The 57,671-nt window shown below is 66.3% G+C and carries 50 protein-coding genes, 1 tRNA gene and 1 pseudogene (2 of these 52 only partly in view); 27 read left to right on the top strand and 25 right to left on the bottom strand.

The features are described 5' to 3' along the window. Both glgB and ASD37_RS20150 read right to left on the bottom strand, forming a co-directional pair. Window positions 1-1,928, bottom strand: partial view of a 1,4-alpha-glucan branching protein GlgB gene (gene glgB / locus ASD37_RS20155; RefSeq protein WP_056555198.1) — the 5' portion only. It extends 280 nt beyond the left edge of the window; the window shows 1,928 of its 2,208 coding nt (coding positions 1-1,928); the start codon lies at window positions 1,926-1,928; its stop codon lies off the left edge, out of view. Between the two features lie 5 nt (window positions 1,929-1,933). Further along, complete coding sequence (locus ASD37_RS20150) at window positions 1,934-4,024, bottom strand: alpha-1,4-glucan--maltose-1-phosphate maltosyltransferase (protein ID WP_156720979.1); 2,091 nt, start codon at window positions 4,022-4,024, stop codon at window positions 1,934-1,936. 159 nt (window positions 4,025-4,183) lie between these two features. Between ASD37_RS20150 and glgP the strand changes: the two genes are divergently transcribed. Both glgP and ASD37_RS20140 read left to right on the top strand, forming a co-directional pair. Beyond that, entirely contained in the window at window positions 4,184-6,778 is a 2,595-nt protein-coding gene (gene glgP / locus ASD37_RS20145) for an alpha-glucan family phosphorylase (RefSeq protein WP_056555196.1), read from the top strand. After that, complete coding sequence (locus tag ASD37_RS20140; protein WP_056555195.1) at window positions 6,775-7,623, top strand: hypothetical protein; 849 nt, start codon at window positions 6,775-6,777, stop codon at window positions 7,621-7,623. The genes glgP and ASD37_RS20140 overlap by 4 nt, the downstream gene beginning before the upstream one ends. Window positions 7,624-7,679: 56 nt before the next feature. On the opposite strand, the gene ASD37_RS20135 is transcribed toward ASD37_RS20140, so the two are convergent. The 3 genes from ASD37_RS20135 to ASD37_RS20125 all read right to left on the bottom strand — a co-directional run bounded on the left by ASD37_RS20135 (window position 7,680) and on the right by ASD37_RS20125 (window position 12,535). Next, window positions 7,680-9,119: a neutral zinc metallopeptidase gene (locus ASD37_RS20135; protein ID WP_056555193.1), complete on the bottom strand. Its 1,440-nt coding sequence runs from the start codon at window positions 9,117-9,119 to the stop codon at window positions 7,680-7,682. Window positions 9,120-9,223: 104 nt separating this feature from the next. Next, window positions 9,224-11,191 (bottom strand): ATP-dependent DNA helicase, encoded by a 1,968-nt coding sequence (locus ASD37_RS20130; protein ID WP_056555184.1) that lies wholly within the window; start codon window positions 11,189-11,191, stop codon window positions 9,224-9,226. 6 nt (window positions 11,192-11,197) lie between these two features. Then, window positions 11,198-12,535 (bottom strand): nicotinate phosphoribosyltransferase, encoded by a 1,338-nt coding sequence (locus tag ASD37_RS20125; RefSeq protein WP_255354922.1) that lies wholly within the window; start codon window positions 12,533-12,535, stop codon window positions 11,198-11,200. Between the two features lie 67 nt (window positions 12,536-12,602). On the opposite strand from ASD37_RS20125, the gene clpS reads away from it, so the two are divergent. From clpS to ASD37_RS20085, 8 genes are all read left to right on the top strand, one after another. Beyond that, the gene (clpS, locus tag ASD37_RS20120) at window positions 12,603-12,905 is read left to right on the top strand and encodes an ATP-dependent Clp protease adapter ClpS (RefSeq protein ID WP_056555183.1); all 303 of its coding nucleotides are present in this window, start codon (window positions 12,603-12,605) and stop codon (window positions 12,903-12,905) included. 10 nt (window positions 12,906-12,915) lie between these two features. Then, entirely contained in the window at window positions 12,916-13,497 is a 582-nt protein-coding gene (locus ASD37_RS20115) for a DUF2017 domain-containing protein (protein WP_056555181.1), read from the top strand. A 70-nt stretch (window positions 13,498-13,567) separates the two neighbouring features. Next, window positions 13,568-14,596, top strand: coding sequence for a P1 family peptidase (locus ASD37_RS20110; RefSeq protein WP_056555177.1), 1,029 nt, complete (start codon window positions 13,568-13,570; stop codon window positions 14,594-14,596). Window positions 14,597-14,645: 49 nt separating this feature from the next. After that, entirely contained in the window at window positions 14,646-15,302 is a 657-nt protein-coding gene (locus ASD37_RS20105) for a rhomboid family intramembrane serine protease (RefSeq protein ID WP_056555174.1), read from the top strand. 170 nt (window positions 15,303-15,472) lie between these two features. After that, complete coding sequence (locus ASD37_RS20100) at window positions 15,473-16,246, top strand: cyclic nucleotide-degrading phosphodiesterase (protein ID WP_056555575.1); 774 nt, start codon at window positions 15,473-15,475, stop codon at window positions 16,244-16,246. Window positions 16,247-16,276: 30 nt separating this feature from the next. After that, a complete protein-coding gene (gene rph / locus ASD37_RS20095; RefSeq protein WP_056555170.1) occupies window positions 16,277-17,059 on the top strand; it encodes a ribonuclease PH in 783 nt (260 codons plus the stop codon). Between the two features lie 7 nt (window positions 17,060-17,066). Continuing rightward, complete coding sequence (gene rdgB, locus ASD37_RS20090; RefSeq protein ID WP_056555167.1) at window positions 17,067-17,666, top strand: RdgB/HAM1 family non-canonical purine NTP pyrophosphatase; 600 nt, start codon at window positions 17,067-17,069, stop codon at window positions 17,664-17,666. A gap of 80 nt (window positions 17,667-17,746) precedes the next feature. Beyond that, a complete protein-coding gene (locus ASD37_RS20085; protein ID WP_056555165.1) occupies window positions 17,747-19,168 on the top strand; it encodes an MFS transporter in 1,422 nt (473 codons plus the stop codon). Here ASD37_RS20085 and ASD37_RS20080 read toward each other — a convergent pair. Together ASD37_RS20080 and ASD37_RS20075 are read right to left on the bottom strand one after the other, a co-directional pair. Continuing rightward, the gene (locus ASD37_RS20080; RefSeq protein ID WP_056555163.1) at window positions 19,156-19,524 is read right to left on the bottom strand and encodes a DUF3817 domain-containing protein; all 369 of its coding nucleotides are present in this window, start codon (window positions 19,522-19,524) and stop codon (window positions 19,156-19,158) included. The genes ASD37_RS20085 and ASD37_RS20080 overlap by 13 nt on opposite strands. Then, on the bottom strand, window positions 19,521-19,907 hold the full coding sequence (locus tag ASD37_RS20075) for a hypothetical protein (RefSeq protein ID WP_056555162.1): 387 nt from the start codon (window positions 19,905-19,907) through the stop codon (window positions 19,521-19,523). Before ASD37_RS20075 ends, ASD37_RS20080 begins: the two co-directional genes overlap by 4 nt. 145 nt (window positions 19,908-20,052) lie before the next feature. Here ASD37_RS20075 and ASD37_RS20070 point away from each other — a divergent pair. Then, a tRNA-Leu gene (locus tag ASD37_RS20070) sits at window positions 20,053-20,139 on the top strand. 880 nt (window positions 20,140-21,019) lie between these two features. On the opposite strand, the pseudogene ASD37_RS32745 reads toward ASD37_RS20070, so the two are convergent. After that, a pseudogene (locus tag ASD37_RS32745) lies at window positions 21,020-21,397 on the bottom strand (recombinase family protein); the annotation flags it as partial. Next, complete coding sequence (locus ASD37_RS32740) at window positions 21,340-21,765, bottom strand: recombinase family protein (protein ID WP_370073072.1); 426 nt, start codon at window positions 21,763-21,765, stop codon at window positions 21,340-21,342. The gene ASD37_RS32740 and the pseudogene ASD37_RS32745, both read right to left, overlap by 58 nt. A 307-nt stretch (window positions 21,766-22,072) precedes the next feature. Between ASD37_RS32740 and ASD37_RS20055 the strand changes: the two genes are divergently transcribed. The 5 genes from ASD37_RS20055 to ASD37_RS31065 all read left to right on the top strand — a co-directional run bounded on the left by ASD37_RS20055 (window position 22,073) and on the right by ASD37_RS31065 (window position 28,301). Next, window positions 22,073-22,300, top strand: a complete 228-nt coding sequence (locus tag ASD37_RS20055; RefSeq protein ID WP_235568474.1) for a helix-turn-helix domain-containing protein — start codon at window positions 22,073-22,075, stop codon at window positions 22,298-22,300. Between the two features lie 669 nt (window positions 22,301-22,969). Beyond that, window positions 22,970-23,674, top strand: a complete 705-nt coding sequence (locus ASD37_RS31575) for a hypothetical protein (RefSeq protein WP_156720978.1) — start codon at window positions 22,970-22,972, stop codon at window positions 23,672-23,674. Window positions 23,675-25,268: 1,594 nt separating this feature from the next. Continuing rightward, the gene (locus ASD37_RS20050; protein WP_056555154.1) at window positions 25,269-26,267 is read left to right on the top strand and encodes a nucleotidyltransferase; all 999 of its coding nucleotides are present in this window, start codon (window positions 25,269-25,271) and stop codon (window positions 26,265-26,267) included. Continuing rightward, entirely contained in the window at window positions 26,251-27,783 is a 1,533-nt protein-coding gene (locus ASD37_RS31070; RefSeq protein ID WP_082570266.1) for a ThiF family adenylyltransferase, read from the top strand. The genes ASD37_RS20050 and ASD37_RS31070 overlap by 17 nt, the downstream gene beginning before the upstream one ends. Next, window positions 27,783-28,301 (top strand): Mov34/MPN/PAD-1 family protein, encoded by a 519-nt coding sequence (locus ASD37_RS31065; protein ID WP_235568489.1) that lies wholly within the window; start codon window positions 27,783-27,785, stop codon window positions 28,299-28,301. Before ASD37_RS31070 ends, ASD37_RS31065 begins: the two co-directional genes overlap by 1 nt. On the opposite strand, the gene ASD37_RS31570 is transcribed toward ASD37_RS31065, so the two are convergent. Both ASD37_RS31570 and ASD37_RS20035 read right to left on the bottom strand, forming a co-directional pair. Beyond that, the gene (locus ASD37_RS31570) at window positions 28,240-28,980 is read right to left on the bottom strand and encodes a DUF6602 domain-containing protein (RefSeq protein WP_056555150.1); all 741 of its coding nucleotides are present in this window, start codon (window positions 28,978-28,980) and stop codon (window positions 28,240-28,242) included. The genes ASD37_RS31065 and ASD37_RS31570 overlap by 62 nt on opposite strands. Before the next feature lie 813 nt (window positions 28,981-29,793). Next, window positions 29,794-30,066 (bottom strand): helix-turn-helix domain-containing protein, encoded by a 273-nt coding sequence (locus ASD37_RS20035; protein ID WP_056555149.1) that lies wholly within the window; start codon window positions 30,064-30,066, stop codon window positions 29,794-29,796. Window positions 30,067-30,265: 199 nt separating this feature from the next. Here ASD37_RS20035 and ASD37_RS20030 point away from each other — a divergent pair, with 199 nt between their 5' ends. Then, entirely contained in the window at window positions 30,266-31,204 is a 939-nt protein-coding gene (locus tag ASD37_RS20030) for an NAD(P)H-binding protein (protein WP_056555147.1), read from the top strand. Here ASD37_RS20030 and ASD37_RS20025 read toward each other — a convergent pair. Continuing rightward, window positions 31,182-32,153 carry a GlxA family transcriptional regulator gene (locus tag ASD37_RS20025; RefSeq protein ID WP_056555143.1) on the bottom strand — a complete coding sequence of 324 codons (972 nt, stop codon included), beginning with the start codon at window positions 32,151-32,153 and terminating at the stop codon, window positions 31,182-31,184. The genes ASD37_RS20030 and ASD37_RS20025 overlap by 23 nt on opposite strands. A gap of 116 nt (window positions 32,154-32,269) precedes the next feature. On the opposite strand from ASD37_RS20025, the gene ASD37_RS20020 reads away from it, so the two are divergent. Then, window positions 32,270-32,908, top strand: a complete 639-nt coding sequence (locus ASD37_RS20020; protein WP_056555138.1) for an HD domain-containing protein — start codon at window positions 32,270-32,272, stop codon at window positions 32,906-32,908. Window positions 32,909-32,911: 3 nt separating this feature from the next. Here the strand turns inward: ASD37_RS20020 and ASD37_RS20015 are convergent, their stop codons facing one another. The 7 genes from ASD37_RS20015 to ASD37_RS19985 form a co-directional block, all read right to left on the bottom strand. Further along, window positions 32,912-34,696: a sulfatase-like hydrolase/transferase gene (locus ASD37_RS20015; RefSeq protein ID WP_235568488.1), complete on the bottom strand. Its 1,785-nt coding sequence runs from the start codon at window positions 34,694-34,696 to the stop codon at window positions 32,912-32,914. A gap of 32 nt (window positions 34,697-34,728) precedes the next feature. Then, window positions 34,729-35,193: an SRPBCC family protein gene (locus tag ASD37_RS20010; RefSeq protein ID WP_056555573.1), complete on the bottom strand. Its 465-nt coding sequence runs from the start codon at window positions 35,191-35,193 to the stop codon at window positions 34,729-34,731. A 34-nt stretch (window positions 35,194-35,227) separates the two neighbouring features. After that, window positions 35,228-37,630, bottom strand: coding sequence for a lysylphosphatidylglycerol synthase transmembrane domain-containing protein (locus tag ASD37_RS20005; RefSeq protein WP_056555128.1), 2,403 nt, complete (start codon window positions 37,628-37,630; stop codon window positions 35,228-35,230). Between the two features lie 102 nt (window positions 37,631-37,732). Then, window positions 37,733-38,542, bottom strand: a complete 810-nt coding sequence (locus ASD37_RS20000) for an SDR family NAD(P)-dependent oxidoreductase (RefSeq protein WP_200959933.1) — start codon at window positions 38,540-38,542, stop codon at window positions 37,733-37,735. Window positions 38,543-38,574: 32 nt separating this feature from the next. After that, window positions 38,575-40,137 (bottom strand): FAD-binding protein, encoded by a 1,563-nt coding sequence (locus ASD37_RS19995; protein WP_056555126.1) that lies wholly within the window; start codon window positions 40,135-40,137, stop codon window positions 38,575-38,577. Window positions 40,138-40,146: 9 nt separating this feature from the next. Then, window positions 40,147-40,965, bottom strand: a complete 819-nt coding sequence (locus ASD37_RS19990) for a mycofactocin-coupled SDR family oxidoreductase (protein ID WP_056555117.1) — start codon at window positions 40,963-40,965, stop codon at window positions 40,147-40,149. Continuing rightward, on the bottom strand, window positions 40,965-41,408 hold the full coding sequence (locus tag ASD37_RS19985) for a nuclear transport factor 2 family protein (RefSeq protein WP_056555567.1): 444 nt from the start codon (window positions 41,406-41,408) through the stop codon (window positions 40,965-40,967). The genes ASD37_RS19990 and ASD37_RS19985 overlap by 1 nt, the downstream gene beginning before the upstream one ends. Before the next feature lie 66 nt (window positions 41,409-41,474). On the opposite strand from ASD37_RS19985, the gene ASD37_RS19980 reads away from it, so the two are divergent. Then, window positions 41,475-42,365 carry an SDR family NAD(P)-dependent oxidoreductase gene (locus ASD37_RS19980; RefSeq protein ID WP_056555564.1) on the top strand — a complete coding sequence of 297 codons (891 nt, stop codon included), beginning with the start codon at window positions 41,475-41,477 and terminating at the stop codon, window positions 42,363-42,365. Here the strand turns inward: ASD37_RS19980 and ASD37_RS19975 are convergent. After that, window positions 42,362-43,159, bottom strand: a complete 798-nt coding sequence (locus ASD37_RS19975) for an oxygenase MpaB family protein (protein ID WP_056555561.1) — start codon at window positions 43,157-43,159, stop codon at window positions 42,362-42,364. The genes ASD37_RS19980 and ASD37_RS19975 overlap by 4 nt on opposite strands. A 123-nt stretch (window positions 43,160-43,282) precedes the next feature. Between ASD37_RS19975 and ASD37_RS19970 the strand changes: the two genes are divergently transcribed. Further along, on the top strand, window positions 43,283-45,052 hold the full coding sequence (locus ASD37_RS19970) for an MOSC and FAD-binding oxidoreductase domain-containing protein (protein ID WP_056555558.1): 1,770 nt from the start codon (window positions 43,283-43,285) through the stop codon (window positions 45,050-45,052). A 7-nt stretch (window positions 45,053-45,059) separates the two neighbouring features. Here the strand turns inward: ASD37_RS19970 and ASD37_RS19965 are convergent, their stop codons facing one another. Beyond that, entirely contained in the window at window positions 45,060-45,713 is a 654-nt protein-coding gene (locus ASD37_RS19965) for a DedA family protein (protein ID WP_056555116.1), read from the bottom strand. A 117-nt stretch (window positions 45,714-45,830) separates the two neighbouring features. Here ASD37_RS19965 and ASD37_RS19960 point away from each other — a divergent pair, with 117 nt between their 5' ends. Both ASD37_RS19960 and ASD37_RS19955 read left to right on the top strand, forming a co-directional pair. Further along, window positions 45,831-46,757, top strand: a complete 927-nt coding sequence (locus ASD37_RS19960; protein WP_056555555.1) for an enoyl-CoA hydratase — start codon at window positions 45,831-45,833, stop codon at window positions 46,755-46,757. Next, window positions 46,750-47,898, top strand: a complete 1,149-nt coding sequence (locus ASD37_RS19955; RefSeq protein ID WP_056555115.1) for a thiolase family protein — start codon at window positions 46,750-46,752, stop codon at window positions 47,896-47,898. Before ASD37_RS19960 ends, ASD37_RS19955 begins: the two co-directional genes overlap by 8 nt. A 3-nt stretch (window positions 47,899-47,901) precedes the next feature. Here the strand turns inward: ASD37_RS19955 and ASD37_RS19950 are convergent, their stop codons facing one another. Next, complete coding sequence (locus ASD37_RS19950) at window positions 47,902-49,218, bottom strand: acyl-CoA dehydrogenase family protein (protein WP_056555552.1); 1,317 nt, start codon at window positions 49,216-49,218, stop codon at window positions 47,902-47,904. A gap of 46 nt (window positions 49,219-49,264) precedes the next feature. Here ASD37_RS19950 and ASD37_RS19945 point away from each other — a divergent pair, with 46 nt between their 5' ends. Genes ASD37_RS19945 through ASD37_RS19935 form a run of 3 tightly spaced genes read left to right on the top strand, consistent with a single transcriptional unit; the run spans window position 49,265 to window position 51,199 of the window. After that, a complete protein-coding gene (locus tag ASD37_RS19945) occupies window positions 49,265-49,450 on the top strand; it encodes a hypothetical protein (RefSeq protein ID WP_056555549.1) in 186 nt (61 codons plus the stop codon). A 40-nt stretch (window positions 49,451-49,490) separates the two neighbouring features. Beyond that, window positions 49,491-50,492, top strand: a complete 1,002-nt coding sequence (locus ASD37_RS19940; RefSeq protein WP_056555112.1) for a patatin-like phospholipase family protein — start codon at window positions 49,491-49,493, stop codon at window positions 50,490-50,492. Between the two features lie 20 nt (window positions 50,493-50,512). After that, a complete protein-coding gene (locus ASD37_RS19935) occupies window positions 50,513-51,199 on the top strand; it encodes a 2-C-methyl-D-erythritol 4-phosphate cytidylyltransferase (RefSeq protein ID WP_056555109.1) in 687 nt (228 codons plus the stop codon). Here ASD37_RS19935 and ASD37_RS19930 read toward each other — a convergent pair. Both ASD37_RS19930 and ASD37_RS19925 read right to left on the bottom strand, forming a co-directional pair. Beyond that, complete coding sequence (locus ASD37_RS19930; RefSeq protein WP_156720977.1) at window positions 51,177-51,902, bottom strand: 2-C-methyl-D-erythritol 4-phosphate cytidylyltransferase; 726 nt, start codon at window positions 51,900-51,902, stop codon at window positions 51,177-51,179. The genes ASD37_RS19935 and ASD37_RS19930 overlap by 23 nt on opposite strands. Next, complete coding sequence (locus ASD37_RS19925) at window positions 51,899-52,321, bottom strand: PPOX class F420-dependent oxidoreductase (RefSeq protein WP_056555107.1); 423 nt, start codon at window positions 52,319-52,321, stop codon at window positions 51,899-51,901. Before ASD37_RS19925 ends, ASD37_RS19930 begins: the two co-directional genes overlap by 4 nt. Window positions 52,322-52,501: 180 nt before the next feature. Here ASD37_RS19925 and ASD37_RS19920 point away from each other — a divergent pair, with 180 nt between their 5' ends. Both ASD37_RS19920 and ASD37_RS19915 read left to right on the top strand, forming a co-directional pair. Next, a complete protein-coding gene (locus tag ASD37_RS19920) occupies window positions 52,502-55,348 on the top strand; it encodes an RND family transporter (RefSeq protein ID WP_056555106.1) in 2,847 nt (948 codons plus the stop codon). 144 nt (window positions 55,349-55,492) lie between these two features. Then, the gene (locus ASD37_RS19915) at window positions 55,493-56,695 is read left to right on the top strand and encodes a low temperature requirement protein A (RefSeq protein ID WP_056555104.1); all 1,203 of its coding nucleotides are present in this window, start codon (window positions 55,493-55,495) and stop codon (window positions 56,693-56,695) included. A gap of 8 nt (window positions 56,696-56,703) precedes the next feature. Here ASD37_RS19915 and ASD37_RS19910 read toward each other — a convergent pair whose 3' ends face one another. Further along, window positions 56,704-57,671 carry the 3' portion of a nitrate/nitrite transporter gene (locus tag ASD37_RS19910; protein WP_056555100.1) on the bottom strand. The gene runs 304 nt beyond the window's last position, so only the last 968 of its 1,272 coding nucleotides appear in the window; its start codon lies beyond the right edge, outside the window; it ends in the stop codon at window positions 56,704-56,706.

The raw sequence follows: 57,671 nt of genomic DNA, 5'->3' as shown, positions 1-57,671 counted from the left end.
GAGTCGTTGGCGTCGATCCACGAGTAGCCCTCGGGGCTGGAATCGCGGGAGAACAGCGCGCGACGGGTCTTGTAGATCTCGTTCGCATCGGCGGTGAACCGCTTGATGCCACCGGAGAAACCCTGCTCGTCGAGCTGGAACCAGTCGACGCCGCGCTCTTCGGACCACTCCGCGCGCTGACCGAATTCCTGGCCCATGAACAGCAACTGCTTGCCGGGGTGGGCCCACTGGTAGGCCAGCAGGCTGCGGACGCCGGCGGCCTTCATGTGGTCGTTGCCCGGCATCCGGCCCCACAGCGTGCCCTTGCCGTGCACGACCTCGTCGTGGCTGATCGGCAGGACGAAGTTCTCGCTGAAGGCATACAGCAGCGAGAATGTCAGCTCGTGATGGTGGAAGCTGCGGTGGATCGGATCACGCTGCATGAAGGCCAGCGTGTCGTTCATCCAGCCCATGTTCCACTTCATCGAAAAGCCAAGTCCGCCAAGGTTCGTCGGACGGGTGACACCTGGCCACGACGTCGACTCCTCGGCGATGGTGACGATGCCGGGGGTGGCCTTGTGCACCGTCGCGTTCATCTCCTGCAGGAACTGCACGGCCTCGAGGTTCTCCCGGCCGCCGTAGATGTTCGGCGTCCAGCCGCCCTCGGGCCGCGAGTAGTCGAGGTAGAGCATGGACGCCACGGCGTCCACCCGCAGGCCGTCGATGTGGTACTCCTGCAACCAATACAGCGCATTGGCCACCAGGAAGTTACGCACCTCGGCGCGACCGAAGTCGAAGACGTATGTGCCCCAGTCGAGTTGCTCGCCACGGCGGGGATCGGAGTGCTCGTAGAGGGCCGTCCCGTCGAACCGTCCCAGCGCCCACGCGTCCTTCGGGAAGTGCGCGGGCACCCAGTCGACGATCACGCCGATGCCGGCCCGATGCAGTCGGTCGACCAGGAACCGGAATTCGTCCGGCGTTCCCAACCGCGACGTCGGCGCGTAGTACGACGTGACCTGGTAGCCCCAGGATCCGCCGAACGGGTGCTCGGCCACGGGAAGCAACTCCACGTGGGTGAAGCCCTGCTCCACGACGTACTCGGTCAACTGGTCGGCGAGTTCGAGGTAGCTCAGGCCCGGACGCCACGACATCAGGTGCACCTCAAGGGTGCTCATCGGTTCGAAGACCGGGTTCTTGATGGCCCGCTCGGCCATCCAGTCGTCGTCTTCCCACGTGTATTCGCTCTTGGTGACCCGCGAGGCGCGCAGCGGCGGAACCTCGGTGGCAAACGCCATCGGGTCGGCGCGCTCAGTGGTGACGCCGTCGGCGCCGTGCACGCGGAACTTGTACAGGCCGTCGGCCGGGAAGTCGGGCCAGAAGAGTTCCCACACCCCGGAGGATCCCAGCGTCCGCATGGGCGCGTCGTTACCGCTCCAGTGGTTGAAGTCACCGATCAGGCTGACGCCCTTGGCATTTGGTGCCCACACGGCGAAGGAGACGCCGCTGACGGGACCGTCGGCCGTGCTGTACGTCCGCGGGTGGGCGCCCAGCGCCTCCCACAGCCGCTCGTGGCGACCCTCGGAGAACAGGTGCATGTCGATCTCGCCAAGGGTGGGCAGGAAGCGGTAGGGGTCGGCCACCGTGTGGACGTGCGGGTCGTCGTCGCCGTTGGGATAGCTGACCTGCAGTCGGTAATCGATCAGCCCGGTGAACGGCAGGACGACGGCGAACAGAGCGTCCTCGACGTGGGAGAAGGTGTAGCGCTCCTTGCCGATGAGGGCGACGACCTCGAGTGCGTTCGGCCGCAACACCCGGATGACGGTGTGGTCCTCGTATTCGTGCGCGCCGAGGATCGAATGCGGGTCGTGGTGGGTGCCCCACAGCAGGCGGGACAACTCCGTCGGGTCGGGCCGCAGGTTCTTGGTGGTGATGTCGTTGGTACTTGTCATGTGAATCAATCCCTCCGCAGCAGCTCGAGCCGCTTGTCGGTTGGTATGTGCGGCATGTTCAGGATGTGGGCGACGGAACGTCCAGGCTCGAGACGTACGTAATTGGCCTGGCCCCACTGGTATTCGTCGCCGGTGATCTCGTCGCGCACCCAGAAGCGGTCGTAGTCGGCCATTCCCAGGGCCGCCATGTCGAGCCGGATGGTGCCCTCTTCCGGGCCAAATGCGTTGAGCGTCACCACCACCAGCACGCAGTCGCCGCTGATGGGATCGAACTTGCTGTACGCGAGCAGCGCATCGTTGTCGATCTCGTGGAACGTGATGGTGCGCAGCTCGGTGAGGGCGGGGTGCACCTTCCGAATCTCGTTGAGCCGCGTCAGGAACGGTTCGAGCGAGTTGCCCGATGCGAGTGCACCGTCGAAGTCCCGCGGCCGCAGCTCGTACTTCTCCGAATCCAGGTATTCCTCACTGCCCTCGCGGACGGCCTGGCCCTCGAACAGTTCGTACCCGGAGTACACACCCCAGGTGGGGCTCATCGTCGCGGCCATCGCCGCGCGGATCGCGAACATGCCGGGGCCGCCGTACTGCAGGATCTCGTGCAGGATGTCCGGGGTGTTGACCCACAGACTCTGGCGTGCGTAGTCGGCGTGTTCGGCGATCTGCTCACCGAATTCGGTCAGCTCCCACTTGGCCGTTCGCCACGTGAAGTACGTGTACGACTGCGTGTAGCCGAGTTTGGCCAAACCGAACAACCGTGCCGGACGGGTGAACGCCTCGGCGAGGAACAGCACGTCCGGGTCGTCGTTCTTGACTTCACCGATGAGCCACGCCCAGAAGTTCGGCGGCTTGGTGTGCGGGTTGTCGACCCGAAACACCTTGACGCCGTGCGACACCCAGAACCGGACGACGCGAAGGACCTCGGCGTAGATGCCTGCCGGGTCGTTGTCGAAGTTGATCGGATAGATGTCCTGGTACTTCTTTGGCGGATTCTCGGCGTAGGCGATCGTCCCGTCGGGCAGGACGGTGAACCACTCGGGGTGGTCCTTGGCCCACGGATGATCCGGGGCGCACTGCAGGGCCAAGTCGAGTGCCACCTCGAGACCCTGATTGCGTGCCTCGGCCACGAAGTCGTCGAAGTCCTCGATGGTGCCGAGGCCGGGGTGCACCGCGTCGTGCCCACCCTCGTCGCTGCCGATCGCCCACGGCGAGCCGACGTCGTCGGGCGCGGCGGTGACACTGTTGTTGCGACCCTTGCGGTGCACCTTGCCGATCGGGTGGATCGGCGGCAGGTACACGATGTCGAAGCCCATCCGCGCGATGCGGGGCAGCGTCTTGCTGGCGGTCGCGAACGTGCCGTGTACGGGCTTGCCGTCGCCGTCCCAGCCGCCCGTCGAACGCGGGAAGATCTCGTACCAGGCGCTGAACCGGGCCAGCGGACGATCCACCCACACGCCGTACTGCTCACCGCGGGTGATCAGCTCGCGCAACGGATAGTCGTGCAGCAGCCTCTCCACCTCGGGTGCGAGGGCCGCCCCCGCTCGCGTGTACGGGTCGCCGGGGGTGCGCAGGTTCTTCGCGGCCTCCAGCAGCGGGTAGCGGTCCTGCCTCGGCACTCCGGTGGACGCGCGTTCGAACAACTGCGCTCCGATGAGCAGGTCGTTGTTCAATTCGGCCTCACCCTGGCCGGCGTTCAGTTTGGCGGTGACGTTCTTGCGCCACGTCGCGATGGGATCGCCCCATCCGTCCACGCGGTAGGTCCACAGCCCGACGGCGTCGGGGGAGAACTGTCCGTGGAAGGTGTCGGGCTCGTCGCCGGGCTCCATCGGCAGCCGCTGGGGCTTGATGCGCTGTGAGCCACCGACGACTTCCTCGATGGGCACAGCTTCGACGTGCGAGTTCGCCAGGCCCTGGGGGGCCGCGGCGAGCTGTGGGTAGGTCTTTCCGTGGTACCGCACCACCAACGTCGCCGACACGGCGTCGTGGCCCTCTCGCCACACCACCGCTTTGATCGGCATTACCTCACCGACCACGGCCTTGGCCGGATAGCGGCCGTTGGAAACTACCGGTGCGACGTCGTCGATCTCGATTCGACCGGCCACCACTGCTCCTTACGCCCGCGGTCCGGCCGCGAGCTGTCATCTGCTTGATTACCTTGTCGCGCTCTATACCCACCGTAGTGTCCGACTGAACCCCATGTGCCGGATGGACCGATCGAGGTGACCTTGAACGGGGTGCTGCGGTGGGTAGGGTGAATCCGCGTGAAGGCACTCCGTAGATTCACCGTTCGCGCCCATCTTCCGGAACGTCTTGCGGCGCTTGAGCGACTGTCGGTCAACCTGCGCTGGTCATGGGACAAGCCGACGCAAGAACTGTTCGCCACAATCGATTCCGGCCTGTGGGAGCAATTCGGACAAGACCCGGTGGCGGTGCTTGGGGGAGTCAGCCCGCAGCGCCTCGACGAGCTTGCTGGCGACGAGGCGTTCCTCGAACGGCTCGACCATCTGGCGGCCGAATTGGACACCTACCTGACCCGTCCGATGTGGTACCAGGAACGAGAGTCGGCGGGCGTTCGGTTGCCACGGGGAATCGCCTACTTCTCGATGGAATTCGGGGTCGCGGAAGTGCTGCCGAACTATTCGGGCGGCCTCGGCATCCTGGCGGGTGACCATCTGAAGTCCGCGTCCGACCTGGGGCTGCCGCTCATCGCGGTGGGCCTGTACTACCGATCGGGATATTTTCGCCAATCGTTGACGGCCGACGGTTGGCAGCGCGAGGACTACCCGTCGTTGGATCCGCAGGGGTTGCCGCTGCGCCTGCTCACCGACGCGTCGGGCGATCCGGTGCTGGTGAGCCTGGCGATGCCCGACGGCGGACAGTTGAACGCTCGCGTGTGGATCGCGCAGGTCGGTCGAATTCCCTTGCTGCTCTTGGATTCCGACATTCCGGAGACCGAGCACGAGCTGCGCTCGGTGACCGACCGGCTCTACGGCGGCGACCAGGAACACCGCATCAAGCAGGAGTTGCTCGCCGGCATCGGCGGGGTGCGGGCGATTCGCGCGTTCACCGCTGTCGAGGGGCTGCCTGAGCCGCAGGTCTTCCACATGAACGAGGGGCACGCCGGGTTCCTGGGCGTCGAGCGAATTCGTGAGCTGGTCACCGACGGTGAGCTCGATTTCGACACCGCGTTGGCCGTGGTGCGCTCCAGCACGGTGTTCACCACCCACACCCCCGTGCCCGCGGGCATCGACCGCTTCCCGGTGGAGATGGTCGAGCGGTACTTCGGCGCGTCGGAGGCTGGCTCCGAGCTGGTGCCCGGCGTGCCGCTGGACCGCATCGTGGCGTTCGGCGAGGAGGACGACCCGGCGAAGTTCAACATGGCCCACATGGGGCTGCGGTTGGCCCAGCGCGCCAACGGGGTGTCGCTGCTGCACGGCAAGGTCAGCCGCGGCATGTTCAACGACCTGTGGCCGGGCTTCGACCAAGACGAGGTGCCGATCGGATCGATCACCAACGGAGTGCACGCCCCGACGTGGGCGGCACCCCAATGGGTCGAGCTGGCCCGTGAATTGATCGGCAGTGAGGATCTCAGCTCGCTGAGCGAGGCCGACAACTGGAAGCGGCTGCAGCAGGTCGACACGGGCCACCTGTGGTGGATTCGGTCTCAGCTGCGCGGGTTGCTGGTCGACGACGTGCGCCGTCGCCTGCGGCGCTCCTGGTTGGAGCGTGGCGCGTCGGAGGCCGAACTCGGTTGGATCGCGGACGCCTTCGACCCCAACGTGCTGACCGTCGGCTTTGCCCGACGGGTGCCGACGTACAAGCGGCTGACACTGATGCTGCGGGACCCCGAGCGGCTCGAGAGGCTGCTGCTCGACGAGGAACGACCGGTGCAGCTGATCGTGGCGGGCAAGTCCCACCCCGCCGACGACGGTGGCAAGGCGCTGATCCAGGAGATCGTCCGGTTCGCCGATCGGCCCGAGGTGCGGCACCGGATCGCGTTCCTGCCCGACTACGACATGTCGATGGCGCGGTTCCTCTACTGGGGTTGCGACGTGTGGCTGAACAATCCGCTGCGGCCGTTGGAGGCGTGCGGCACGTCGGGGATGAAGAGCGCCTTGAACGGCGGGCTCAACCTGTCGATTCGCGACGGGTGGTGGGACGAGTGGTACGACGGCGAAAACGGTTGGGAGATAGCGACTGCCGACGGTCTGGCCGACGAGTCGCGCCGCGACGATCTGGAGGCGTCGTCGCTCTACGACCTGCTGGAGAAGTCGGTCACCACGAAGTTCTACGAGCGCGACGAGCACGACGTGCCGCGGCGGTGGATGGAGATGGTGCGTCACACGCTGCAGGTGCTCGGTCCGAAGGTGCTGGCGTCACGGATGGTGCGCGACTACACCGAGAAGTACTACGCGCCGGCGGCGGCGTCGCTGCACCGCACGATCGAGGAGGTCGACGGCGTGCCGTTCGGCGCGGCCCGTGACCTCGCGGCGTTCTGCGAACGGGCGCGTGGCAGCTGGCCGAACGTCCGCATCACCGACGTCGACGGTTACGGGTTGCCCGACACCCCGTTGCTCGGGTCCGAGCTCACGTTGACCGCCACGGTGCACCTCGACGACCTGAAGCCCGACGAGGTGGTGGTGGAGGCGATCGTCGGCCGGGTGGACACGGCCGACGTGCTGGTCGACCCCCTCGTCGTGCCGATGACGCACACGGGTTCGGCCGACGGCAACGACGTCTTCTCCAGCACGACTCCGCTGCCCGTGGCGGGCCGGGTCGGGTACACCGTTCGGGTGTTGCCGCACCACCGGCTGCTTGCCGCGGACGACGAGCTCGGTCTCGTCACGCTCGCATGAGTCGCATCTTCGAAGTCGCCGTCGACGGCGGGCCGTATGCGCTGGCGGCCGGCTCAGACGGCGCGATGTGGGTGACGCTGGTGCACCGCGGCGCCATCGCCCGGGTCGGGGCGGACGGTTCGCTCGAGGTGTATCCGGTGGCAGAGGGCAGCAAGCCGTCGATCATCACCGCCGGGCACGACGGCGCCCTGTGGTTCACCCGGGCCGGCGATGACCGGATCGGGCGAATCTCCACCGACGGCCACCTCGCGTCCTACGAATTACGAAGCGGCAGTGAGCCGTACGGCATCACGGCCGGCCCAGACGGGGCGCTGTGGTTCACGGCGACCGGCACCGGCGTCGTCGGTCGGATCGACGTCGACGGCGAAGTGAGCGAGGAGGCCGTCCCCGGCGGCATGCCGTCGACGATCACCACCGGACCGGACAACGCGCTCTGGTTCACGCTGAACCGGGCCAACGCCATCGGTCGCCTCGACCGCGGCGAGGTCACGGTGCGCAAGTTGCCGACGCCCAACGCGGGTCCGGTGGGCATCACGCGGACCCATGACGACGCCGTGTGGTTCACCGCTGTCCTCGCCGACAAGGTGGGACGCATCCCGATGAACGAGGCGATGCAGGAACTGGACCTGCCCGGCAAGCCGCACGCCGTGGTCGCCGATCCGTCCGGCGGGGTGTGGGTCAGCCTGTGGGGTGCCGATCAGGTCGCGCATCTGAGCGCCGACGGCGAGGTCGACACCATCGATCTGCCCGCGGGCAGCGAGCCGCACGGCTTGGCCATCGGTCCCGACGGAGCGCTGTGGGTGGCGCTGGAGGCGGGTTTCGTGATGCGCCTGCCCACCGCCTAGCGCGACTCGGGCGCGTTCATCCGCGCCCACCGCGGATGAACGCGCCGAAATCGCTGTTAGTCAAAGCGCTTGAAGCATCGATTCTCGTCACCGAGGACGCCAACGCGGAAGGCGTCGATCCGGGAGAAGCCCGACGGCACCGAGTCGCCGTTGACGTCGCTGGCGGCCACGCCGTTGACGAGGAGGCCCGAGACCGCCTCGTCGACGTCACCGGCGGTGAGCTGGATCGTGTCACCGTTGGTGGTGGTGATGCTGTCGGTCATCTTCACCGTCGCGACACCGGTGAGGCACGCGGTGCGAAGGGCTGCCTTGGCGTCGTCGAGTGCGACGCCGCCGCGTTCCTTCTGGACCGCCTGCATGAACCGGGACACGACCACCGAGTAGGCGGTGTTGTCGCCGGAGACCGCGCCGCCGTCGTCGATGCTTTGCGCCCCAAGCTCTTCCAGCGCAGGTAGGTCGACCGTGATGGTGTTGGTTCCCGGGCAGTAGGACGCCGGCCCACCGGAACGTGCGTCCGGGCAATCGGTTTCGGTGAAGCTGAGCCGCGGGGGGTCTGCCGGTTCGAAGGCGACGTTCATCGCGTCGACGATCGACGTCACCGACTGCCGTGTCACGGGCAGCTCGCCGGTCTCGTCGTCGGGGAGCACCACGGGAAGGTCGCCGCGCCGCTGGTTGATCTCGTCGACGTCGATTGCCTCGCAGACGGCGGCGCCGTCGGTGAAGCCGAACTGAAACGCCGACACCCTCTCGAATGCGGAGCCGTGTTCGTCCTCGCCGAACTCGCCGTTGCTTTCGGTCAGCAGCGGGTCGCGGAACGCGATCATCGCCGCGAGGAGGTTGTTGAGCCCGTCGCCGGTGCTCAGAGTGAACCTCGACGACCTGCCCTCGGCGACCGAGCGCATGTACACCCCGGCCAGGCAGTCGGCCTGCTGTTCGCCGACCAGCGTCGGCGTGTCCTCGGTCAGCAGACCGGCCTGGTAGGCGACGGAGTGTCCGTACTCGTGGGCGAGCACCATGGTCACCGCCATGTCGCCGTTCGCGTCGCGCAACTGCGGCAACAGTTCACCGCGGTCCCAGCCGATGGTGTTCTCGTCGAGGCAGTAGCCGGCGTTGACGAGGCCGAGCACGTCGTCCCCGCAGAAGTAGGCCTCGTCGTCATAGTCGGTGGAGTCCCAGGAGACGAGTTCGCCCACGGGGGCGAACTCACCGTCGAACGTCTCCGCGTAGTGCCCGGCCCAGAACTCCTCGATGTCGCTGACGGCGCTGCCGGCGAGCTCGTCGACGTCCCCACCGTCGGTGTTCTCGACATCCCGCGAGGGAGCCTCCGCGTCGTCCCGCAGGCCCGTCGGGCCGTTCACCGCGGGCATGCCCGCCACGCTGAACGGGTTGGCGAACACCGACACCGGAGTGCCCTGCAGTGTCGTCGCGCACGACGTGAGGAGGACGGTGCCGACGGCGAACGCCGTCATGCTGCCCGCGAAGTGTCGTCGCTTCATCGACGCCGCCTTTCTGGCCGTTCCGGCGCCGGGACGGCGCGCTGGTGAACGTGCTGGCCAGAGTAGAGAGGGCGGGTGACCCCGATCCCAACTTCGTGCCAGGGCTACGCGTCGCGGAGACGTTCCAGCGCCCGTCGCACCTGGCTGGTGTCGGTCGTCGCCCAGAACGGCGGCAGTGAGGAGCGAAGGAAGCCGGCGTACCGCGCGGTGGCCATCCTCGAGTCGAGAACCGCGACGACGCCCCGGTCGTCGACGCTGCGCAGCAGCCGTCCTGCGCCCTGGGCCAGCAGCAGCGCCGCGTGGGTGGCGGCCACCGCCATGAACCCGTTGCCGCCGTGTGCGGCGATTGCCCGCTGCCGGGCGGTGACGAGGGGATCGTCGGGGCGAGGGAACGGAATTCGGTCGATCAGAACCAAGGACAGCGACGGCCCTGGCACGTCGACGCCCTGCCACAGCGACAGCGTGCCGAACAGCGTCGTCTCGGGGTCCTTGGCGAACCGGCGGACCAACGCCATCGTGGTGTCCTCGCCCTGACACAGCACCGGGGTGTCGAGGCGCTCGCGCATCGCCTCGGCGGCAGCCTTGGCCGCGCGCATCGACGAGAACAAGCCCAGCGTCCGACCGCCCGCCGCGGTGATGAGGCCCTCGATCTCGTCGAGCTGTTCGCCCGAGCCGGCGCCGTCGCGGCCTGGCGGTGGCAGGTGGGCGGCGACGTAGAGGATGCCCGACTTGGCATGGGCGAAGGGCGATCCGACGTCGACCCCCTTCCACTTCGGCGCCTCGGCGCCCGCCAGACCCCAGGACCGCGCCATCGCGTCGAACGCTCCGCCGATGGTCAACGTCGCCGACGTCAGGATCACCGTCGACTTCTCGAAGAGCCTGTTGCGCAACAGCATTGCCACCGACAGCGGGGCGACCCGCAAGATCGAGCGCCGGTTGCCCCGCACCTCGTCCTGGTCGAGCCACACGACGTCGGTGCGGTCGGGTATCGCCGGACCGTAGGACGACAGGATGCGCGTCGCGGTGTCGCTGACGTCGTTGAGCGCCGTCACCGCCTCGTTTCTGGCCGCCGCCGCCTTCGGGTCGGCAGGCGCGGTGTCGATGGCCGAACGCACCCGATCCGCCGAATCCCGCAGTGCGGTCAGGTAGGTGGTCATCTCGTCGTCCAAGACGTCCTTGCGGCCGGGTTCGGTGTCGTAGAGCGCAGAGGTGAACGTCGCGATGGAGGCCTCGAAGCGTTCCGCGATCTCGGGGTCGACGAGCCGCGACGAGCGGCGGTCGGCCATGCCGAGCATGGTCGCCGACAGCTCGCCGGTGGCCACGCTGGTTACGCGGTCGACGAGTTCGTGGGCTTCGTCGACCACCAGCAGTTGGTGCTCGGGTAGCACGTTGATGTCGGAGATCGCGTCGATGGCGAGCAGCGCGTGGTTGGTGACGACGATGTCGGCGGTGGCGGCGGTGCCCCTGGCCTTCTCGGCGAAGCAGTCGGCGCCGTAGGTGCACCGGGCGGCCCCGATGCACTCGCGGGCCGACACGCTGACCTGGCTCCAGGACCGGTCGACGACGCCGGGCACCACTTCGTCGCGGTCCCCTGACTCGGTGTCCGACGCCCATTCGATGAGACGCTTGACGTCCCGACCCAACGCGGTGGTCGCGACGGCGTCGAACAGCTCGTCCTGCGGCAGGTCGTCGGAGTCGGAGGCGCCGTTGTGAATCTTGTTCAGGCACAAGTAGTTTCCGCGCCCCTTTAGCAAAGCGAACTCGGGACGACGGGACACCTCGCCGGCCAGTGCGTCGGCCAGCCTCGGCAGGTCGCGGTCGAACAGCTGGCGCTGCAACGCGATGGTCGCCGTCGAAATCACCACCGGCTCGGCCCGCGCCATCGCCTGCTTGATCGACGGCACCAGGTAGGCCAGCGACTTACCGGTGCCGGTGCCGGCCTGCACCGCGAGGTGCTCGCCGGACTCGAAGGCGTGGTCGACCGCCTCGGCCATCTCGATCTGGCCGCTGCGTTCGGTACCGCCGAGTGCGGTGACAGCCTTGTCCAGCAGCTCCTTGACCCCGCCCGTCATCGCTCCTCAGGCCCGGCGCGTCGCGTCGACCATGCGGGTCGGTATCGCGGGATCGCCGCTGGAAAGCCCCAACCCGTCCCACGGCAGGCTGACCAGACCCGCCGCGACGCGGGCCCGCGCGGCCTGAAGATCGGTGTCGGCGACCACCCGGCCGGCGCGCACCAAGGGGTGGGCGAGTGCGGTGGCGACCAATCCGTCGGCTTCGACCGCGGGGCTGTCGGCCATCTGCACGACCTCTTCGACGACGGTGCCGGTGGGCTTCGCCAGCCGGTAGGCCTGCTTGCGGCCTCCGTGGGACTCCTTGTGGCTGCTGCGCTTCGCGACGGGGACGCCGTCCACTTCGACGAGCTTGTAGACCATGCCCGCCGTCGGCGAGCCCGACCCGGTGACCAGCGAGGTGCCGACCCCGTACGAGTCGACGGGTTCGGCGCGCAGCGACGCGATCGCGAACTCGTCGAGGTCGCTGGTCACGACGATGCGGGTGTTCGGTGCGCCCAGCTCGTCGAGTTGGGCGCGGACCTGCCTTGCCAGCACGCCGAGATCGCCGGAGTCGATGCGGACGGCGCCCAACTCGGGGCCTGCCACGGCGATCGCGTTGGCCACGCCCGCGGTGATGTCGTAGGTGTCGATGAGCAGCGTGGTGCCGACACCCAGGGCCTCGACCTGGGCTCGGAACGCCGCTTGCTCGTCGGGTCCGTCGGCGGAGGTGTGCAGCAGGGTGAAGGCATGTGCGCTGGTCCCGAGCGCGGGGACGCCGTACTGCCGCTGCGCCTCGAGGTTCGACGTCCCGGTGAAGCCCGCGACGTAGGCGGCGCGCGCCGCGGCGACGGCCGACATCTCGTGGGTGCGCCGGGACCCCATCTCGATGAGCGGCCGACCTTCGGCGGCGCTGACCATCCTGGCCGCCGCCGACGCGATCGCAGAGTCGTGGTTGAAGATCGACAGAGCCAAGGTCTCCAACACGACGCACTCGGCGAACGTGCCGTGCAGTGACAACACGGGGGAGCCGGGGAAGTACAGCTCGCCTTCGGCGTAACCGTCGACGTCACCGCTGAAGCGGTAGTCGGCCAGGTACGCCAGGGTCGTCTCGTCGAGGAAGTCGGCGACCAGGGCCAGGGCGGCGTCGTCGAACCTGAAGCGCGACAGTGCTTCCAGGAAGCGCCCCGTCCCGGCGACGACGCCGTAGCGCCTGCCGTTGGGGAGTCGGCGGGCGAAGACCTCGAACGTGGTCTGCCGGTGGGCCGTGCCGTCCCGCAGCGCCGCGGCGAGCATCGTCAGCTCGTACTTGTCGGTGAGCAAGGCCGTCACCGCGCACTCCTTGGGAGCGCCTTCGTGGGAAGTCACGGTGCCAACCGTAGGCCAACCGTGGCCGTTCGGACCGTCACCGATACGGGTGTCTATTCTTGGCGGCATGGTTACCCCGGCGCGAACCAAGCCAGGGACTCGCGTGGAACGGTCCACCGACGAAGACGTGGCCACCGAGAGTCCCTGGGTCACCCTCGTCTGGGACGATCCGGTGAACCTCATGTCGTACGTGACCTACGTGTTCCAGAAGCTCTTCGGCTACAGCGAACCGCACGCGACCAAGCTCATGATGCAGGTGCACGAAGAAGGCAAGGCCGTGGTGTCGGCCGGAAGTCGGGAGTCCATGGAGATCGACGTGACCAAACTGCATGCGGCGGGCCTCTGGGCCACGATGCAGCAAGATCGCTGAGCCCGGCAGCGTGCGGAAGTGGAAGCGTGTGGAAACCGCTGACGGAGCGCGGTTTCGGTCTGCCCTGGCCGCCCACGAGGCGGCACTGCTCGAAAGCTTGGTCAACTCCCTGATGGAGATGCTCGTCGACCGCGAAACGTCCTCGCCCACCGACGAACTCGAAGAGCTCACCGGCATGCGGACGGGTCACTCGCAGCCGCCGGAGGACGACACGATGTTGCGGTTGCTGCCGGACTTCTTCCGGCCGCAGCACGACCATCCGGCGGGGTCCCGCACCGCGGAGAGTCTCAACAGCGCTCTGCGCAGCCTGCACGAACCCGAGATCATCGAAGCGAAACGTCATGCGGGACAACGCGTGTTGGACACCTTGCCCGCTGGCGGCGGCAAGTTCGAGATCGCCGAGGAGGACGCGCACTGCTGGGCCTCCTGCGTCAACGACGTCCGGCTGGCGCTCGGCACGATGCTCGAGATCGGAAGCGACGGCCCCGACCACCTGCCTGCCGAACATCCGATGGCCGGTCACCTGGACGTGTACCAGTGGCTGACGGTGCTGCAGGAGTACCTGGTGCTCGGGCTGATGGGCAAGCGCTAGTGCGCGATTTCGGCGCGCAAACGGTCGCCAGGCGAACGGAAACGCGCCGAAGTCACTGGGGGACGCGCACATGACGGGCTCGATCACCGACGTCTCGGGCATCCTGGTCGGCAACCACCAGCGCCTGGACCCCGACGCGACCTTGGGCGCCGGCTGGGCGTGCGGCACCACCGTCGTCCTGGTTCCGCCCGGCACCACCGGTGCCGTCGACGTCCGTGGCGGCGCTCCCGGCACCAGGGAAACCGACCTGCTCGACCCCGCCAACAGCGTGCGCTACGTCGACGCCGTCGTGCTCACGGGCGGCAGCGCCTACGGACTCGCCGCCGCGGACGGCGTCATGCAATGGCTCGAGCAGCACGATCGCGGCGTCGTGATGGACGGCGGCGTGGTCCCGATCGTGCCTGCCGCGGTGATCTTCGACCTCCCCGTCGGCGGGTGGCAGTGCCGCCCGACCGCCGAATTCGGTGCCGCCGCGGCGGCTGCCGCCGGCGTCGAGGTACCGATGGGCAACGTCGGGGCCGGGGTCGGCGCCCGGGCAGGCGCGCTGAAGGGCGGGCTCGGCACGGCGTCGGTCACCCTCGACGACCTCGGCGTCACCGTCGGTGCCGTCGTCGCGGTGAACTCGGCGGGCAACGTCGTCGACCCCCGCACCGGACTGCCGTGGATGGCCGACCTCATCGCCGAGCTGGGCCTGACCCCGCCACCGGCGGACCAGCTCGCGGCATTCGCCGAGCGCGACGCCGAACTCTCACCGCTCAACACGACCATCGCCGTCGTCGCCACCGACGCGGCGCTGAGCAAGGCGGCCTGCAAGCGCGTGGCCGTCGCCGCTCAGGACGGCCTTGCCCGCACCATGCGGCCGTCGCACACGCCGCTCGACGGGGACACCGTCTTCGCGCTGTCGACCGGCGCCGTCGAGGTGTCACCCGCGTCGGACACCCCCGCCGCAATGTCACCGGAGACCAAGCTGACGACGCGCGTCGGGGCGGCCGCCGCCGACTGCCTGGCCAGCGCGGTGATGGCCGCGGTGCTGGCCGCGGAGACGATCGCCGGCGTGCCCAGCTACCGCGACCTGCTGCCGGGGGCGTTCACCACCTAGGGCACCGTCCGTGCGCCGGTAACCTCGATGGGGAGCGGAAGGGGCGGCAATGGCGACGAGTGGACCAGGTCTTACGGCGGACCCGAAGAAACCCGGCTGGATGGTTGGCGGCGCCACCGTCCTGGCCTTCGTCGCACTGCTCTACGTCGTCGAGGCCGTCGACCAGGTGTCCGGCAGCCGCCTCGAGCAAGACGGCATCCGACCGCTCGAGGTGGACGGACTGTGGGGAATCCTGTGGGCCCCCCTGCTGCACGCCAACTGGGCGCACCTCGTCGCGAACACGGTGCCCGCGCTGGTCCTCGGCTTCCTGGTGTCGCTCGCCGGAATGGCCCGCTTCGTCTACGCAACAGTGATCGTGTGGATCCTCGGCGGACTCGGGACCTGGCTGATCGGCAACATCGGCGCCCCCGCCGGAGTGGAGACCAACCACATCGGCGCCTCGGGCCTCATCTTCGGCTGGTTGACCTTCCTCATCGTGTTCGGGTTCTTCACCCGGCACGCATGGCAGATCGTCGTCGGCATCGTGGTGTTCCTCGTCTACGGCGGCATTCTGTGGGGCGCACTTCCCGGCACGTTCGGGGTGTCCTGGCAGGGCCACCTGTGTGGTGGCGTCGCCGGGGTGTTCGCCGCGTACGTGCTGTCCGGGCCAGAGCGACGGGCGAGGGCCAAGCGGCCCACCGGAACCTTGCCGCGCTCGGCCTTCTGAGCCCCACGGAGCTTTGCTGAAATGAGGCGTTCGCCACACTCTCCGCGCGCCGAGCGCCTCGTCTCGGTCGGCGTCACGCCAGCTCGGAGGTCACGTACCTGCCACTTCGTGACACTCGGAACCAAATGCGCCCATGTTTTCGTCGCGCGGTGATCGGGCATGGCAAGCTGATGGGCGTGCGAGTCACCGTACTGGGGTGTTCCGGTAGCGTCACCGGACCGGATTCGCCTGCTTCGGGGTATCTCGTCACCGCGCCAGACACTCCACCGCTCGCCGTCGACTTCGGTGGCGGAGTGCTGGGAGCGCTGCAGCGGCACGCCGACCCCGGGACCGTGAGCGTCCTCCTCTCGCATCTGCACGCCGACCACTGCCTGGATCTGCCCGGGTTGTTCGTCTGGCGCCGCTACCATCCGACGCCGCCCAAGGGCCGCGCGCTGATGTACGGACCCGCCGACACCTGGTCCCGGCTGGGTGCGGCGTCTTCACCCGAGGGCCGCGAGATCGACGACTTCACCGACATCTTCGACGTTCACCAGTGGGTGGACAAGGAAGCGGTGCAGATCGGTGCGTTGAACGTGCTGCCCCGCTTGGTGTGTCACCCGACGGAGTCCTATGGCATGCGATTCACCGATCCGTCCGGGGCGACGCTGGTCTACAGCGGTGACACCGGCTACTGCGACGAGCTGATCGAGTTGGCCACCGGCGCCGACGTCTTCCTCTGCGAAGCGTCGTGGACGCATGCCGCCGACCGGCCGCCGAACCTGCACCTGTCGGGGACCGAGGCGGGCCGCGTGGCCGCCAAGGCGGGCGTGCACGAGCTGCTGCTGACCCACATCCCGCCGTGGACGTCACGCGAGGACGTCATCAGCGAGGCCAAGGCCGAGTTCGACGGTCCGGTGCACGCCGTCGTGTGCAACGAGACGTTCGAGGTTACGGCGCACTAGGCCGTCGTCGGCACCCGTTAGGGTTGGCGGGTGTCCAGACGAGAAGACGGAAGACTCGACGACGAGTTGCGACCGGTAACCATCACCCGCGGCTTCACGAAGCATCCGGCCGGCTCCGTGCTCGTCGAGTTCGGCCAGACCCGGGTGATGTGCACGGCCAGCGTCACCGAGGGCGTGCCGCGTTGGCGCAAGGGCTCCGGCTTGGGCTGGCTGACCGCCGAGTACGCGATGTTGCCCGCCGCCACCCACACCCGCTCCGACCGCGAATCGGTCCGCGGCAAGGTCGGCGGTCGCACCCAGGAGATCAGCCGGCTCGTCGGACGATCACTGCGGGCCTGCATCGACCTCGCCGCACTTGGCGAGAACACGATCGCCATCGACTGCGACGTGCTCCAAGCCGACGGCGGCACCAGGACCGCGGCCATCACCGGCGCGTACGTGGCGCTCTCCGACGCCGTCACCTATCTGTCCGCGGCCGGTCGGCTGTCGGACCCGAGGCCGTTGTCGTGCGCCATCGCGGCGGTGTCGGTCGGAGTCGTCGACGGGCGGGTCCGGACGGACCTGCCGTACGAAGAGGACTCCCGCGCCGAGGTCGACATGAACGTCGTCGCCACCGACACCGGGACGCTCGTCGAGATTCAGGGCACCGGGGAGGGCGCGACCTTCCCCCGCACGACGCTGGACAAGATGCTCGACGCCGCGCTGGCTGCCTGCGATCAGTTGTTCGTCGTGCAGCGCGAGGTGCTCGCGCTGCCGTACCCCGGCGAGCTGCCGGAGCCGAAGACCCCGGCGAAGAAGGCGTTCGGAAGCTGACCAACACATGACCGACCTGCTGGTCGCCAGTCGCAACCCCAAGAAGCTGGCCGAACTTCGCCGCGTCCTCGACGGCGCGGGCGTGACGGGCCTGCGGCTGTTGTCGCTCGACGACGTCGCCCCGTTCGAGGAAGCGCCCGAGACGGGTGCCACGTTCGCGGAGAACGCGCTGGCCAAGGCGCGCGACGCGCATCGGGCCAGCGGGCTGCCCTCGGTAGCCGACGATTCGGGGCTCGCCGTCGACGCGCTCAACGGAATGCCCGGGGTGCTCTCGGCGCGGTGGGCGGGTGCCCACGGCGACGACGTCGCGAATCTTCAACTGCTGCTTGGTCAGCTGAGCGACGTCCCCGACGAGCGACGCGGTGCGGCGTTCGTGTCGGCGTGCGCACTCGTCTCGGCGTCCGGCGAGAGCGTCGTGCGGGGGGAGTGGGCCGGGCACATCGCCCGCGCTCCGCGAGGCGACGGCGGGTTCGGATACGACCCGATCTTCGTGCCGACCGGCTCGGACCGTTCCGCAGGCGAACTGTCCCCGGCGGAGAAGGATGCGGCGTCTCACCGTGGCCGCGCTCTGGCGCTGCTGCTGCCGGCATTGCGCGCGTTGGCCTGACCGTCAGTTTTACGTAGCGTAACTAACGTGTAGCGTTCGACGGCGTGGGTCGACGCGTGGCAGGGCCAGAGAATGCGCCGTTGCCCACGGCGCACCCGAGCGTGTTGATCGCGGTCCTGGCGGCCGCAGGCATCGGCGTGTCGCTGATGCAGACGTTGATCATTCCGTTGCTCCCCGAGCTGCCAAAGCTGCTGAACGCCAGCGCATCCGACACGTCGTGGGCGATCACGGCGACGTTGTTGACCGCCGCGGTGGCCACGCCAGTCTTCGGCAGGCTCGGCGACATGTACGGCGCGAAGCCGATGTTGATCACGTGCGCGCTGCTGCTGATCTGCGGATCGGTGCTCGCCGCCTCGACGAATTCCCTGATGCCGCTGGTGGTTGGCCGGGGGTTGCAGGGCTTCGGCTTCCCGATCATCCCGCTGGGCATCAGCGTCTTGCGGGCGTGTGTGCCGGCCGAGAAGGTCGGTGCGGCAATGGGTCTCATGAGCGCGTCCCTCGGGGTGGGCGGCGCCCTCGGCTTGCCCCTGTCGGCGGTGATCGCCCAGCACTACGACTGGCACATGCTGTTCTGGTTCGCCACCGCGCTCGGAGTGGCCGCCCTGCCGATGTTCTTCTTCCTGGTGCCGCACGTGCCGCCGCGCACGCGGGGACGGCTGGATCCGGTGGGCGCGGTGCTGCTGGCGGGTGGGCTGGTCACGCTGCTTCTCGGCATCTCCAAGGGACAGAGCTGGGGCTGGCTGAGCGCGCCGACGTTGTCCTCGTTCGGTGCGTCGGTGCTGATCTTCGTGGTGTTCGGCTGGTGGGAGCTGCGGGTGTCCTCGCCGACCATGGATCTGCGGACCACGGTCACGCGGCCGGTGCTGGCCACCAACGTGGCATCGGTCGCGGTGGCGTTCGGCATGTTCGGGTTCTCCCTGGTGGCCCCGCAGATCATGGAGATGCCGCGGGAGACCGGGTACGGGCTGGGGCAGTCGATGCTGGCGACGGGGCTGTGGCTGGCCCCCGGCGGTTTGGCCATGATGGTGACCTCACCGCTCGCGGCGCGGATCGCCGCCGTGCGCGGACCGCGGTTCACCTTCGTGATCGGTGCGCTGGTCATCGCGGTGTCCTACGCCGCGGGCGTCGCGTTTCTGGCCGCGCCGTGGCAGATCATGGTGCTCAACGTGGCCGTCGCCGGGGGAGTCGGGTTCGCCTACGCGTCGATGCCCGCGCTCATCAACGCGGCCGTGCCAATCTCCGAGACCGCCGCCGCCAACGGCATCAACGCCCTCGCGCGGTCACTGGGAACGTCGATCTCCAGTGCGGCGATCGGTGCCATCCTGGCGGGGATGACGGTGTCCTACGCCGGCGCGGCGGTGCCGTCGATGGCGGGATTCCGTACGGCGATGGTGGTGGCCGCCGTGGTGGCAGCCCTCGCCGCGGGCCTGGCGCTGCTGATCCCCGTCGCGGCGGACGAGGCCACCGAGGAGTCGGCCGAGGTCGAGCGTCAGAGGTTGTAGTCGGCCTTGATCTTCTTGGTCTGGAAGTGCTCGACGATGATGCCCAGCAGCGGGATGGTGCCCGCCAGCAGCACGCCGGTGGTCTTGCCGATGGGCCAGCGCACCTTGGTGGCGAGGTTGGCGGCGGACAACAGGTACGCGAAGTAGATCCAGCCGTGGATGGGCGCGACGATCCACAGCAGCGGCCAGTCGACCTTCACGATGTACTTCAGCACCATCTCCGCGCACAGCGCGATCAGCCAGATGCCGGTGGCCCACGCCAAGATTCGGTACGCCTTGAGCGCCTTGCGGATGGACTCCGCCGGGGTGCGCGTCGGGTCCTCGACGACCGGTGCTTCGGGTTCGGGGCTGCTCATGTCGTGGTCCTGTCGTCGGTGTCGGGGCGGCCGTCGGCCTTGGCGAGCTCGGCCAGGTACGCGTTGTACTCGGAGAGCGTGGGGTCGTCGTCGTGGTGCGCCGAGGCCGTGGGCCGCTCGGGCAGCAATCCGTCGGGAATCTCGGTCGGCTTGTCGTGGTCCGGCCGCGGCGGCGGCGCCTCTTCGTAGCGGACGAACTTGAAGTATGCATAGAAGCAGAAGCCGCCGAACATGGGCCACTGCAGGGCGTACCCGAGATTCTGGAACGAGCCGGACGCCGACTCGTAGCGCGTCCACTGCCACCAGGCCAGCGCCAGGCAGCCTGCGGCGGCGACGAACACCAGCGCGACGAGCGCCGGTCTCCTACGCCGTGTAGTGGACATTCGTCCACGGTACCGCGACGGACTTGGGTCCGATGAATTCGTCCAGGCGGGTGGTGGCCGCCTTGCGGTACACGGAGACGGCGAACTCGTCCGACTCTCGCCCACTGACGGATTCGGCTGCGCTCGGCGCTAGGATTTCACCGTTGCGGGCGTGATGGAATTGGCAGACATGATGGCTTTAGGTGCCATTGCTCGGAAGAGCGTGGGGGTTCGAGTCCCCCCGCCCGCACCATAGAGTGCTTACTGCAATCGTCGTGAGCGCGAACAGCCTGGAAAAGGTCGTTCGCTAGATCAATCGAGCCGTCGGACGTCGTTCCGGCGGCTTTTGTGTTGGTTGGCGTCAAGTCGTTGAGGCGCTCCGCGCCCGCCTTCGCGGCATCTGCTTCAGAACCCGTCGTAGTGAGGACATGCCAAGCGGTGGCGGCGGAAAGCAGCTCCGCGAGCGGCGAAGTTACCGAGGCATCGGTGACCTTCTCGTTGTAGACGAACAGGTGGCTGAAGATTGCTTGGTTGAGGCGCCGGCGGGTCTCATCGCTGGCGGTCATGTACAGGGCGTGCGGATTTTCGAGGATTCGAAGACATATGTCGAGGAAGTGCTGCGCATTCGGAAGGTCGTCAGATACGTCCTCGAGCTGTTCGGTCAGCCGAGACGTGGGTCTCGATGTCGGGGAGTCGTTGTTGGATCTGGTCCTTACGAGCGTGCCGGCCGCGGCGAGGTCAAGCAGGTTGTCTTCCTTGACGTCCAGACTCTTCAGTTGCTTAGTCAGATCGCTTCGCAGCAGGCGAGTGCCGCTTGCGCTGTCCGCCAGCGTCTGGCGCATGGTGTTGCGTAGAGCCGTGATGAACTCGGGGTGAAAGCGAATGGTTCGGTAGTGCTCCTCTACGGCGGCCTCGACCAGGTCAAGATTGCTATAGGGCGCATCGCAGACGTGGGACTGGACGCCTCGGCAAAAGTAGTAGCGGTACTCGCCTCCGTGACGACCTGTTGCTCGTTGGATGATCATGCGACGAATCTCGCCAGTGTCGTCAAAGCACTTGCTGCAGAACAAAGTTCCTTTCAGATAGTGATGATTCCTCCGACGTCGTTCGCCGGCGTACCCGCGCTCCTCCAATAGATCTTGAACACGATCGAAGAGCTCTTGGGTGATGAGCCCCGGGTGCCGACCTTCGTAGGTGCTCCCCTTGTCTTTAACAATTCCCAGGTAGTAGGGGTCCTTCAGCATGGCAGCGACCTTGGACCTCGAAATCGGTCCAGAGGGGCGCGCCTGCGTGGCGCGTGTCGTGAGCCCGCGGTCGGTGAGTTCATCGACGATGGCTCCGATCGTCGCATCACCTTCGGCATACAGTTCGAACGCGCGACGAACGAATGGCGCTCGCTCCGGATCGATTGCAATCGAGCGGATCTCACGCCCCTCTCGCCGATCAATGGTGTTCAAATAGCCGATCGGTGCGATACCAATCGTGCCGCCCTTCTTGGCCTTCTCGCCCATCTTGTAGGAGATATCGGCGCCGTCCTTGGCGGAGCGGTACTCGTTGAAAGCGGCCAGGATGCCGTGCATGAGAGTTGGCCGACTGGAGTGTCATCGACGCTCTCGGTGGCTGAGATAAGCGTAACTCCGCGTTTACGGAGATCGGCCATTACCATTGCGTCGTCGATACGATTTCGGGCGAACCTTGAGAGCTCATACACAACCAGGTAGTCGATGTCCTTTGTGCGCCGGATACGGCCCAGAACTTCCTGAAAGGCAATACGTTTGGTCATTTCGGTGCCTGAGCGACCCGGTTCGACGTATTCGTCCACGATCTCAAGTCCGAGCTGACTCGCTTTGCGTTGACACGAAACACGCTGAGCCGGAATGGAAATACCCTCAGGATCGTAGTCAGTCTTGACCTGGCCCGAGGAGCGCCGCAGGTGTCGCAGTTGCCCAATGCCGTACCGGGACGGGTCATTACGGTCGAGGCCCCGGGATGGCTGCTCTCCAAGGCAGGCTTTGCCTTCACCTGAACGCTAGAAAGAGAACTGCCCCGCGACGAGGGTCGCGAGGCAGCCTAAGCGGACATCGTCCGGCCTACTCTCCGCCACTCATGCGCATCCCCTTCCCTACCGAGGAAGGCAGACGCTACTTATATCTGTAGACCGTCAAGTAGCAGCACGGAATCGTCTGTTGCGCAATGGAAGGTCAGCTACAGAAAATCTTCCGACGCAATCTGCGTGCTACCGGCTGGACCACGGGTTCAGTCAGGAGGCTTTTGCTGACCACATGGGCGTGCACCGAACCTACATGGGCGCGGTGGAGCGTGGCGAGCGGAATCTGACCTTGCAGACGCTGGAGCGGATCGCGGATTTCATAGGGGTTGATGCGCGGGAACTGCTGGACGACCTGTCCGGCTAGCGACCGCTGTTCGTTCGGGTGAACCCGTATCGCAGGCGAAAGGACGACGCCTGATGCAGAATCCATCACGGCGGTGTTGTTCGGACTATTTGGAAGCCGTTGCCGCGCACAGGGCTGTAACCGAGTCGTGGGGGGAATTTAATGATGCGCAGGGTCATCGCTCCAGATGGGCATAGGTGTAAAGATGAGGCAAGCAAGGCCAACTTCCGTGCCCGTGTATATCGAGGAAACCGATACGTCTTTCCGCTGCTCGTCATACTCCTTCTAGTTTCGACGACTGCCGCGTGTACAAACAACGATGACCGTGCGTACGGCGATCTTGACCAGACTGATAGCGCGAGCGCCTTCAACCTAGATGACATTCAGCCAGACTGGTGGCCAAGGGAAGATGCAATTGGCCAAGGAAGTGAAGGCGATCCTGTCCTTAATCGTCTGGAAAGTAATCCCCATGTTGTGGGATCGAACGAGAGACAGTTCTTCGCGGTACGGAAATATTCGGACAAGGATAGTGGACAGCCTTTCTCGCGACGGGTCGAAATAGTAGCTGGTGGAGAATATCAAGGCTACATATATTTTCATAATTCTTCGCCTGACAACCATGCACCCACACTCAGCAGAGGAACAAGTGTGTCGTTGTCGCTGCCAAATAGACTTTCTGGGAGAAAGGCCGTGGAGGCGCGACTGTTTGCAAAAAACTCAGTCCCCACCGTGGTTGGGTCTAGCGTCGTGTTGTCTACTTCCCCCGGCGAAGGCGTAAGCCTTGTCGTCGAATCGGCAGAAGTTCGTATTCGGCATGGCGACGTCACCTATAACGTCTCTCCAGAGGAACTGCGGTCGCGCCGGGGCGCATTGATCGGCTGCGATCGCCCGGATGGATATGTGGCCAGCAATGATGATTGCTGGGGACAAGTTCTGTTCACCTTTACGGCGGTTCAAGACACGTTTCTCTACGAAGGGTTGACCGCACCCGAAGATAAAGAGGACTTCTCAAACTATGCAGCTATAACCCGCACTACGGGCGCTTTTCGGGCGGCGGTCCGTTACACGAACGTGGGAAAGGTTGACCAAAATAATCTCCGACTCGGACACGTCGCGGCTGACAGTCCCCCGGGTTTCGAGATATTGAGCTTCACCTCGCAAATCAAGCGCGACGACCAGCCGTGGCAAGATGTGACTCTCGATGATCAAGAGTTCTACAAAGTGCCTACTGTTAGTCCGGGAGAATCGGTTAGCTTCGCTTCAAAAATAGAAATCAGCGACTGGGAGCTACTGTGCCAGCGCGGAGTCGAGCGTGTTTATATCACGGTATGGCCGGATAATTTCAATCGGATTGACGTGCCGATATCTGTTTATCCTGAGAGCGGGCAATGTTAAGTCCCCATGCCGTGAACGGCATGGGGACGGAGAGTCGGGTAGCCCCTCGAACTCGTTATTTTGGAGTTGATCCGCCTGGGGCGAATTGCCCGCGTTGCCGCTTGTAAATCGAGGCTACCTCAACAGCGCCTGCCACTAGCAGGAACACAATCGACGCAACCGTGACGACAAATGCGCCCACTGATCCGCCTATTGCGAATCCAGGCGGAATGACCGCGATGCACGCAACGCAGGCCTTCTCGGCGAATTTATCAAAGCTGACATTCATTGCTGGCTCTTCCTCTGACTCGCATCTAGCGAGGAGTAGGGCCGCCACTTGTTGTGACGACCGACTAGCCCACAGAAGGCGGGTTAGTCGGTCTCCGCAACAAATACAGCTATAACATAGCTAGTCTAAATAGTTAATAGAGGCGAAAGGAATCGAAATGCTCAGATGGATCACGAACCTTGGAATCATAGGACTCTTCCTGCTGGGGGCGGTATTGTTATTTCGCCTTATTATCAAGAATAAATATGGGAAAGAATTTATCGCCATTTTAGCATTGTGCACTGCCATATTCATTCCACAGCAGATTGACCATCAAGCCCGTGACGTTCAGAGGCTCGGTACGTGCGTAGATGCAATACTCGATTTTCGACGAAACGTCCTGGAGTACTACCGACTGATGGCCGATGACTATGGCAATATAGTTGATCCCGGATCGACGGATCATACTGCGTCCGACTTGAGAATTCAGGTTCAAAACGCTAAAGATTCCACCTATACGCTATGCAACGGGGTGGGAAGTTCATCGAAGAATGTGTTAGAAGCCCTATCCAGTCCATGGAAGGAGGCGCCCATATCAGCCACGGCGAGCTGGCGAAAATCAAATTTGGCAGATCTTTATGCGTGGTCCACCGATGCGTTGAGGCTTATAACCGAGATCCAACCTCGGCCTTTAACCATTCCGGGTACCACCGTTCCCATCTTTCCTCATCTTGACTGGTAGGTGAGGTTGCAAGTTTTCAGGTATGGAAAAACGAATTGAGGGTGCACGGGTCGCCAAACGTGTGATTACCGGTCGCCGTGCTGGCCTAGCGTGTCCTAACAAGACAGTTGTTAGCAATATCTGCCAGGCGCCCGGCGACGGATTCTCAGTGGTTTGTGAAGACCTATGACACCCCTCAGATTTGGCTTGATCGCTTGAAAGCTGTTATGGACAGAGGTGACCGACTATTCGTCCTGCAAGTGACCCGCCCCTATCAGGGCTTACTGACGAGCAGACAGTGGAAATGGATTGCTGGCAATATCTAGCAGCGGTGCCCATATTTGAGCTATTCGACCCGAGTCATGGGCGACTGTTCGAGCTGTCACTGCACTTACAATTAGAAGGCGGCGAAACAGCCGGGGAGTGCCGATACCAGGGAAGGTGCTGAACTCCGCTGACGATCACCAGCTGCGAAGGGCGTTGAAAGAAATTCACTCGCTATAGCGCGTGCGCTGTCGAAAATCGTTGTTTGATTTATGCAACTTGAAGTACAAGTGAGGTACCCTTTCATGGATCGGGTTTATTTCTGGCACGCGAATAATTTCTAAAACGAGGGAGGATGGCCGATGACAGAACTTGCGCCATATTTCAAAGAGGCACTGTCCACCATTGAGCCGGACGACGACAAGAAGAACGCGGCTACAGCACATGCCGAGGTGCGTGACGTACTTACCGCTGACGAGGGTCTCAGTAACCTGGGTGTTGACCCGGTCTTGATCGGGTCGTATGCGCGGAACGTCTCGATCAAGCACGTGAAGGACGTCGACGTGTTCGCCCGACTGCAGGATGCCAGCGACACACTCGCGCCCGGTGCTGTGCTCGACACCTTCGAAAAGATCCTGACGGATGAGTATGAGGACCGGGTCGAACGACAGCACCGGTCAATCAAAGTTGATTTTCCAGATTTCAATCTGACCGTCGATGCAGTGCCGGCGCGTCCAGCAGGCGATAATTGGGAGATCCCCAATAAGCCAGAAGACGTCGAGCGTGCTCAGTGGGTGGAGACTAACCCTCTGAAGTTGAATGACTTAACCTCTGAAAAAAACGGCGAATTCCTGCTAAATGGCAAAGGAATCTACGTTCCAATCGTCAAGCTCGTACGCCAAGTGAGGCGAACATGGCTCGGTGACCAGCCAGGTGGTCTCTTCTTTGAACTGATGACGTACTGGTACTTCCAGAACGAGAATCCTTCGGCCAGTTCGGTAGCCGAATACCTCACGCTGACGTTGGAAGGTATCGCCGATATGCTGCCTGATCTAGCATCCGACGGGTTGGATGATCCAACCATCAATGGCGAAAAGATCGCCACGAAGGCCACTGATGATGACCTTGCGACAGCAGAGGAAAAGATCCGTGAAGCCGCTGAACTGGCGAGGTCCGCTTTCGATGACGAAGACGACTGTACGTCAGCCGTCAAGTGGCAAAAATTGCTGGGCGTCACCTCAGGCGGGGATGATGTCTTTCCGCTCCCCAGTTATTGTAATGCCGATGGGACTTATAAGAAATCCGCTTCGATAACGAGCGGAGCGGCGACGGTGCCGGCAGGGGATGGCAGATACGCTTAACTCCGAGCACCTCTCGAGCCTTGCCTCGCAACACGATATGTTCAGGCGTGAGCTCGCGAAGCTCGGATATTCAGACGACGGAACCTCGCTGCAAGGTCCAGTCACTTGGGTTGATGCCCAACACGTATCCCATGAAGCTTGTGTAGAAGTCATACTCGACGAGCGATTCCCGTTTGCGCCGCCCAGCGTCACCATTCTTGAGGCTGAATCCGACTTTGCGCCAACATTTCACATTGAGCGAGACGGAAAACTCTGCCTGTGGGCGAGCGACATTCCTGTACATGATGCACCTTGGCTTGACCCAAAAGCATTTCTAGACAAGGTTTCTGGTTGGTTTTCTCATACGGCGGCCGGGTGGCCGGGCGATGAGGACGCCGATCTGGAGAGGTACCTCGATGTAAGTCAGGGAAGCATCGTCTTGTATGACAACTCCACCCTTGTGGATGGCGCCTATTTCAAGACAAGCAAGAACAAAATCGGTGTTGTCACCGTGGGTGACCAGCTTCAGTGGCGCCCGAATCTGACTCGAATGGGGCGTAAAGGTCCGCGGCGGCGAGAGCAAAATCTGATATGGGTGACCGATGTTGGCCCCATCAATCGGCCTATACAGGCATTCCAAGACCTGCAGGATGTGACCGCCGAACCCCTCGAATACACTCGTGAGCTCATCAATGCTGGAAGCCTCGACTTCATCCTGGTTCGCTATCAGCGAGGAGCACGGCACGCAGCGTTGGTACTTGAATTCCCCAGTAGAGATGGCAATACGCCGACGCTAGCCGCGCGTGAAAGCGCGGACCAAAGCCTTGAGACCAGGACACTTCGTGCGGGCACGGCAGCATCTGCCTACTCAGATAAGACGGTAGCCATCGTCGGCTGCGGTGCGATCGGTTCGCATGCAGCAGATCTGCTTTTTCGATCCGGCATCAGTCGATTGACACTGATTGACCCAGAGATCTATCGGCCCGGCAACATCATTCGACATACAGGGCACCACAGCAACGCCGGGGCATCAAAGACGGGCGCCGTGAAAGCACGCCTGGCTGCGACTGGCCTTGATACTAATGACGTCACCACCGAAAATGCGCATTTGAGCAGCCCCGAACAGGCACTGGAACTTGTGCGGTCACACGACCTGGTTGTTGATGCCACTGCAGACGGGAGGGCGACGGCACTGCTCCGGTGGGCAGGAGAGGCGACCGCCACCACGGTGGTATCCGTATGCGTCCAGCGCGATGGCGGGATTGCGCGAGTCGACAGGTTCCCGTTGCGCGAGTTCGAAAGTCACCTAGTGCCTGTGCCGGCACGGATTGTCGAGGGCTCGTTTGGGTACGAGCAAGGTTGTGGCAGCCCAGTGTCGATGACTCCGCCCATGTCTGTAGTCAGGGCGGCGACTATTGCCTGCCAGGTAGCGCTCAATGAGCTCGGCGCAGCACCAGCTTCGCCAGCTACGATACTTGACATTATCGAAGTACAAGACGACGAGCCGTACAACAAAATCGGGACGATAACGTCGTGATGAAGAAATTGATGGCGAGGGTTTTGAAACGTCAAGTTGCTGTCCAGCTGACTGATACGGCTGTCGCGGCGATTCACGCAGCGGCTAACCGCGCAGCCCCGAACGAAACCGGCGGCCTTCTGTTGGGTTGGTGGGAACCAACGGACGTCCATGTCGATATCGCGGTCGAGGTAATTGATCAAGAAGCAACTGGTAATTCGTGGACTCGACGGCAGGTAGAGGCGCAACGCGTTTTAGACGCGGAGCTCGCGAAGAGCGGCAACCATGTACTCGGATATGTGGGTGACTGGCACTCTCATCCCGCTCCCGTCGGAGCGAGCCGTCGAGATATGAAATCTCTTGCTCAATCTTCCCTGCAATATGAAAATCCTGTAGTTCTGATCGTGAGACTCTCAGACGCAACCATCAGCATTTATGCCGCGCAGCGTGGCAAGCACCTGAGGTTGAATACAACGGCTAGTCTTGCTGGCTCTGCTGATAGTACTTTTGTAGATCGATGGCAGGCGGATTTCCCATAGCCTGAAGCCTTGCTACGAGATCAACGAAGAAGCTAATTAATGAGTTCTCGGTATCGCTGATCGAGATGGACGGCGTGCCTTCAGATGAATAGGAAACTGAAAAAGCTCCGTTGTTCAGGGCGCAGCCAAAATCGATCGGTGATATCTTCGCTGCTTCTGTGATCGCATCCTTGAACGGTTTGCCAAATGCGGGCGACCACTTAGACTTGGTCGCGATAATTCCTGCAAGGACCTGCTTAGCGTCAACCTTGGTTGCCATCGTATTATTCATCTGTCGGATGGGCGCACTGGTACGCTTGAGATCCCTGACCGACTTAGCCTTATCCCGTGCATACTTGATATAGCTTTTGTTCAAAACGGGCTTGCATTCGATGACTGCGAATACACTTTCGGCCGGCACGTATGTCGAACCGTTCTCATTGAAAACAATCGGAGAATAATATCGATCGTAGATGATGATATCGATGTAGTGACTGAATTTTCCTTCATGGTCGATGACAAAACCCTTATCGACCTTATACCGGTCAGGTAGATATCCGGTAAGCATCTTTCGCCAAGCATTCTCCGAATTGTCACCCTTCGCATCTGGGTGACCGTGAACCGAGCTGAGGTTCAGGTCCGCGAGGAGTCTATTTTGATGTTGGAAAAATAGGCTCTGCAATTTGTTGTCATCTGGCATTATCTGACTTTAGCATTCTGTCGACGAAATGCTATACATTGACGCGTAAGTGCATTCGGTCGCTAGCTTAGAGCGACGCTGAACATGGGGGCGACGTCGCGCGATCCGATGGAGCACCTCCTAGCCGACCCACCTGCCATTTAGTTTGAAGTCAAGCACTTGAGCTATGTACTGACCACGAGATTGGCCGGGTGCCGAGAACTCCTGCCAAACCGCAAGGGGGCATTGGCGGTAAGCCCACCTGACCCCGCCGCGAAACTCAACGAGGATGGTCTCTGGCCCGGCTGCGTATGCCTCGGCAACTATGCGCGAAGAGCCTGTTACAGGCGTCCAATTGATCATCTGACTACCCTCGGCCATCCGTCCTCATCGATGTACTGGGAACAGGGAAAGACAATTCGGCTGTAAAGGTGTTGCTGGACTTAGCCTGGCACTGCAGCTGCGGCGACATTCTTGAGGAAAGCGAACCGACATATGCAGATGCTTTGAGCAAGCTCCCCGCCTTCGAGCTTCCGTTCATACTCATGCCTCTTTTGCCCAGCTGGCCCGGACGAGTGACAGCAGAACCGGAATTACGTAAAGCGCCACGGCCACCGCCACGATGGGCGTACCAGTCCTGGATTTACTAGGCTCAATCCAGCAGAGCCAGTCAAGTTATACCGATGTCCCGGACGGGCCATGTTGAGTACCACCGGTTATGCTCGCCCGCGTCCGGGCGCGCACTGGCGTTCTGGTCCATATCGGGCGGCCTGGCGCCGCGGTTTAAACCGTTGTGGAGCACAAGAAGCAACGTCCGACAGACGTCGAGAGCGATCAGCAATCGGCGGCCTGATCCCGGTATTTTTTGATGATCACCGACGCGGTGCTGTGGCTGCAGCCGACGGCCGAGGCGATCTGCCGAGTGGTTTGGCCGAGCTCATTTAGTCGCATGATCCCTCGGTCGCGCTGATCCGGAGCCGGGTTGGTGCTGGTGTCGATGCCAGCCGCGAGCAGGTACTTCCGAACCGTGGTGTAGTCCCAGCCAAGGGCTCGGGTGATGGCGGCGATGCCGTTGCCGTCGTGCCAGGCGGTGAGAATCCCGCCCACCTCTTCGACCCTCAACTGCTTGGATGACCCGGGGAGCGGCGCTGTCCGCGCTAGTCGGCTGCCCTTTTCGGCCGCAGCAATAGTCTCGAGGCGTTGAGCTGCAGAATCGTGATTGCAGTAAGAATGCAGGACCCGCACTCAACCTTCAAGGTGTGTACCCTCAGCATTTGAGTATTGTTAGCTATACCCAGGAGGATTGATGGCCGAAGAGGCAAAGCCCGTCGTACTGGTGATCGGCGCGGGCGGGCATGGTGGCACCGGACTTCGCGTCGTCGAGCAGCTCCTGGCCCACGGTCGCGCGGTTCGCCTGTTCCTCCGTTCCCGCGGCCCGCACGTCGACGCTCTCGAGGCGCGGGGTGTCCAGGTCGTGAAGGGGGACCTGATGGACCGCAGAACACTCGTCGACCCGGTGAGGGGCGTCGACGCCGTGTACTTCGCCTACCCGATCGCCGCCGGTGCCGTCGCCGCTGCATCCAACCTCGCCTCGGTGCTGCACACCGAAGGGGTGTCACCGCACCTGGTGGTGATGTCGATGGGCCCCTCCGCGGCCGACAGCCCGAGCGCCCTCGGTCGTGCGCAGTGGGTCGCCGAAGAAGTCTTCAGCTGGGCAGGCCTGAACCCCACGGTGCTCAGAGTCGCGGCACTGTTCTACGAAAACGTCGTCGTGTTGCACGGCAACGAAATTCGCGAGACAGGCCGGTTCGCCAACAGCTTCGGCACGGCCCCCGCGCCGTGGATCAGCGGGCGCGACGCCGCCGATCTCGCCGTCGCCGCGCTGGTCGACCCCGAACGCTTCGCCGACGCCAAGGTCAGCTACCCGCCGGGGGCCGAGTTGCTCAGCCACGTCCGGATCGCGGAGGTGATCAGCGCGGAGATCGGCACCGTCGTCGAGTTCGAGCCGATCTCGGCCCGGGACTGGCAGCGCGGGCTGGAGGAAGTCTCGCAATCCTCGGGTGTCGTCAACGATGCGATGGCACAACATATCTCGGCGGTCGGGGCTCAGCTTTCCCAGCGCGCCGGTGCGGCGATCGTGCCGGACCCGCGGCGGCTGACCGACATCACCGGCCGGGAACCGCAGTCGTTCGCCGAGTTCGTCCGCGTCAACCGCGACGCGTTCACGTCGACCGAGACGTCCTGAACCGGCTTCGGTAGGCGCTCGGCGTGATTCCGAGCTCGCGGTGAAATAGCCGGCGCAACGACTCGCTCGATCCCACCCCCGTTTGCTCGGCCACCTGGTCCAGCGTCGCGTGGCTTCCGGTCAGTGCCGCGCACGCCGCCTCCAGCCGGGTCCGGTCGACGAAATGCTGTGGGGTGTGGCCGGTTTCGGCGAGGAACAAGCGCGACAGATGCCGTGGGCTGACGCCTGCCTCCGCCGCGAGACCGGCCAACGTGTGGTTGCGGCGCGGGTTCTCGGTGATCGCGTCCATCACCACCCGCACCACGGAGTGGTCGGTGGGCTGCGCGTCCAGACGCACACTGAACTGGGACTGGTCGCCGGGACGTGCCATGAACACGACGAGATCCCTGGCGACCTCCCTGGCCATCACCGGGCCGTAGTCGTGCTCGATCAGCGACAGCACCAGGTCGATACCCGCGGTGACGCCTGCGGAGGTGACGTACTTGCCGTCGGTGACGAACAACGACGCCGCGTCCACGGTGACCTCGGGATAGCGTGCGGCGAGCTGACGGGCGAGCTTCCAATGCGTGGCGGCGCGACGACCGTCGAGCAGCCCGGTCGCCGCCAGCGGAAAGGCACCCGCGCAGATGGAGACCGTGCGTCGGCTGCGCTGGGAAAGGTCGCGCACAGCCGCGACGAGCGCGGTGTCGGTGACGCTGGCCTGCCAATTCGGCGATCCGGGCACGAGGAGTGACCCGAAGTTCGCCGGAAGGTCATCGACGCGTGCGTCCGCGCCGTGCCGGGCGCCCGAGCTGGCGACCACGTCGGCCCCGGTCAGCGAGGCGTGGGTGATGCGGTAGGTCGCGCCGAGGGCGTTGGCCGAGGCGAACGCGTCGATCGGACCCGCGACGTCGAGCATCTGGACGCCGTCGTACAGCAGCACCACGACGTCGTGAGCCCCAGTGTCCATATCTGAGGGTTTCATGGCCAAGCGCGCACGGCGCCACCGAGGCGCCGAAGCCCATAGTTGAGGTATCCGGTCGACGGACCCGCCGACCGTGACCACCATTCGAAGGGGCCGAGATCATGACCGAGACCATTGGCGGCGTAGCCATACCGGACAGCGCATTGGCGAAGGATGCGACCGAGCTGATCCGAGACACCACCAACGAGTTGATCTTTCACCACTCGCGCCGGGTGTTCCTGTTCGGAAGCCTTCAGGCGCGCAAGTTCGGGATCAGCCCCGACGCCGAGTCGCTGTACGTCGCGGCGCTCTTCCACGACACCGGACTGGTGCCGCCCTACCGTGGCACCGCCCAACGCTTCGAGATGGACAGTGCCGACGCCGCCCGGGCGTTCCTGATCTCGCACGGCTACTCCCGTCCCGAGACCGACGTGGTCTGGACGGCGATCGCGCTGCACACCACTCCCGAGGTGCCGTACGGGATGGACCCGGTGGTCGCCGCGACCACCGCGGGCGTGGAGACCGACGTCCTCGGACTCCGGTTGGACGCGATCGATCCCGCCGACCTCGACGCCGTCACGACGGCGCACCCGCGGCCCAACTTCAAGGCCGAGATCCTGCAGGCGTTCACCGACGGCTTCAAGGACCGGCCCGACACGACGTTCGGCACCGTCAACGCCGACGTGCTCGAGCACTTCGTCCCCGGCTTCCGGCGCACCGACTTCGTCGACGTCATCACCAACTCGGCCTGGCCGGAGTAGGGGCTACAACCCGATCTTGCCGAGGGCCTTGCGGAGCACACCCTCGGAGTGACCGGTCGGAGGCTGCCGATCGGCGTAGGGCCACGGCCGATTGCGTTCGGGCACCGACGACGCCCGCGACTGCTTGAGCTGCATGCGCAGGTGCGTCCGCACGTCGTGCAATGCCGGGTCGTCCCACCGGTTGTCGGTCTCGATGGGGTCCGCGGTCAGGTCGTAGAGCTCCCACTGGTCGTCGAGCGGGTCGGTCCGGTACGCCTCACCGCCCATGCCGTTGGTGGCCAACTGGCGCACGCCGGGCTCGGTCCACGTCGACGGATCGTCGAAGGTGCGGACCAGCTTCCACAGGTGCCCGGCGCCGCCGGTCGCGTCGGCGTCGTCCACCCGAACCACCAGACCCTCGAAGTTGGACGCCACGTGCGCGGGAATCCTGATGCGCAGGGGCGCAGGGGGATTCACCGTCAACCCCATTCCTCGAGCGGCGGCCGACGCCCCGGTGTCGCCCTCGAGCACGTTGTCCCGCGTCATCAGGTAGACGGCCCGACCGTCGTCGGCGGCCCCGCCGTTCACCACCGGCATGAGGTCGCGGCCTGGTAGCGGGTGCACCTCCGAGAACGACTCGGACAGCACGTCTGCCACCACGTCGACGTCGACGCCCGCTGCGGCGAGCAGGGTCGGCACCAGGTCGACGTGTGACGTCGGGGCCGAGACGACCCGGGCCGTCGTCGCGTCCGCGCCGATGCGAGCGACGACGAACGGCACCCTGGTCGCTTCGTCGTACAGGTTGAACCACTTCTGGTGGAGCCCGCCGTGAGCACCGAGCAGATCCCCGTGATCCGACGTTCGCACCAGGACGGCGTTCTCGGACCCGCCCTCGGTGACCGCCCGGCGCACCCGGTCGAGCGGTCCGTCCACTTGGGCGTGCAGGCGGTAGTACAGGTCGCGGTACTGCTGCGCGTTGCGCTTGTATCCGCGACCGATCGCCTGCGCCGGACCGTAGCCCGAGTAGTAGGCCTCGCGGAACGCGATCTGCGCGGCCGGCTTGGTGCGCAGGTCCTCGTCTGCCGTCGGCGGGGCGGGCACGTGCGGCGGATCCAGCGACGGCGACGCGGCCAGCGGGCTTCGGCGTTGCCACGCCGGGAACAGGACGATGTCGTGCGGGTTGACGAAGCTGGCGACCAGAAGGAACGGGCGCAGCGCGGCCTCATCACCGGCGCGGCGGCGCTCGTAGCGGTCCGTCAGCCAGGCGACGACACGATCGGCGAACAGCGGATCGCGGCGAAAACCACTGTTGGACAACGCCGCTCCATGCGGCTCTGGGCCGACCCAGCCGGAGAAGCCGTACGGGCCGAGCGGGTCGGCGTCGAGGTAGCGTCGAACCGCGGCCTCGTCGACCACCCCGTCGTCGTCGTTGGTGGCCAACGGTCCGCCGGTGGCGGGGTCCTCGAGATCGGCGTGCGAGATGTGCCACTTGCCGTCGTAGTGGGTGTCGTAACCCGCGGCTCGGAACCAGTTGCCGAGCGTGGGCACCTCGCCGCTGCGCAGCCACCGGAGCCGGGAATCGTCGTAGCGCTTGCCGATTCCGTCGGTCTGGGTCACCCCGTGCAAGTCGGGATACTGACCGGTGAAGATCGTCGGGCGGCTCGGCACGCACGCCAGCGACCCCGTGTAGTGCCGCGCGAAGCTCACGCCGTTCTCGTCGAACCACCGCCTGCCGCCGAGGGCGCGTCGGCGCCAGGCGAGCAGATCCGCCGACTCATACGGCGGGGTCGCGCGTTCCTCGTCGGTCATGAGGATGACGACGTCGGGTCGCCGGGGATCGGTCACGGGGTGTTCTCCGTTCGTCGGGCCAAGCCGGTGAGCATCGAATCGGACAGCTTGGCCATAGTGCGACAGACGGCCCACTCGGCCGCGCCGGCCACTGGCCCTGGCCCGATCTCGACACTGCTGGTCAACGTCACCCGCGTCGTCGTGCCGAACGTTCGCAGCGTCCACCGGTTGGCGACGGTGCGCAGCCGGCGGGGGAGTCCCTCGACGTCATAGGCCAGTGCCACGGCCGGATCGAACTCGGTGATGCGCTCCACCAGCACGTTGCGCCCGACCTGCACGCGGCGCGTCGTACCCTTCGGCGCACCGCCGGGCCCGTGGTTGAGGATGCACGAGTGGTCGACGTCGTCCGCCCACGCGCTAAGTGATCCGAAGTCGGCGAGAACGTCCCAGATCGCCTGCGGCGGGGCGGTTATCGTGCGGCTGCGGCTGATGTCTGCCACCCCGTCATCAAACACCATCGGGGACGGCTGCGGGTGCGAGTCCACGAGCCGGCTAGATCATGTCCTTTCTGGTCAGCCACCGCATCACCGGCCAGCCGACGAAGACGGGCAGCCAGCAGGTCAGCACCCGGTACAGCAGGACCGACGGGACCGCGACGGCGGCCGGCACCCCGAACGCGGTGAGCCCACCGATCAGTGCCGCCTCGACGGCGCCGACGCCGCCAGGGGTGGGGGCAGCCGAGGCGAGCGTGCCACCGATCATGGTGACGACGGTGACGGTGACGAAGGTGGTGCCGCCGCCGAACGCGCCGACGCTGGCCCACAGTGCGAGAGCGGCCCCGAGAGTGGTTGCGGCACAACCGGCGACGATGATCGCAAGGCGCTTCGGCTCGCGTGCCAGCTCGGCGAGCTCACCACCCAATTCCTTGACGCGGGGGCGGAGTTCGGTGCCCAACCATCGCCGGAGCTTCGGCACGAACGTGAACACGCCGACGATGCCGAGCGCCACGCCGCCGATGAGGTAGAGCACCGTGGTCTTCGGCACGAAGTGGGACAGGTTCGCCGACGTTCCTGCGATGACGCTGAAGAAGATCAGCAGACCCACGTGGGTGATCACCTGAACGGACTGCTGAAGGGCCACCGCGGCGGTGGCCCGCAGCGCGCCGAGTCCGCCCTTCTGAAGGAACCTGGTGCTCAACGCGAGACCACCGACACCGGCGGGCGTGGTGGTGGCGGCGAAGGTGTTGGCCACCTGCATGATCGTCAGGTTGCGGAAGCTCACCAGCCCCGAGGCGCACGCCCACAGGGCAGCGGCCGCACCCACGTACGTCAGCGCAGACACCGCCAATCCGAGCAGCGCCCACCACCAGTTGGCGGTCCGCAACTCGGAGAAGAACGCGGGCACGGTGCTGATGAACGGGTAGGCGACGTAGACCAGCGCCACCAGCAGCACCAACTGGATCACCTGGATCCTGGTGAAGCGGGTGATGGTCTCGGCCTTGATCTGGTCGGCCCCGGTCTGGTGCATGACCTCGTCACGGGCGGCCGACATCACGGTGCCCGGATCGATCACCGACGCGCGAATGTGCTTGGGCAGAGCGGCTTTCGTCAGCCGGCGGGAGGCGCTGAGGACGGTGCCTTCGTCGAATTCCGCGATCGCGGCGCGCACCGCGGCCTCGGCGCCGAAGATCGCGGTCGTCGTCACCAGAAGGGCGGCGATGTCGGCCTGCAGCAGCACGTCGGTCGCACCGTATTCGGCGCTGCCGAAGCCGCCGAAGAGCGCGGTGGCACCGTCGTCTCCGACGTCGACCGTGATCTCCTTGCCGCGAAGATCGCCGTGGGAGATCTGGTGGCCGTGGAGGACCGCGAGTGTCTTCCAGACAGGTGCGACGAGGGATTCGTCGGCGGAGGTCTCGTCGAGCGCCACGCCCCGCGTCGGGGTGTGGGCGTACAGCGTCCAGCCGCGGTCGAGCGCGGACAACGCGACCGTGGTGCTGTTGGCCACGCCGAGGTCGCCGATGGCGATCGCCATCAGACCGCGGTGCTCGACGGCGCGTCGCATCGAGGCGTGCAGGGGAGCGGTCTCGCTGTTGCGCAACCGGGCTCGCCGCCAGACCTGGCTCATGATGCCGCCGCTGCGCTGGTTCGGGCCGTACATCTCGACGATGGCGCGCGATCCCACGGCGTCCTCGGGGTCGTCCGTCGCCGCCCACAACACCAGCGGCCCCGGGCCTGCGGGCCGCACCACCGTCAGCCCGGTTACGGCGAATCCCCGGCGCAGCAGCGCGCGCACGGCTCCGTCGAGCGGCACCTCCAGCGCAGGGGTTCCGACGATCAGCACCGTGAGCGCCCCCACGAACCACCCCACCGCCAGGCCCAGCAGCGTTCGGGCCGGCACCACGGCGCTGACGACCAGGTGGATCGGCACGAAGGCCAGCAGCAGCGCCCACCACCACCGGCGCCACCGAGCCTCCAGCCACGGGCCGGAGACCGTCAGCATCGCGGCGAGCATGGCGATCCAGCGCGGGTCGTCGAGGAACTGCGACAGCAGTGTCCGCAGTCGGTCGTCGAGGTCGAAGTGCCAGCGGGGCGCCGCGAAACCGCTGGAGTTGACCGACAGGGCGAGCACCGCGGTCAGGCCCGCCGCGCCGTAGGCGCCGAGTAAGCGCCACTGACGGGCGGTGACGAGCCCGAAGAGGATCGCGAAGGGAAGCGCCAGAATGGCGACGCCATAGGCCAGGTACACCAGGTTCGACTGCGTCGGGGTCAGCAGCGCGACGATTCCCGAGATGGATCGCTCGAGGGCCACCCAGTCCCGGCGCGTGATCAGCGAACTGGTGATGACCACGATGAGGAAGACCGCGGCGAGGGCCAACCGGAAGATGTCGTTGGTGCGACGCGCGAGCGGCTGCAACAGGTCGCCGGAAACGGCGACGTCCCGCCCGTCAACTCGCATGCCTGAAGGATTTCTTCCGATCGATCGTCGTGCCACGTGGTCGGCGGCCCGCGGCCAACCTATCCCAGCTGACAACCGGTTCCCGGGATTGTCGGACCCGAGCTACATGTGGGTACCGCCGTCGACCCGCACTTCGGTGCCCGTCATCCAGTACGCGTCGGGGGAGCCGAGCATCGCCACGACGCTGGCCACGGCGTCCGGTTTGGCGAACATCGCGCCGTCCTCCAATGGCAGCACGGACATGATCTTTCCGAGCAGCGCGAAGTCCATGTCCTCGGGGAGACCGGGCCCCACGCTCTGCTTCGACTCGCCGACACCGTCGGTCATGCCGGAGGACACCGATCCCGGCTGCACGCAGTTGAACCGGATGCGCTCCTTGCTGAACTCCAGGGCGAGGGCGTGCGTCATCGCCTGCACGCCACCCTTGGACGCGGCGTAGGCCGACATGTACGGGTGGGCGAAGTTGGCCGAGGTGGAGCTGAAGTTGACGACGGCGGCCCCGGTGCCACGCCGCAACGCGGGAATGGCCTCGCGGGTGACGAGGAACGTGCCAAAGAGGTTGACGCGCAACACCTTTTCGAAGTCCGCCAGCGTGGTGTCGGTGAAGTGCGCCGACCGGAGTATGCCCGCGGCGTTGACCAGGGTGTCGAGACCGTCCGTCGCGTCCAAGGCTTCGGCGAAGCCGGCTCGCACCGACTGCTCGTCGCCGACGTCCATCCGCACCGTCGACAAGCGGTCACCCTGCGAGTCGGCCTTCGCCACGGTGTCCGCGAGCCCGGCCTCACTGACGTCGGCCGCGACGACGGTGCCGCCCTCGTCCAGGATGCGCAGAACGGTGGCCTGACCGATGCCGGAGCCGGCACCGGTGATCAGGACCCGACGGTCGGCATAGCGCCGCAGTGAGGAAGACATGGGGCGAATGATGCCTGCCGGAGACGTCGGTGTCAGGCAGTCGCGGAAGAGGCCATGTGCAGCGCGGCGAGGTGGCTGAACAACATGGAGGCGCCGATCGGGTTGCCACCGCCCGGATACGTGGTGCCGCTGACCGCGGCCATCGTGTTGCCCGCGGCGTACAGGCCTGGGATCGGCCGCCCCGTGGTGTCGAGGACACGCGCGTCGCGGTCGGTGCGCAGACCGCCCTTGGTGCCCAGATCGGACACGCCGAACGCGGCGGCGTGATAGGGCGCCGTGGTGAGGGGCACCAGGGGTGACGCGCCGCCGGTGAACGCGCGGTCGTAGGCCTCGTCGCCACGGCCGAAGTCGGAATCGGTGCCGTCGGCCGCCAATTCGTTGAAGCGCGAGACCGTTTCGACGAGGTGGGCGGGCGGGACGCCGATCGCCTCCGCGAGTGCCTCCAGGGTGTCCGCGGTGTGCCACAGCCCGGCCTCGCGGTACCGCTCGGGCTCGACCAGCGACACGCTGGCCGACAGCATCGGCGGGGTCTCGCCGGCCGTGTCGTCGTAGACCATCCAGAACGGCAGTCGCAGAGCGCCGGAGTCGACGTGCGCGATGACGTCGCGGCCCAGCCGGTCGTAGGGGGCGGATTCGTTGACGAAGCGCCGACCCTCGGAGTCGACGAAGATGCCGCCCGTTGCCCCAAGGGAGAAGGTCGACCGGCCGTCGGGATGCGTCAGACCCGGTGACCACCAGGCCTGATCCATCAGATCGGTCGCGGCACCGACTCGGATGGCCGCCTGGTGCGCGGCACCCGTGTTGCCGGATGCGCCCATGGAGTCGGTGGGATCGCCTGGCACGCCGAAGGTTTCGCGCATCTCGGCGTTGTGCTCGAACCCGCCGGCGGCGAGCAGGACGCCCCGGCGGGCCCGGATCCGGACCGGGGCACCACCACGGAGGACGACGGCCCCCGTCACGGCGCCGTCGTCGTCGACGACGAGGTCGGTCAGGGGCGACTCGAGGTGCACCGACGCCTTCGGAAGGCGAAGGAGCGCGGCGAGGAAGCGGCCGACGAGGGCGCGGCCGCCGGTGAGCAGGTCCGGTGCGGGCGCGCCGAGGCGCTCGTTGTCGAGCGGTCCGCGGATGCGGTCCGAGTAGGACCCGAGGAGCTCGGCCTTCAGCGCCCGAGACACGATGTGCCGCATACCGTCCAGGCGCGCGCTCGGAGCACTGCCGAAGTAGTCGGGCCAGGGCAGCACCTTGAATGCGAACGAGTCGTCCTGCTCGAGGTATTCGACGAGGCGCGCCCCGCCCTCGACGTAGGCGTCCTGCAGATCCCGCGGCGTGCGGTCGCCGACGACGGCGTGGAAGTAGGCCAGCGCGTCGGCGATGGTGTCGTCTACCCCGAGGCGGCGCAGCACCGGATTGCACGGGAACCACATGCCCCCACCCCCGGAGAAGGCCGTCGTCCCCCCGAACTTGTCGGAGGCCTCGACCAGGGCGACCGAGAGGCCTTCGCGAGCGGCGGTGTAGGCCCCGGTGATGCCGCCGCCCGAGCCGACGACCACCACGTCGACCGTCTCGTCCCAGCTCTCCGATGCATCAGTCGTCACGGTGAATCATCAACTCCTCAGAGTGAATCCGGCATCCAACGGCCACGACGTGCCGGTGATGAATGCCGCGTCGTCGGACACCAGCCATGCCACCGCGGTCGCGATCTGTTCGGGTTGCAGCAGGGCGATCGGCAGGGCGTTGAGCTGGCTGGACAGCCACGGGTCACCGGCCGCCGACAGCTTCATCGTGGTCTCGTTGAGGATCATGTCGGTCGCGACGCCGCTGGGGTGGATCGTGTTCACCCGGATCGAATGCCCGGCGAGCTGGTCGGCCCACACCTGCATCAGCGCCACCAGTGCGCGCTTGGAGGCCGCGTACCCCTGAACGCCCGCGCGTTCGGTGCCCGCGGCCCTGATGCCCTGCGTCGAGCTGACCAGCACGATGGATCCGCCTCGGCCACCGGCGATCATCGCGGGGATGGCCGCGTCCACGGTGTTCCACGCGCCGATCAGGTTGACCTCGACGACGTCTCGGAACGTCTTCGCCCGCTCGTCGGTGTCGCTGACCCGGATGATTCCGGCGTTGGCGACGACGACGTCGAGTCGACCGAACCGCTCGACGCCGTCGGCGACCGCGGCCGTCACCGCGTCGGGATCGCGAACGTCGGTCTGGCTGGCGAGGATTCGCCCGCCCTGTTCCTGAACCAACCGCACCGTCTCGGCCAGGTCGTCGGTCGTGGCGCCCGGGTAGTCGGTGGTGTCGAACTCGGCACAGACGTCGAGCGCGACGACGTCGGCGCCCTCACTGGCGAGTTTGACGGCGTGGGCGCGGCCCATCCCGCGGGCGGCGCCGGTGACGAGCGCGACCTTGCCGGTCATGGTGCCCATCAGAACTTGAGGTGCTTGCTGACGTCGCCGACCTGGTCGACGAACATGGTCCGGGTGTCGAACCGCCACGCTCCGTCGACGCGACGGAAGGTGTCGCGGTAGCGGCCCGTCACGATGACCTGCAACGGCAGCTCGGGGGTCGCCTGCGTGACGCAGTAGTACGCGCTCGACCGTGCGGTGCCCGCGTCGTCGTCGACCTCGACCCGCACGTTGGTGGTCACATGTTTGGTCATCGGGGTGCCGTCGTCGTGGAAGCGCACCGCCATCTCGTACATCTTGCGGACGCCTGCGCTTCCGGTGAAGACCGTCTCCGGCCCACCGCCGTCGACGCCGCAGATCCGGCCGTGGGCGAACAGGGCGGCGACCCCGTCCAGATCGCCCGCGTCGAACAGCTCCGCGTAGGTGTAGACCAGGTTCTCGACGTGCCGGGCGCTGTCCATCACGGCCGACATTACGGTCGTCGAGCCGAATTGGTCACCGGTTCAGCACAGATGGTTAATCTGACGACCGTGACATCTCAGTGGTCGCCGACCCGACTCGGCAATCTGACCGGCAAGCGCGTCGTCGTCACCGGGGCCACCAACGGTGTCGGACTTGCGACGGCGGGTGCGCTCGCCCGTGCCGGCGCGCACGTGATCCTCGCGGTGCGCAACGTCGAGTTGGGCGCCCAACGTGCCGCCGAGATCGGCGGGGACACGTCGGTCGTCAAACTGGACCTCGCCGACCAGTCCACGGTGCGCGCGTTCCCGGGTCTGTTCGACGGTGACGTCGACGTCCTCGTCAACAACGCGGGTTTGGTCGCGCAGAACCGGTCCGAGACGGTCGACGGGTTCGAGATGACGTTGGGCACCAACTTCCTCGGGCCGTTCGCGCTGACCAATCTTCTGTTCCCGCGGGTGCGTTCGCTGATCGTCAACGTCGCATCCGACGCGCACAAGTCGGCCAAGATCGATCTCGACGACCCCCACCTGCGCACCACCAAGTGGTCGGCGTTCCCCGCCTACGGCCGGTCCAAATTGGCGATGATGCTGTGGGGCCTCGAACTCGACCGACGGTTGCGTGCGGCCGGGTCGCCCGTCACCAGCCAGCTGACCCATCCCGGGTGGGTCGCCTCGAACTTGTCGAACGTGTCGGACAAGCGGGTGATGTCGGCGTTTCACACCGTGGTGAAGACGGCGGCCAACGTGCTCGCCAACGACACCGATGCTGGCGCGGCCCCGACGCTGTACTGCATCAGTGAACCCATCCCGCCGGGTAGCTACGTCGGCATCGACAGCAGGCTGGGGCTCAAGGGCGCGCCGACGCTGAGCGGCCGTTCTGCGGAGGCGTGCGACTACGAGGTGGCCGCGCAGGTGGTCGCGTTTGCCGAGAAGGAAACGGGCACAACCATTCCCGTCTAGCCGCGGGCGAGGGCCCACCGGATGCCACCGACCAGGGTGCGTCCGGCCACCCGGACGGCCGTCACCTCCAGCGGTGGCAGGTACGGCAGGCGCAACGGCAGCCGGGCCCACGCCGGAAGCATGGCCACCGAGGTCGCGGCGAGCACCGCGTACGGCGGCTTGGCCAGCAGCGGCAGCGGGGGAGTGAGCAGCAGGAACTTGGCGGCCTCGCGGGCGGCGGCCGTACCGTTCAGCTCGGGTCGATAGTCCGAAATGCGTTGTGCCAATTCGCCTTCGGTGCGGGGTGGGTCGACCACTCCGAGTGTCGCGGCAACCCGGGCGGTGTCGGCGACGTAGTCGTCGCGCTCCTGCTGGTCGAGTGGGCGTGCCCCGTACAGCTGATGCGCCCGTAGAAAGCTGTCGACCTCGGCGACGTGCACCCATCCGAGGAGGTGCGGGTCCGACGCCTCGTAGTGCCTGCCGTCGGCGGCGATCCCGTGCACTCGACGGTGGATGCCGCGGACCTTGTCGACTGCGCGCTGGGCGTCGTCGGCCGGACCGAACGTGGTGACGGCAAGGAAGGTGCTGGTGCGCTGCAGTCGCCCCCACGGATCGCCGCGGTAGTCGGAGTGTTCGGCGACGCCCGCCATCGCCAGCGGGTGCAGGGATTGCAGTAGCAACGCGCGCAATCCGCCGACGAACATCGACGCGTCACCGTGCACCCGTCTGATCGGGCGGTCTTCGGTAAACCACCGCGGGCCGGGGGTGTCGTGGATGCGCGCCCGGTTGGCCGGACCTTCGGGGCCCGCCACCATGCCGAACAGGCGTTGGCCCAAGCCGTCGCGCACCGTCGTCAATCCAGGCAAGGCCACGTTTCCGACAGTACGCCCGGCATCGTCGGGCTATCTTGCAGAAAGTGCGACAGAAGGGTGACGGCCATGGCCGTGTTGACCTCGTTGAACGTCGGCCTGCCCGCCGACGTCGAGTGGAACGGACGAGTCGTCCACACCGGCGCGTGGAAGGCCCCAGTCGACGGACCACGGATGGTGCGCCGTCTCAACGTCGACGGTGACGGCCAAGGAGACCTCGGCGGGCACGGCGGCGAGAACCGGGCCGTCCTGGTGTATCAGGTCGACTCCTACCGGCACTGGAACGCCGAATTCGCGCGCGACGACCTGGCGCCCGGCCACTTCGGGGAGAACTTCACCGTCGACGGTCTGCCCGACGACGAGGTCTGCATCGGTGACCGCTACCGGATCGGCGACGCCGAGTTCGAGGTCACCCAGCCGCGCGTCACCTGCTACCGCGTCGGGCTCAGGGTGGGGGTGCCGAGCATGGCCGCGCTGCTGGTGTCCCATCGTCGTCCGGGGTTCTACCTGCGGGTGATCCAGGAGGGCGAGGTGCGCGCCGGCCAGGAGATCGTCAAGACCGCCTCCGGTCCCGGTGAGGTGACGGTCGCCGAGATCGACGCACTGCTGTACCTGCCGGGCCATCCCCGGGACAGTCTGCAGCGTGCGCTGCAGGTGCCCGCGTTGAGCCCCGGCTGGAAGACGTCGCTGGAAAGCTTGGTGGCGCAGGCGGACGGGACGGCGGGCAACGCGGGGTTGACCGCCGCGGCGAGTGCCCCGCCGCCCGCGTGGAAGGGATTCCGGCCGCTCGTCGTCACCGCCGCGCGCGACGAAAGTGCCCTCATCCGGTCGCTGACGCTGGCCGATCCCGACGGGCGGCCGCTACCGAATTGGTCGCCCGGGCAGTCGATTACGCTGCGCCTGCGACCCGATCCCGACGGTGCCGCCGTCATCCGCAACTACTCGCTGTCCAACCCGCCAGGTTCGGGGATCTACCGGATAGGAGTCAAGAAGGAACCACAGGGGCGGGGCAGCGGATATCTCCACGCGGGGGTCGTGGCGGGTGACGTGCTCGACGTCGCCGCTCCCCGTGGCACTTTCGCGCTCACCATCGCCGACGACCCCGACGGCCCGCCGGTGCTCCTGGTGTCCGCGGGCGTCGGGATCACCCCGGTGCTCTCGATGCTGCACGCGTTGGTCGCGGCGGGCTCGACGCGCGAGGTGTGGTGGTTGCACGGCGCGCGCGACGGAACGGCGGACGCGTTCGCCGCCGAGTGCCACGAGCTGCTCGGCAAGCTGCCAGGTGGCCGGTCGCACGTGTTCTACAGCAGGCCCGCGGCGGCTGACCGGCTTGGCCTGGACTACACCGGGGCGGGCCGAATGTCGGCCGAGGCACTCGACGCACTCACACCGCCCAAGGACGCCGACGCCTACCTCTGCGGGCCGGTCGAGTTCATGACGGTGCTCATCGCGGCGCTCGTCGCCTACGGCCTGGCGCCCGAGCGCGTCCACAGTGAAACCTTCGGCGCGACGGCAGGTCTCACCCCCGGCATCGCGGCGACCGCCGCCGGGCCACCGCATCCACCCGCCGGTACGCCGGGGCCGGGGCCCGACGTCGGCTTCTCTCGCAGCGGTCTGACGGTGCCGTGGGGACCTTCCTACCCGAGCCTCCTGGACTTCGCCGAGGCATGCGACGTGCCCGTTCGGTGGTCCTGTCGCACGGGGGTCTGCCACAACTGCGAGACGGCCGTGTTGTCGGGATCGGTGCGCTACGAACCGGAACCGTTGGAGCCGCCCGCGGAGGGGAACGTCTTGATCTGTTGCTCGACGCCGGACGGCGAACTGGTACTCGACCTGTAGCGGCTCGTCAGGTCTTTCGCAGCGTGTCCCAGTCGTGCTCGTCCTCGAGTGCCGCGATGGCCTTGGTCGTGCGCTCCTTCATCACCAGGGTGAACACGACGCCGACCACCACCGCGAGCACCAGTGCAACCCAGGAGAACCGGGACAGCCACTTCTCGGCGGCCAGGCCAAGGTAGTAGACGACGGCCGTGGTGCCGCCCGCCCAGAAGATCGCACCGGTTGCGTTGGCCGCCAAGAATTTGCGGTACGGCATCTTCAGCGCGCCGGCGAGCGGGCCCGCGAAGATGCGCAGCAGCGCGATGAACCGTCCGAAGAACACCGCCCACACGCCCCAGCGGGTGAAGAGCTGTTTGGCCAGTGCGACGTGGCCGGGGCCGAAGTGCTTGGGGAAGCGCCTGCCCAGCCGCTCGAACAAGCCCATGCCGTATCGGTGGCCGATGCTGTAGCCGATGGTGTCGCCGACGATCGCGCCGATGGTCGCCGCCGCCGCGACGCCGACGGGGTTGATGTCCAGCGTGTGCCGCGAGGCCAGCAAAGCGGCGCTGACGAGGGCGATCTCACCGGGCAGCGGGATGCCGAGACTCTCCAGGCCGATCACCACGCCGACGACGAGGTACACCGCGATCGGCGGAATGGTCTGCAGCAGGGCGTCGACGGTCACGCGCTAAGGATGCCCTACTCCGTCGAGAGTGCGCGGAGATCGGGATTTCGGCGCGGACGGCGATCTGGCAGCACACTCGACGCGGGTGGGCGAAGCGTGGGAATAGAGTCGCACGGCATGGCCGACTACCGCTTCGTCACCTACGAGACCGTCGACGAGGGCACCATCGCCCGGATCATGCTCAACCGACCGGACCAGCGCAACGCGCAGCAGCGCGGGCTGCTCGTCGAACTCAACGAGGCGTTCCTCCGAGCCGAAGCCGACGACGACGTCCGCGTCGTGATCCTCGGCGGGCACGGGCCGATGTTCTCCTCGGGCCACGACCTCGGCTCCAAGCAGGCCATGGCCGAGCACGCGCCCGGACCCGACCAGCACCCGAGCTTCACCGAGGGCGGCGCGACCCGCAAGGCGGCCGAGAAGCTGATGTTGCAGGAGTGGCACCACTTCTTCCAGAACACCCTGCGTTGGCGAAACCTGCGCAAGATCACCGTGGCGCAGGTGCACGGCGACGTGTACGCCGCCGCGTTGATGCTGATGTGGTCGTGTGACCTCATCGTCGCGGCGGAGGGCACGCGGTTCGCCGACGTCGTCGGCACCCGGCTCGGCATGTGCGGTGTCGAATACTTCGCCCACCCTTGGGAATTCGGGGCACGCAAGACCAAGGAGCTGATGCTCACCGGCGACACCCTCTCCGTCGACGAGGCGTACCAACTCGGCATGGTGTCCAAGGTGTTCCCCCTCGAAGACCTGGCCGAGCAGACGTTGGAGTTCGCAAGGCGGATCGCGAAGGTGCCGACGATGGCCGCCCTGCTGGTCAAGGAATCGGTTAACCAGACCCAGGACAACCAGGGCTTCTACAACTCGTTGAACGCGTGCTTCACGCTGCACCAGCTCAACCACAGCCACTGGACTCAACTGCACGGCGGCGGTTTCCCCGTCGCAGGTGAATCCGATGGCGTCCCCAATTGGCGGCAGGCGCCGCCGGTGGTGCCCGCGGTGAAGGACCAGGTCCGTGCCGGCGGAACGGAGCAGACCGATGCGTGAGACCGTCGTCGTCGGAGCCGTGCGCACGCCGGTGGGCAAGCGCAACGGCGGGCTGTCGGCCCAGCACGCCGCCGACCTGTCCGCGGTCGTGCTGCGAGAACTCGCCGAACGCACCGGCGTCGACCCCGCGGTGGTCGACGACGTGATCTGGGGTTGCGTCTCCCAGGTGGGCGACCAGTCGAGCAACATCGGACGGTGGGCGGTGCTCGCCGCGGGCTGGCCGGAGCACATCCCCGGCACCACGGTGAACCGGGCCTGCGGGTCCAGCCAGCAGGCGCTGGACTTCGCCGTCCACGCGGTGATGTCGGGCCAGCAGGACGTCGTCGTCGCCGGAGGTGTCGAGGTGATGAGCCGGGTGCCGCTTGGTTCCGCGCGGGCCACCGGAATGCCGTACGGGCCCAAAGTGCTTGCCCGCTATGACGACTTCTCGTTCAACCAGGGCATCTCGGCGGAGATGATCGCGACGAAGTGGGGGTTGTCCCGCACCCGCCTCGACGAGTTCTCCGCGCAGTCGCACACCCGCGCGGCGGCCGCCCAGGACGCGGGCGCGTTCGTCGACCAGATCGTTCCGGTGTTCACCGACGACGGGGGAGTGGTGACCGTCGACGAGGGCATCCGGCGGGGAACCACCGCCGAGAAGCTGGCAGGCCTGAAGCCGGCCTTCACAGACGACGGCGTCATCCACGCAGGCAGCTCGTCGCAGATCTCCGACGGCGCCGCGGCACTGCTGGTGACCACCGCGGAGAACGCCGTCACCCTGGGCCTCACCCCGTTGGTGCGCTACCGCGCAGGCGCGGTGACGGGCGCCGATCCGGTCCTGATGCTGACGGGTCCGATCCCGGCCACCCAGAAGGTGCTGCACAAGGCCGGCGTGGGCATCGACGAGGTCGGCGTCTACGAGGTGAACGAGGCGTTCGCGCCGGTCCCGCTGGCGTGGCTGGCGGAGACCGGTGCCGACGAGGCGCGGCTCAACCCGCTGGGCGGCGCGATCGCGCTGGGCCATCCGCTCGGAGCCTCGGGTGCGGTCCTCATGACGCGAATGATCCATCACATGCGCGACAACGGAATTCGCTACGGACTGCAAACCATGTGCGAGGGCGGCGGCACGGCCAACGCGACCATCGTCGAGCTCATCGCTTGAGCGTCACTGGTTTCCGACTTCCAGGTCGAGGTACTCGGCGAACCTCGCCCGCGCCTCGTCCCGCTTGCGGGGAATCCAGCCCGTCGGCCACACGTCCTCGCTGGCGCGGTAGCCCCGCAGGACCTGCTTGGCGACGGTGGTCTTGTGCACCTCGGTGGGGCCGTCGGCCAACCCCATCACGCCCGCCGCCGTCACCATGCCGAGGAACGGCATCTCGTTGGTGACACCGAGCGCGCCGTGGACTTGCATTGCGCGCCAAGCGATGTCGTGGAGCACGGTGGGCATCAGCACCTTGACGGTGGCGATGTCCTTGCGCACCCTCTTGTAGTCGTCGTACTCGTCGATCTCCCACGCGGTGTAGAGCACCAGCAGCCGGAACTGCACGAGCTGGGCGTATGAGTCGGCGATGAAGGCCTGCACGGCCTGCTTGTCCGACAGCAGGCTGCCCGCGGTCTCACGGCTCAGCGCGCGCTCGCACATCATGTCCATCGCCTTTTGGGCCAAGCCGATCGTGCGCATCGCGTGGTGGATCCGGCCGCCGCCGAGGCGGGTCTGGGCGATCGCGAAGGCCCGTCCCTCGCCGCCGAGCAGCGCGGTGTCCGGCACCCGCACGTCGTCGTAGTGGATCAACGCGTGGGAGCCGTGGCCCTCGGCCTCGCCGTGCAGGCCGGCGTTGCGCACGACGTGGACGCCGGGAGTGTCGGTGGGCAGAAGGAACATCGACATCCCCTGATACGGGCTGACGTCGGGATTGGTCACGACCATCACGATCAAGAACGCCGCCGTACTTGCGTTGGAGGAGAAGTACTTCCAACCGTTGATCACCCAGTCGTCACCGTCGCGCACCGCGCTGGTGGTGAACTGCGTGGGGTCGGAGCCGCCCTGCGGTTCGGTCATCGAATAGCTCGAGAAGAGCTCGCCGTCGAGCAGCGGCCGCAGATAGCGCTCCTTCTGGTCGGGGGTACCGAACTGCGCGATGATCTCGGCGTTGCCGGTGTCGGGCGCCTGGCACCCGAATATGACGGGCGCCCACTGGGACCGGCCGAGGATCTCGTTGAGCAGCGCGAGCTTGAGCTGACCGTATCCTTGGCCGCCGTGTTCGGGGCCGAGATGCGTTGCCCACAGGCCCTTTTGGCGCACCCGCTCCTTGAGTGGGTCGACGACGCTGCGGCGCTTCTCGTCCAGCGGGGTGAATTGCAGGTGCGGCCAGATCAGGTCGAGCGGCTCGACGTCGTCGCGAACGAAGTCATCCGCCCAGTCCAGGAGTTCCTGGTACTGCGGATCGGTCTGGAAGTCCCACACGAGGTCACCCTTGCCCATCTTGGATGTGGTGGTCGCACCACCGGCGAGCTTGCACACTGGAATGATGACTGCACTTCGCGTGGCCGCGCTGGCATTCGGTCTGCTTGCGCTGTGCGCGGGTGGGTTGCAGCTGTGGGCCTACGCCTCGAGTGGGTTCCCGCGGCACCTGGTGCTCGGGGTGTTCGCAGTCGCGGTGGGACTCAGCGTGGTGGTCGCCGCCGCCTCCCGGAAGGGGCCGAGGTGGCCGTAGTTTCCCTCGCATGTCGGGCCCGACCCGTACCGTCGACTGCATGACAGAGGCCAAGCGTGCCGACCTCGTGCTCTCCGGAGGCGGCGTCAAGGGAGTCGGCCTGGTGGGGGCCGTCGTCGGACTCCTGGACGCCGGCTACCAGCCGCAGCGCATCTCCGGCACGTCGGCCGGATCCATCGTCGGCGCGGTCGTGGCGGCCGCGGCCCACACCGGCACGATGACGGGCGCACAGGTCAAAGAGCTTGCGCTGCAAATTGATTACAGCAAGTTCCTCGACCCCGGTCCGGTGGAACGGGTGCCGTTCCTCGGCCCGTCCCTGGCGCTGCTGCGCGGATCGGGAATCTACCGGGGCGATTACATCCACGACTGGATCCGGGGCCAGCTCGCCGATCTCGGCGTGGTGACCTTCGGCGATCTGGCACTCGTCGACGACGAGTTGCCGCCGGAGCAGCGCTACCGCCTGGTGGTCACCGTCGCCGACGTCACGACGGGGCAGCTGGTGCGGCTGCCGTGGGACTACCGCAGGGTCTACGGCCTCGACCCCGACGAGCAACCGGTCGCCGACGCCGTCCGCGCGTCGATGTCCATCCCGTTCTTCTTCCGGCCGGTGGAGCTGACCAGCACCTCAGGCCTCACCTCGACGCTGGTCGACGGGGGGCTGCTGTCGAACTTCCCGATCGACTCGCTCGACAGGACGGACGGACGGGCGCCGCGGTGGCCGAGTTTCGGCATCACGCTGCTGCCGAACCTGCCCGACGGCAACGACAAGGCGATCCCCGCGTTGGCCGCGCTGCGCGTGTTGGGCGCTCCGCACCTGCTCGAGGACGTCATCACCACGATGCTGGTGGGTCGCGACCAGACGTACCTGAATCAGCCGTGGGTCAACGCGCGGGCGATTCGCGTGGACTCGACCGACGTCGGTTTCCTCGACTTCGACATCACCGAGAACGAGGTGGAGGCGCAGTACCTCAAGGGTTACGGCGCGATGGAGGACTTCCTCGCCGGCTGGGATTGGGCGGCATATCTTCGCCGGTTCCGCTGATCGTCGCTACTGTCTCGACGATGAAGCAGTGCGCGGTCGTGCCGATGACGTCGTCCGCGGACGTCGACGCGGCCATCGCGCCGGTGAGCGACGAGGCGCCGCTGGTGCGGGTGGTCAGGTCGGTTATGCAGGCGGTGGCCGAGGGTGACGTCGTGGTGGCGACGGTGCCCGTCCTGGCGGCGAGTGTCCAGGAGTGCCTTCGGGCGGCGGGATTGGGCGTCGCGGTCGCCGTGACCCGGGGATCGGGATCGCGCCGCCAGGTGCTCCGTGCTGGCCTCGAGCATCTCGGCGTCGAACCGCATACCGCGGCTGCGGTCCTGATCTGCGACCACCGGTTTCCGCTGTCGCCAGGCGAGCTGGCCGTTCGCGTGCTCGCCGCCCTGGCGACCGGAGGCGAGGTCGTGGTCCCGGTGCTGCCGATGACCGACTCGGTCAAGACCGTCGACGAGCTGGGGTCGGTGTTGAGCACCGTCGACCGTGCCACGCTGCGGACCGTGCAGTTCCCGAGGGGCTTCACCGCGTCGGCGCTGTGGCAGCTCGTCACCGAGTCACCAGCCACCGTGGCCGACGGGCTCGACGAGTTCCACGACGCCCTGCGCGCGGGGCTCGACGTGCGCGTCGTCGACGGCGACGCGGCCGCCTTTCAGGTCGAGTTGCCGCGGGACGCGCACCTGCTGGACGCCGTCATCGCGTGCCGCTGCGACTGATCCTGTCCTGCAGAAGCCGTTCCGCGAGCCGCACGTCGGGGGCGAACGTCACCTTGAGGTTGGTGGCGGCGCCGGGGAACACGTGCACGTCGAGGTCGGTGTAGTTCTGCACGCACGACGCGGTGTCGGTGCCTTCGAAGCTGCCGTCCGCGGCGGCCAGATACGCGGCGAGCAGGGGCCGTGCGCGAAACGCCTGCGGGGTCTGGACCCGGACGAGCGTGCCGTCGGGGGGTGACAGTCGACCGTCGAGGTCGGTCGCGACCACCTCTGCCGCGGGCAGCACCGGGATGGCGCCGCCGCTGGCTCGGGCCGTCGTCACGGCGGTGTCCATCATGGCCGGGCTGGCCAGGGGACGGGCGGCGTCGTGGACGAGGACGACGTCGACCGCGCCGGATTCGATGTCGGGTGCCAGGTGGCGCAGGACGTTCTCCTCGGAACCGTGGCGGGTGTCCCCACCCTCGACGAGTTCGACTCGTAGCTCGGGCACCTCCGCGGCCAGGGTCCTGGCGGCAAGCTCGCGTTCGCCGCGGCGGAACACCAGAACGGTGCGGGTGACGTTCGTCGACCGGGCCACCGCCTCGACCGACCACGACACCATGCTGCGACCGACCAGCGGCAGATAGGCCTTGTTGCCGTCGGCGCCGACGCGCGTGCCCATGCCCGCGGCCAGGACAACCCCGACGGCGGCGGGTGGCGGCTTCACTCGGCGAGGTTGAACGCCGCGAGCACCTTGGTCGGCCGGATCCGCACCACGAGCTCACCGGGGACCCCGTTGCGTCGGCCGTACTCCTCGGCCTTGTCCGCACCCATGTAGCGGCCTCCGGCGCGGGTAGCGACGGCGACGAGGTCCTCGGGATCCTCGCTCAGTTCGGCGACGCCCTGCACCTGGACGAACGAGTACGGCGGATGGGGATCGTCGACGCACACCACCACGCGGGGGTCCCTCTGCAACGCGCGACCCTTGGCGGTGTCCTTGCCGGTGTTGAACACCAGCTGGCCGTCGTCCACGACGAACCAGACCGGCGCCACCAACGGCCTGCCGTCGGCCGCCACGTAGCCGAGCATCGCCGTCCGAGTGCCCTCGGACAGGAATGCGATCACGTCATCGGAGAGTTCGTTCACACCGTCCACGGTAAGCCCGCAGGCACCGGCGCGAGAGGGCTCCGCGGGGCACGCTCCGAAATTGACAGAAACAGTTTGACGGCCTACATATATTGAGCGCGGCGTTCCGCCCGCGCGTGGCGCCCATCGCGGCCGATGGCGCCCGTGCAGTCGACATCCATGGGAGACCGGTGACCTCGAATGAGTGATACGGGTCCGCACCGGTCGCCGATCGCGCGCTTCATCCGAATGTTCGCCCCCCTGATCGTCCTCGGGTGGTTGGCGCTGACGGTGATCACGAACGTCGTCGTCCCGCCGTTGGAGACGGTCGGCGAGGCGCACACGGTGTCGATGAACGCCAAGGACGCGCCGTCGATGATGGCGATGCAAGAAATCGGCAGGACCTTCAAGGAGTTCAGCTCCGACAGCAACGCGATGATCATCCTCGAGGGCGACAAGCCGCTCGGCGCGGATGCCCACCGCTATTACGACGGCCTGATCAAGAAGCTCGAGGCCGACACCGCCCACGTCGAGCACATCCAGGACTTCTGGGGCGACCCGCTGACCGCGTCGGGCGCCCAAAGCAACGACGGCCTGTCGGCCTACGTCCAGGTGTATCTGCACGGCAACATGGGCGAGACGCTGGCCAACGACTCGGTGAAGTCCGTCCAGAAGATCGTCGCCGAGACACCCACCCCGCCGGGGGTGAAGACCTACGTCACCGGCGGTGCCCCGCTGGTGTCGGATCAGACCGAAGCCGGCAACACCAGCATCATCATCGTCACGATCATCACGCTGGTGGTGATCGCGTTGATGCTGGTGCTGGTCTACCGCTCCGTGGTCACCATGCTGCTGGTGCTGTTCATGGTGTTCATGGAGCTCGGCGCCGCCCGCGGCATCGTCGCAGTCCTCGGCTACTACGAGATCATCGGCCTTTCCACCTTCGCGACGAGCCTGCTGACCCTGATGGTCATCGCCGCGGGAACCGACTACGCGATCTTCCTCATCGGCCGATATCAGGAAGCGCGGGGGACCGGCGAGGACCGCGAGGCGTCGTACTACTCGATGTTCCACGGGACGGCGCACGTCGTGCTCGGGTCCGGGCTGACCATCGCGGGCGCCATGCTCTGCCTCAGCTTCACCCGCTTGCCGTACTTCCAGAGCCTCGGCGTGCCGTGTGCCGTCGGCACCCTGGTCGCCGTGGTCGCCGCGCTGACCCTCGGGCCGGCCGTCGTCGCGATCGGCAGCCGGTTCCGCCGCATCTTCGAACCCAAGAGGGCTATCCGGTCACGCGGCTGGCGACGCCTCGGCACCGCGATCGTGCGGTGGCCTGGCCCGATCCTGGCCGCCACCATCGGGCTTGCGCTGATCGGTCTGCTGGCCTTGCCCAGCTACAAGACGAGCTACGACAACCGCCGGTATCTGCCCACCGACATGCCCGCCAACGTCGGGTACGACGTGGCGGACAAGCACTTCAACGCCGCCCGAATGAACCCCGAACTGTTGATGATCAAGAGCGATCACGACCTTCGCACCTCGGCGGACTTCATCGTCATCGACAAGATCGCGAAGGCGATCTTCCACACACCCGGCATCTCGCGGGTTCAGACGATCACCCGTCCCGACGGCAAGCCGATCAAGCACAGCACGATCCCGTTCCAGATCAGCATGCAGGGCACCGCGTCGAAGCTGAACGAGAAGTACCAGCAGGACTCGTTCGCCAACATGCTGCAGCAGGCGAACGACATGCAGACGATGATCGACACGCTGACTCACATGCTGTCGTTGATGGACCAGCTCTCGGCCAACATCAACGAGATGTCGACGAAGATCACCGAACTCGCCGCGACCGTCGGTGAGCTTCGCGACAACATCGAGAACTTCCAGGACATGTTCCGGCCCCTCAAGGCGTACGTGTACTGGGAGCCGCACTGCTACGACATTCCGCTGTGCGTGACCGGCCGGGGGATCTTCGACGCGCTCGACGGCACCAGTTCGCTGACCGACCAGATCGGCGGCTTGGTCACCGACACGCAGAAGCTGGCCGCGCTGACACCGCAATTGGCGGCGACGCTACGGCCGCAGCTCGAGCAGCTCCGGTCGGTCAAGCAGATGCTGCTGACGACCTACCAGGTCCAGATGGGCTTCCAGAACCAGCAGTCGGCGATGTCGGAGAACGCCACCGCGATGGGCGACGCCTTCGACGCCTCGCGCAACGACGACACCTTCTACCTGCCTCCGGAGATCTTCCAGAACAAGGACTTCAAGCGGGGGATGAAGAACTTCATCTCACCCGACGGGCATTCGGTGCGGTTCATCATCAGCCACGAGGGCGACCCGGCGACCGTCGAGGGCATCAACCACATCGACGCAATCAAGCAGGCCGCTAAGGAAGCCGTCAAGGGCACGCCGCTGGAGGGCTCCTCGATCTATCTGGCCGGTACCGCCGCCACCTACAAGGACATGCGCGACGGGTCCTTCTACGACCTGCTGATCGCCGGAATATCAGCCGTCACACTGATCTTCATCATCATGCTGGTGATCACCAGGGCGCTGGTGGCCGCGGCGGTGATCGTCGGCACGGTGCTGCTGTCACTCGGCGCGTCGTTCGGCTTGTCGGTTCTGCTGTGGCAGCACATCCTCGGGCTCGAGCTGCACTGGATGGTTCTGGCGATGTCGGTGATCCTGCTACTCGCGGTGGGCTCGGACTACAACCTGTTGTTGGTGTCCCGGATGAAGGAAGAGCTCCACGGCGGGTTGAAGACCGGCATCATCCGGTCCATGGCGGGCACCGGTTCGGTGGTGACGTCGGCCGGGCTGGTCTTCGCCGCGACGATGGCGACGTTCGCGTTCAGCGAGCTCAGGGTGATGGGCCAGGTCGGCACCACGATCGCACTCGGGCTGCTGTTCGACACCCTGATCGTGCGCACCTTCATGACCCCGGCGATCGCGGCGCTCATGGGCAAGTGGTTCTGGTGGCCGACGATCGTGCGGTCACGGGCGGCCATGCGCGTTCCCCCGCCACCGGAGCCCGCCGAGATCCGCTGAGCTCGCGGCTCGCCCGAGCGGCGGCCAAACGTGGCGTCACCAGCCGACTTTCGGTACGGTCAACCGCCGTCGGAAGGAGCGTGTCGGGTGAACGAGCCAGAGCCAACATCGTCTCGACCAGTACGGGCGCACCGCGTGCGACGGATGGCGGGCCGTGACCCGCACGAGAGCCATCGCGTCGCCACCCCGCTGGAACTGCTGTTCGACCTAACGTTCGTCATCGCCTTTGGTGTTGCGGCGTCCGGGTTTTCGCACGCACTCGCCGCCGGCCACCCCGGCGTCGGCTTCACGGGGTTCATCTTCGCGACGTTCGCCACGTGCTGGGCGTGGATCAACTTCACCTGGTTTGCGTCTGCCTATGACACGGACGACTGGGTGTACCGGCTTCTGACCATGGTGCAGATGGTCGGCGTCCTCATCCTGGCGCTCGGCATTCCGCCGTTCTTTGCCTCGATCGAGCACGGCGGCCATCTCGACAACGTCCTGATCGTCGCCGGTTACGTCGTGATGCGCGTGGCGATGGTGGCCCAGTGGCTGCGGGCGGCGCGCCAGGATCCCGCGCGCAAGCCGGCCAGCCTCACCTACGCGACGGTGATCACCGTCGTCCAGGTCGGGTGGATCGCCTCGATCTTCCTGCCGCTGTCGGTGACGTTCGGGCTGATCGTGTTCGTGCTGCTGGCCGGCGCGGAGATGATCGGCCCGTGGCTCGCGGAATCGCGCCGAGGTGGGACGCCGTGGCACGCCCACCACATCGCGGAGCGGTACGGCCTGCTGGCCATCATCGCCCTCGGCGAGGGCGTGGTCGGCACCGTCGCGTCGTTGACGGCGGTCGTCGGCGAACACGGGTGGACGCCGGACGCCGCCATCCTGGCGATCTCCGGCACCGGGCTGACGTTCGGGATGTGGTGGATCTACTTCTCGGTGCCCACCGCCGACCTGCTGCACCGTCACCGCGAACGGTCCTTCTGGTTCGGCTACCTCCACATCGCGGTGTTCGGGGCGATCGTGGCCACCGGCGCCGGCCTGCACACCGCCGCCTACTACGTGGAGGAGCAGTCCACCCTCGGGTCGACGGGCACGGTGCTGTCGGTCGCCGTTCCCGTCGGCGTCTACGTCGGGCTGGTGTACCTGCTCTACCTACGCATGGTCCGGACGTGGGACGTACTGCACGTCGTGCTGCTGGTGCTGACCATCGGCACGCTCGTGGCCGCGGTGGTGGCGGCGTCGGCCGGCGTCCCCATGACGGCGTGCCTGCTGATCGTCACGCTCGCACCGGTGGTCAGCGTCGTCGGCTTCGAAGTTATCGGGCACCGGCACATGTCGGCTGCGCTGGACAGGGATGCGTAGGCCGGGCACTACCGCTCGGTGGCGTCCACCTCGAACGACTCGAGTTGCGAGCGTTCCTCGTCGGCCGCCAGCAGTCGTCGGGTCTTCCACCTGGTGATCAGGATGCCGACCACGGCGAGCAACCACACCACGTACTGCACCGTCCACGCCTGGCGGAACGAGTCGAACGAGTAGCCGCCCGCCGCCCCGAGCAGGACCCCCATCGCCTGCATCACCAACAGGGAGGCGATGAAGCCGCCCATGTTCACCATGCCCTGCGCGGTGCCAAGGGTGGCACTGGGATTGAACGTCCTGGCGAAGTCGAACCCGACCATCGAGCCGGGGCCGCCCGCGGAGATGACGACGACGAGGACGACCAGCAGCCACAGGGGAGCGCGGCCGGGGAGCGTCAGGACGACGGTCCACACCAGTGCGTTGCTGCCGATGATCGCCAGCACGATCCACGACCGCCGATGCGGATACCGGCCCGTCATGATGCCGATGAGGATGCCTGCGCAGATGGCGGCGAGGACGGAGATCGTCAACAGCGCCCCCGCCATGTGCGCTGACTGCCCCTGGGCGACCGTCAGGTACGGGACGCCCCACATCAGACAGAACACCGTCACGGAGAACTGGGTGCCCATGTGTGTGAAGAACCCGAGCCGGGTGCCGGGGCGCAGCCAGACGGTCTTCACGCTCGACAGCACGGCGTGCACCGACAGGTTCTCGGCGGCCACGACCCGCCCGTGCGGCGTGTCCTTCACCAGGGCCAGCGCCAGCACCATGGCGAGCACTCCGAAGGCCGCCACCGAGACGTAGGCGGTCGCCCACGTGCTCCCGGTGAGCAGGGCCAGGAAGGGCAGCGCCGAGAGCACCTGGCCCAACTGGCCGCAGATGCCGGTGAGTTGGGTCAGCAACGGAACCCGTCGCGGCTCGAACCACCGCGGCACCAGCCGCAGCACCGAGATGAAGGTCAGGGCGTCGCCGAGTCCGACGA

Source organism: Mycobacterium sp. Root135, assembly GCF_001426545.1.
Classification (GTDB): domain Bacteria; phylum Actinomycetota; class Actinomycetes; order Mycobacteriales; family Mycobacteriaceae; genus Mycobacterium.
Note: the sequence above shows the minus strand (reverse complement) of the source record. Positions and strands in the feature narration are given on the sequence as shown.

Excerpts from the sequence above, each read along its gene's own strand:
- ASD37_RS20140 (WP_056555195.1), top strand. The coding sequence starts at position 6,775 with ATGAGTCGCATCTTCGAAGTCGCCGTCGACGGCGGGCCGTATGCGCTG.
- ASD37_RS20135 (WP_056555193.1), bottom strand. The coding sequence starts at position 9,119 with ATGAAGCGACGACACTTCGCGGGCAGCATGACGGCGTTCGCCGTCGGC.
- ASD37_RS20130 (WP_056555184.1), bottom strand. The coding sequence starts at position 11,191 with ATGACGGGCGGGGTCAAGGAGCTGCTGGACAAGGCTGTCACCGCACTC.
- clpS (WP_056555183.1), top strand. The coding sequence starts at position 12,603 with ATGGTTACCCCGGCGCGAACCAAGCCAGGGACTCGCGTGGAACGGTCC.
- ASD37_RS20110 (WP_056555177.1), top strand. The coding sequence starts at position 13,568 with ATGACGGGCTCGATCACCGACGTCTCGGGCATCCTGGTCGGCAACCAC.
- ASD37_RS20105 (WP_056555174.1), top strand. The coding sequence starts at position 14,646 with ATGGCGACGAGTGGACCAGGTCTTACGGCGGACCCGAAGAAACCCGGC.
- ASD37_RS20100 (WP_056555575.1), top strand. The coding sequence starts at position 15,473 with ATGGGCGTGCGAGTCACCGTACTGGGGTGTTCCGGTAGCGTCACCGGA.
- rdgB (WP_056555167.1), top strand. The coding sequence starts at position 17,067 with ATGACCGACCTGCTGGTCGCCAGTCGCAACCCCAAGAAGCTGGCCGAA.
- ASD37_RS20080 (WP_056555163.1), bottom strand. The coding sequence starts at position 19,524 with ATGAGCAGCCCCGAACCCGAAGCACCGGTCGTCGAGGACCCGACGCGC.
- ASD37_RS20075 (WP_056555162.1), bottom strand. The coding sequence starts at position 19,907 with ATGTCCACTACACGGCGTAGGAGACCGGCGCTCGTCGCGCTGGTGTTC.
- ASD37_RS20050 (WP_056555154.1), top strand. The coding sequence starts at position 25,269 with ATGACAGAACTTGCGCCATATTTCAAAGAGGCACTGTCCACCATTGAG.
- ASD37_RS31070 (WP_082570266.1), top strand. The coding sequence starts at position 26,251 with ATGGCAGATACGCTTAACTCCGAGCACCTCTCGAGCCTTGCCTCGCAA.
- ASD37_RS31065 (WP_235568489.1), top strand. The coding sequence starts at position 27,783 with ATGAAGAAATTGATGGCGAGGGTTTTGAAACGTCAAGTTGCTGTCCAG.
- ASD37_RS31570 (WP_056555150.1), bottom strand. The coding sequence starts at position 28,980 with ATGCCAGATGACAACAAATTGCAGAGCCTATTTTTCCAACATCAAAAT.
- ASD37_RS20030 (WP_056555147.1), top strand. The coding sequence starts at position 30,266 with ATGGCCGAAGAGGCAAAGCCCGTCGTACTGGTGATCGGCGCGGGCGGG.
- ASD37_RS20025 (WP_056555143.1), bottom strand. The coding sequence starts at position 32,153 with ATGGACACTGGGGCTCACGACGTCGTGGTGCTGCTGTACGACGGCGTC.
- ASD37_RS20020 (WP_056555138.1), top strand. The coding sequence starts at position 32,270 with ATGACCGAGACCATTGGCGGCGTAGCCATACCGGACAGCGCATTGGCG.
- ASD37_RS20015 (WP_235568488.1), bottom strand. The coding sequence starts at position 34,696 with ATGACCGACGAGGAACGCGCGACCCCGCCGTATGAGTCGGCGGATCTG.
- ASD37_RS20010 (WP_056555573.1), bottom strand. The coding sequence starts at position 35,193 with ATGGTGTTTGATGACGGGGTGGCAGACATCAGCCGCAGCCGCACGATA.
- ASD37_RS20005 (WP_056555128.1), bottom strand. The coding sequence starts at position 37,630 with ATGCGAGTTGACGGGCGGGACGTCGCCGTTTCCGGCGACCTGTTGCAG.
- ASD37_RS20000 (WP_200959933.1), bottom strand. The coding sequence starts at position 38,542 with ATGTCTTCCTCACTGCGGCGCTATGCCGACCGTCGGGTCCTGATCACC.
- ASD37_RS19990 (WP_056555117.1), bottom strand. The coding sequence starts at position 40,965 with ATGGGCACCATGACCGGCAAGGTCGCGCTCGTCACCGGCGCCGCCCGC.
- ASD37_RS19975 (WP_056555561.1), bottom strand. The coding sequence starts at position 43,159 with ATGGTGGCGGGCCCCGAAGGTCCGGCCAACCGGGCGCGCATCCACGAC.
- ASD37_RS19970 (WP_056555558.1), top strand. The coding sequence starts at position 43,283 with ATGGCCGTGTTGACCTCGTTGAACGTCGGCCTGCCCGCCGACGTCGAG.
- ASD37_RS19960 (WP_056555555.1), top strand. The coding sequence starts at position 45,831 with ATGGCCGACTACCGCTTCGTCACCTACGAGACCGTCGACGAGGGCACC.
- ASD37_RS19955 (WP_056555115.1), top strand. The coding sequence starts at position 46,750 with ATGCGTGAGACCGTCGTCGTCGGAGCCGTGCGCACGCCGGTGGGCAAG.
- ASD37_RS19950 (WP_056555552.1), bottom strand. The coding sequence starts at position 49,218 with ATGGGCAAGGGTGACCTCGTGTGGGACTTCCAGACCGATCCGCAGTAC.
- ASD37_RS19945 (WP_056555549.1), top strand. The coding sequence starts at position 49,265 with ATGACTGCACTTCGCGTGGCCGCGCTGGCATTCGGTCTGCTTGCGCTG.
- ASD37_RS19940 (WP_056555112.1), top strand. The coding sequence starts at position 49,491 with ATGACAGAGGCCAAGCGTGCCGACCTCGTGCTCTCCGGAGGCGGCGTC.
- ASD37_RS19935 (WP_056555109.1), top strand. The coding sequence starts at position 50,513 with ATGAAGCAGTGCGCGGTCGTGCCGATGACGTCGTCCGCGGACGTCGAC.
- ASD37_RS19920 (WP_056555106.1), top strand. The coding sequence starts at position 52,502 with ATGAGTGATACGGGTCCGCACCGGTCGCCGATCGCGCGCTTCATCCGA.
- ASD37_RS19915 (WP_056555104.1), top strand. The coding sequence starts at position 55,493 with ATGGCGGGCCGTGACCCGCACGAGAGCCATCGCGTCGCCACCCCGCTG.